This is a genomic window from Planctomycetota bacterium, from assembly GCA_021414025.1.
In the GTDB taxonomy this organism is placed as follows: domain Bacteria; phylum Planctomycetota; class Phycisphaerae; order Phycisphaerales; family SM1A02; genus SYAC01.
In genome coordinates this window covers 55,154-111,989 of record JAIOPG010000004.1, presented here as the reverse complement: position 1 = coordinate 111,989, position 56,836 = coordinate 55,154, and the positions used below count along the sequence as shown (strand labels likewise).

Sequence of the window (56,836 nt, the reverse complement as noted above, 5' to 3'; positions counted from 1 at the left end):
TTTTGCAACTGCTGCAATTTGCGCCGCCGCTTCGGCGACCACGGTTGACGTGCAGTTCACCGGCACTGGCCCCGGTCAAGGCGTGAACATTGTTTCGCCTGGATTCAACGGCGGAGTCTTTGCCGGCGTGATTCTTATCAATGCGACCAACAGCAGCAACACAGTTGCCTTCCAGAACGGCGCCTACGCCGTCTTCTGCTGCGATCTGTACCAGTACGCCAACGGTGGCGTGAACCAGTACAACGTGGTGCCAGTTTCCACGATGCCGACCAGCGCTCCGATGGGTGCTGCCGCGGCACAGGCCATCAACGACATGTATGTCTTTGCTGCAGGAAACCAATACCTCACTGCTGATTATGCAACAGCATTCCAGCTCGCGGTTTGGGAAGTCGTCACTGACTTCGGCTTTGGCTTGGATCTGAGCACTGGACTTGTCCAGGCGTCCGGATACAACGGAACCGTCGGTGCGATTTCATCGGCACTCTTTGCCTCGATCAACGGTTTGGGCAACGCCAACATTCAGGGCGTTTCCAGCATCTACCATCAGGACTACATCGTCGAGAATTCCGGAAACATCCCGGCTCCTGGCGCCATGGCACTGGTTGGACTTGCTGGCCTGATCGGCAATCGTCGCCGTCACGCCTGATTCACTCCACTGATGCAAATCCCGCGAGGGGCGGCTCATGCCGCCCCTCGCTTGTTTTTTCCCCAAGAATTTGACTCCCCGGAAAGCTCAATTTTTTATTTTGATTTCTTTCCCGGCTTCATTTGACTCGCCCGGTTTCCGTGTTAGTACTGCTCCACGGGTCGAAATCCGACCGATCCGGATGTTCCAAGTTGTCGGACGAGTGAGTTGGCTAAAAGGGTATTGAAAAAATCATCGGGTTTGGAGTGCAAGATTTGTGGCTTTTCATTTGCCACAGACGCGACTTGTTCCTTCATTCTCAGCGTGGAGTGCGTGCGGCTTTCGCCTGCTTAAAGGGAGCGGGTGATTGGTATCGCTGTGCTGTCCGCTGGACTGAAGGACTTGGCGACGAAACAGAACTCCAGCACGCCGCTGCCGGAGATTCCAGTGAAAGGGACTGGGATCTCCGGCGATTGCGGTGCCTGCTGACGGAGAGCTGTTTCAGACGTCGGTCATCTGCACTCCTGACTCATCTCGTTTACTCGCGGATCCTTCCCCGATCTGCGCATTGTGCATGGCAGGACTTGCGGCTCACAAAGTCGCTCTTGACAAACATCGTGGCTTGATCGCATGTCGATCACGTCGCATCACTGAATCTGATCGCTCTTCGGAAAAAGGGCCGAAGAGTTGTGTAAGGAAAAGGCTTGGTTTCACGGGAAATCAAGAATCAGATGTTCGAAGGGGGCGGTCCCAAAAGGACTCCCCGGCTCGATGCTTGCAAAGGGAACGCAGCATCGGGTCTCGAACCATGCGGGCCGCGGAGGGCACGGTCCGCAACAGCACAGGGGACGGGTCTTTGAAAAAAGGCTCGTCCCCTTTTTTTGTTCCTCGCGAAGCTTTTCAAGTTGACATGGAACAACGCGGCAGGGTCCGGCACATTGAATCGCTAGGTCTCCCCCGCGGGTGCTCTCCCTATGCCTTCCACTTGCGTGGAGGCGGCCCCTGATAATCGGCGAGCGGGCGGATGATCCGATTGTTGGCATGCTGCTCCATGATGTGGGCGGCCCAGCCGGTGATGCGGCTGGCCACGAAGATGGGCGTGTATTGCGGCACCGGAATTCCGAGAATGAAATAGGTCATCCCGCAGGGGAAATCGACATTGGGATGGATCGCCTTGTCCTTGAGCATGATCGCCTGGACCCGATCCCCGATGTCAAACCATTTCTTGGCGCCGGGGCCGATCTGCTCGGCCAGCTTGAGACCCCAGGATCGAAGAATGCCCGCTCGGTGATCTCCATTTTTGTACACGCGATGTCCAAAGCCCATGAGCTTGCGCTTCTCGACGAAGGCCCTCTGCATCCATGCTTCAACGGTGATGCTGCCCCCGGAGCAGTCCCGGTCGATCTCCTTGAGCATCTCCATGGCCATCTCGTTGGCTCCCCCGTGCAGCGGGCCCTTGAGCGCTCCGATGCCGCCGCAGACCGCGCTGTGGAGGTCCGATTCAGTGCTGGCGATGACCCGGCAGGCGAACGTGCTGGCGTTGAAATCGTGTTCGGCGTAGAGCATCAGGCTCACATCCATGATGCGGGCCTCGAGCTCGCTTGGCTTTCGCCCATTGATCATCCAGAGCAGGTTGGCTGCATGGCCCAGGGAGGCATCCGGCTCGAGGATGGGCTTCTTTTCACGCGATCGCTGGCAGATCCCGATGAGCATCGGAATCTGGGCCAGAAGCCTCATGCTTTTCCGCAGTTCGGCCGCCGGGGAATTGTCCTCACAATCGGGATCCGTATGGGAGAGCAGGCTCACACCCGTGCGCAGCACGTTCATGGGATGCGCCTGGGGATGGCTCACGGCGAACTGCGCCACCGCATCCCGCACCGGCACGGGGATTTTTCGCTGGGCGACGATGTCGCTCTTGAATTTCTTCAGTTCGGCGTCCGTGGGCTTGTGGCCCACCAGCAGGAGATACGCAACTTCCTCGAAGGTCGCGTGGGCGGCGAGATCGGCAATCTCGTAGCCGCGGTAGAGAAGTTCGGTTTGCGTGACGGCACAGACGGAAGTGTCGCCAACGGTCTGCCCCGCGAGTCCGCGGGTGTCGGGTTGCTTGGAAGCGGTTGAGGTGCTCATGACTACTCCGGTGGTCGGGTCTGAAAGTGTGCGATGCTAGCATCCGCCCATGAAACTAAGCGCCAAATGGACCGCCAATTTACTGCTTGCCGGGTGCGGCACCGTCGGCCAATACAAGCCTCCCCTGCCCCCTCCGCCAAGCGAGAGGGTGGATCAGGTGTGGCGCTGGATGGGGGGTACATTTTCAAGCTCCATGCAAGCCATGTCGGACGCAAATGATCCGCCCATGACGCTCCATATGCAGCCCATTTGGAAGGACCGGACCGACGGCCGATGGCTGTACGTCGAGAAAGCTCCTTCGAAATCCCCGGGCCAACCGCTTCAGCAGAGCGTGTACCAGCTCGTGGACCGGGACAATGGAGATGTCGAAATTCGCCTCTACGAGTTTCCCAGCGACCCGGATGTGTATACCGGCGCTTGGAAACACCAGAATCCGCTTGACCGATTCCTTCCCTCCCAGCTCGTCCCGCGATCGGGTTGCGGGATTCGGCTGAAAGCCTCGTCGGGGAACCAATGGCGCGGCTCAACGACCGGTCAAAACTGTGCGTGCTCCAAGGGCGGCGCTACTTATGCGACCTGCGAGGTGAGCCTGTCCGCGGAAGAATTCGATGTGTGGGAGCGCGGATTTGACGATGCCGGCAAGCAAATCTGGGGACCGACAAAAGGGCCCGACCAATTCAAGAGGCAGCCCTGATCCTTCCGACGAGAGCACCATGACGCCACCCCGCAGGAAAGCCGATTCGATATCACCCATGCAACAGAGCACGTCCGAGCATCCTGGGCGCACACTTCGCGGCCTGATGTCGCGCGGAACGGTGATGGTTCCCGGCGCCTTTAACGCGCTGGTGGCCAAGGCCGTTCAAAAGGCTGGTTTTGAGGCGGTCTACATCTCGGGCGGCGCCACGGCAAATGTCTCGGGATACCCCGACGTCGGCCTGATCACGCTGACTGAAATGGCCCGAACCATCCGGGAAATCGCTGATGCCGGCCGGTTGCCGGTGATCGCAGACGCCGACACGGGCTATGGCGAGGTGGAAAGCTGTGTGCGGACCGTCGTGGAATACGAGCGAGCCGGCGCCGCTGCGCTGCACATCGAGGATCAGGTTTTTCCAAAGCGGTGCGGACACCTGGACGGCAAGGAAGTCATCAGTGCCAAGGCGATGGTCGACAAGGTCAGCGCCATGGCGAAGCACCGGATCACTCCCGAGTTTGTGATCATCGCGCGGACCGACGCGCGGCACGTCACCAATTTTGCCGACGCCGTTCAACGCGCCAATCAATATCGGGAAGCCGGGGCCGATGTGATCTTTCCAGAAGGGCTGCAAAGCGAGGCCGAATTCCGGGACTTCGCCAAGGAGTCGCCTGGCCCCCTGCTCGCCAACATGACCGAGTTCGGCAAGACGCCAGACATCTCTGCGGCCAGGTTCGGAGAGCTCGGTTACGCGTTGGTGATCTATCCGCTCAGCATGATGCGCCTGGCCATGGGGGAGGTGACACGGGGTCTTTCTTCGCTGAAAAAGCATGGGTCCGTGAGGGAAGTGCTTCCCCAAATGCAGACTCGGAAAGATCTCTATTCACTTTTGGACTACGAGCCCGGGTCGGAATGGAACTTCCCCGGCAATGGCGCGTGATCGGCTGCGGAGCCGGGTTTCAAGGCAAACATTCTGCCACGGTGAGTTCCCAGAAGCCCAAAGGTCTGGTTTCAAACGCCTTTTTTTGAGCAAAAACAGCGTTTTTTTCAATTTGCCACTCAAGGCGAGACTTTAATTTTTTATGGAAAAATTGATTCATTTAGGAACACGATGACGATGTAGATGCGAATATGTCTTCGTAGGATTAACTTCCTACCCCATGTTTGGATCGCTGAAAGTAGTTTGGCTTCTTCTGAGGTGAGGTAAAGGGACCTCTAATCAGAAACTAAAACTGTGAGGGAAAGGGAACTCTCTCACGTTACTGGGCCGAAAGGCCGAGTGCCAAATGGATGCGAACCGAACATGTTGGAGGGATTGAAGGGAAAGGGCGGTCAGCCGAAGCTCAGAAAGGGTTCGGCTGATCTCCTTTTTGGGCCAAATTTTTTATCCCGATGCAATTCAAGGAAGGGTCGAACGGACCCGCCGTGAGATTTCTATACAATTTCCACTTCCCCGGCACGACTCCTCAGCGGAACCCTTCCATGCAAAAATTCCATCATTCCATTGCCTGCAGCCTGATGTTCCTGGCCAGCGCCTTTCTGGCAACCACGGCGGCTTCCTCCTCACCCCGTCTGACAGACCAGGCCTCGGCTGCCAAAAGCAAGCTGGACACCTTGAAGGATGAGGCCGATGCGAATTACCTCGCGAAGCCGCATGACATCACGCCGCTTGGTTTGCGAAGCCACTGGCAGGCGAAGATCCCCCATGCCGGCACCGCCCCACTCGCGGGCATGAGCCTTGATGGAACTGAAATTTTCACCTGGGACCATTTCGGCGTGGTGACCCGCGTAAAGCCGGACACCGGCGGAGTGCTTTGGCAGGGTTCGACCCAGAGCACGCTCGACAAAATCTACGGCGTCAATATTTCCCCGGCAGGCACGACTCCCGCCGCCATCGCCCTGACCGACGCGGCTACGGTCGCCTTTGAGGATGGAAGCGGTGCCCTTCTGGCCCAGCAATCCCTTCGCCGCGTTCCCGCCACCGCCGGTGCCACCAACGGCAAATATGTGGTGTTCGGCGACTCCGAGGGACGGGTCATCTGGCTCAAGCTCGTGGAATCCAACATCGCCAAGGTCTCGACCCAGCGCGACGCACCCGGCGAATATTCAACCAACGACGACCGCAGCCTGCGCCGCACCGTCGAGTGCCTGGAGGAGATGGGTGCGATGTCGCTGGGGAAAATTGTGATTCCCCCGGTGGTGGTGCCTGGTGTCGGAGTGCTGACCGTGAGCACCGGCGGCGAAGTCTGCCTCTTTCATGCGACAAACGCCAAACCGATCTGGAAATACAAGAGCAACGCACCGTTCGTGAGCAAGCCCTCGGTGCTCAACGGCATCGCGTACGTCTCCGGGAAGGACCAGTATCTGCACGCCATCGACCTTAAGACGGGGCAATCCAACTGGAACTGGTTCACGCAATCACCCTTGGTCAACCCACCGCTTGCAGCCGGAGATCTGGTGGCCCTGCAAGTTCCCGAAGAGGGCTTGGTGGCCTTCAGCACGACTCCCGGCGACAAGGTGAGCGGGCTTGTTCAGTGGAAGTCCAAAGCAGCCGGCAATGCCATCACTCGAATCAATGACGGATTCATCCTGTGGGACGAGACCAGCCGCACCATGTCGCTGGTCGAGACCAAGGCGGGCGGCATCACGGCGACTGCGACGTTCCCCAATGCGGTGTGGGTCGCCTCCACCGCCCCAGTTGATGGAACCATTCTGCTGCTTTCCTCCGATGGTCGATTGCAGCAGCTCCGGCCCATTGAGGCGACAAAATCCGCGGCACCCGCTGTGCCGGTGGACACGAAACCCGCAGCCGGCAAGGATGCCACGCTCAAAGCCGAAGCCGCCGCCAGCGCGGGCACGCCGTGAATGGCGCGCAGCTGCAAGAGATTGAAGCTTCAAGTCGCATGAGCTCCCCCGTTCCAATTCGTCGGGCGCTGCTGTCGGTCAGCGACAAGCGCGGCTTGGCGGAATTCGCCCGGATGCTCGCCGCCGCGGGCGTGGAAATCGTGAGCACGGGCGGAACCGCCAAAGCCCTTGCCGAGGCTGGAATTCCCGTGGTTCCAATCGAGCAGTTGACGGGGTTCCCCGAAATGCTGGATGGCCGGGTCAAGACCCTGCATCCCAAGGTCCATGGCGGATTGCTGGGTCGGCGCGACATTCCCGAGCATGTCGAGCAAATGCGGAAGCACGGCATCGAGCCGATCGACCTGGTGTGCGTGAGCCTCTATCCCTTTGCCGCGACCATCGCCAAGCCGGGAGTGACCGAGGAGGAGGCGATCGAACAGATCGACATCGGCGGGCCGGCGATGATCCGCAGTGCCTCCAAGAATCATGAGTTTGTGGCCGTGGTGACGTCGCCGGATCAATATGGACGGGTGGCGGAGGAGATGCAGGCCAACCACGGCGCCACGACAATGGCGCTGCGCCGGGCGCTTGCAGCCGAAGCCTTTGAGCACACGGCGCGATACGACGCCATGATCGCGGGATGGATGGGCCGCGCACCCGAGTCGTTTCCCGACGCGTTGCCCCTGTTGCTGACGCGCAAAGCCACCCTGCGCTACGGGGAGAATCCCCATCAACAGGCGGCGCTCTATCGCAACTCCGCCGAGGCCGATGGCGGCATCGTGGAGGCGGAAACCGTGGAAGGGAAGCCCCTCTCCTACAACAACATCCTGGATGCCTCGGCGGCCTTCGACTTGGTCAGGGACCTGGCCGCGATCTCCCAGGAAGGCGTGGCGGCATGCGTCGTAAAGCACACCAATCCCTGCGGCGCGGCGATCGCGGCCGACGCCTTCGAGGCCTTTGATCGGGCCTATGCGGGCGATCCCCTGGCGGCCTATGGCGGCATCGTGGCGATCTCGTCACGGGTCACCGCCTCGGCGGCGCAAAACATCGCCAAATCCGAGCGCTTTCTGGAGGTCGTGGTGGCGGAGTCCTTTGAGCCGGAGGCCGTCGCCTTGTTGGCGACGCGATGGAAAAATGTGAGACTGCTCGCGGTGGGATCCATGAGGCTCGCTCGCGCGAGCGTGCCGCAGTTGCGAAGCGTTCCGGGCGGAGTCCTGGTCCAGGAACCCGACAGCGCAATCTGCGACGCGAAGACTTTCAAGCATGTCGCGGGGCCGGCCCCAAGCGCGGCGATGCTGCGCGACGTGGAATTCTTGACGGTGATCTCGAAGCATCTGAAAAGCAACGCCGTGTGCATCGGCTCGCAGCAATCGCTGTGGGGCGCAGGCGCGGGCCAGATGGACCGCGTGGCCTCCTGTCGTCACGCGATTGCAAAGGCCGGATCGCGGCTTTCAGCAGCAGGCTCGACCATGGTGACCGCGGCCAGCGACGCCTTCTTTCCCTTCGACGACGGACCGAGGCTCCTGATTGACGCGGGGGTGAAGTGCCTGGTGCATCCGGGAGGCAGCAAGCGCGACGCCGACACCGAAGCGCTCTGCCGCGAGCGGAACGTCACGCTGCTGGTGACCGGGACTCGCCACTTCCGGCATTGATCCGAATCGCAAATGAAAACGTGCGTGCGATGATTCGCACGCACGTCGCTTTTCAATGCAAGGGCCGTGGCCTTGAACCCGTCGAACTTATTTGGGAGTCGGATTCAGACCCGGCGTGGCCGGCTTCGCCGTTGATTTCAAGGAAGGTTTCGAAGCGGGTCCACCCATTTTCGCGGTGGGCTCCGCGCCCTTCGTCGTGGACGACTTCACCGCTGCAGGAAGCGGATACTGGCTGGTGCAGTCGGGCTTGAGGAAGAAGTAGTACATGGTGCCCTCGGCGTACTGGCCTCCCGCGAGAATTTCTGCGGCCGGTCCGATGCCCATGTAAATGTCGGCGCGGCCCGGGGCCTGGATGGCTCCGCCCGTGTCCTGGTCAAGCATGAACTTCAAGAATCGCTGCTTTTTGCCGCCGAAATCGATGCCCTGCGTGTCGACCAGCACCACGCCGCCCGCCGGATAGACCTTTTTGTCGGTGGCCAGGGTTTCCTTCTCGGTCACCTTGAAGCCGAGGGAGCCCGCCGGCCAATTGCCGCCGTCGTAGGTGGTGAAGAAAACATACGACTCGTTCTTGGCCATCATCGAAGTGATCTGCGCCGGGTTCTTCTTGTACTCGTCCATGATCGCCTTGAGCGAAAGCTTGTCCTTGGGAATCAAGCCCGCGTCGACGCAGGATTTGCCGAGGCCGACGTAGGGACGATCCGTCTTGCCGGAGTAGCCGACGAACATCGGCTTGCCGTCGGGAAGCAGGATCTTGGCGCTGCCGTTGACCTGCACGATGTACGCGTCCAGTGGCGAGCGCAGGTAGACCAGCTCGGTTCCCTTGAACATGTTGCTGGACTCGATCTCCGCGCGCGTCGGATAGGGATGCACGGATCCGTCAGCGGCGCGCTGACCCTTGGGCTCGCCCGTGGAGGGATCGGTCACGAGATCGGCGGGACGCTTGAAGAGCGGATACTTGAACTCGTCCGTCGGGGTCAGGCTGCCGTTGAATTCCGGGCTGTAGTAGCCGGTGAACAGCACGGTGCCCTTGCCGTTCCATCCCACGGTCTGCCAAATTTCAAATTGCTGCTTGATGGCGCCGACAAAGGACGCCTCGTCCTTACTGTCCTGGAGGATCTGCTGGAAGGCGACGATGCTCGACGACGCCTGGTCCCAGGTCGCGACGTTCATGAAGGGGAACTTGCTCTTGGTCGAGGGCATCTGAAACCAGCCGAGCGAGGAGGCGAGCGCCTTGTTCAGGAAGGGATCGCGCACGCGCCATGCGGCGCCGATGTCCGGCAGCGGATCGTTCGGACCAAGCTTGCGCAGGCCGCTCTCGCCCGGGCCAAGTTGATGCGTGTAATCGGGGGCCGCTTCCGCTATCGGCTCCTCGGATTTGCATCCGGCGAGAAACAGCATGGGCAGCGCGATGGCGCCGCAGGCGAAGACGAGGGGGAATTTTCGATGGAGGAAATTGGGCATATGGAGAAAATAGCGATTTTGGCGAAGTCGGCTACTATAAATCCATGCAAACCTTCCTTTCCATCCATCCGACAAACCTGCTTGCCCTCGGATTGCCGCAAGGCTTCGAGTGGCTGATCCTGCTGGCGGTCGCCCTGCTCATCTTCGGCCGCCGCCTGCCCGAGGTGGCCCGGTCCTTCGGCAAGAGCATCAACGAATTCAAAAAGGGCATGACCGACGTGACCAACGAGATCCACAAGGAACCCATGGATCAGGCTCCGACCGATGCGGCAAAGCTTCCGGGTGGGGCAACCGGTGATGTCGGGGCTCAGCGAACCGCTCAGGGTCAGAAAGCCAGCCAGGAACCCGGTCACCTGAGTTGAACCCCGGATCAGGGGCTTTTTCGAGGATTTGAAGGTTGCATGGCAGGCGTTACCATTGCTGTTTCGACGGGCGATTAGCTCAGTTGGCTAGAGCGCACGGATCACACCCGTGAGGTCGAGGGTTCGAGTCCCCCACCGCCCACTTTCCCACCCCGAAGGCATGGCGGCTTCGGGGTGATGTTTGCTGGCGAACGCGCTTGTCCCTCACGCCATGGCGGAGGGGCGTTTCTCGGCAGTGGGCACGAGAGCTCCGGCTCCGTCCAGGAACCCCACCCGACCGGTCGCCACATCGTACATCGCACCAACGATCGCCAATTCGCCGTTGAGGATCATCGATCGGAGCACAGGGCTGCCCGCCTCGATCCGACGCATGGTGTTGCGTACATTCAGCGCCGCCACACGGTCCACGAACTGTTCATTGTCCCCGTCGCGGTGATCGAGGGTGCGCGTCTCCATCCTCACGGCCTCGGCAATCGTGTCGGTGATCGACGGCAGGTTCGTGAGCTCGCCCACGGCGTGCGCGCCCCGCGACACCAGTTCGCACGTGGCCTTCACCGCGCCGCAACGGGTGTGTCCAAGAACCACGATCAATTTGGAGCCCGCCACCTTGCAGGCGTATTCGACGCTTCCGAGCACCTGGGCACTTGACACATTGCCGGCCAAGCGGGCGTTGAAGATGTCGCCCAGGCCCAGGTCGAAAAGGATTTCGGCCGGCGAGCGCGAGTCGATGCAGCTGAGCACCACGGCCATCGGATGCTGGCCCGCGGAGGTCGCATCGACCTGGCGCACCAGATCGCGATTCAAGCGGCGGTCGCTCGCGAAGCGCTCGTTGCCCTCCTTCAGGAGCTGCAGAACGCGCGACGGCGTCAGCTTCGCCTGGATCTCCTTGGTGGTCCAATCCACGTATTGCTGCACGTCGCGCAGGGGGTAGCGGTCGCGGAATCCGAACAGGCTGACGCTGATGCCGCGTGCCGGCGCCGTTTCTCCGGCAAACTCCCGGATCATCGAGAGGACATCAAGATCCATGTCATCGGTCATCCGAGCGTCGATCGCCACCTGGTCGCCGCTCTTGAAGGCGCCCAGCGTCGTCATCAGACGGGCGCGGTTGAGGAAGTTGGCGTGACTGGCCAGCTCGATTCGGTGCACCAGGCCTCCGGTGTGTTCCTCGCGGATCACGCGGAATCCGCGACGAAGGTTGCCCCACAGAATGAAGGCAATGCTGATGCCCAGGCCGATCATGACTCCAAGAAGGAGGTCCGTGAACACGATTGACAGGATGGTGATGAGGAAGGGCAGGAACTGTCGGACGCCTTCGGACCACATTTGGCGGAAGACCTTCGGGCTGGCCAGTTTGAATCCGGTGACGATCAGAATGGCGGCCAGCGCGGCAAGCGGAATGCGGTTGAGCAGCGTCGGCAGCAGCAGCACGCTGCCCAGCAGCAGCACGCCGTGGACGATCGCCGCCAGCCGCGTGCGCCCGCCGGATTGCGCGTTCACCGAGCTGCGCACGATGACCGAGGTCATGGGCAGGCCGCCGATCAGCCCCGCCAGCAAGTTGCCTGCGCCCTGCGCCAAAAGCTCGCGATTGGGCGGCGAGGTGCGGCGCAGCGGGTCGAGCTTGTCCGTGGCTTCCAGGTTGAGGAGCGTCTCCAGAGACGCGACGATGGCGAGCGTCGCCGCCGCGCTCAGCACGGCGGGATCGCTCCATCGGCTGAAATCTGGGAAACGCAGCAGGTCACCCCACCCCATCCCCTGCGTGCCGACGACGGGCACCGAGACCAGATGGTTCTGCGCGATCGCCCACGATGAACCCGTCCAGCGCAGAAGTTCGCTCATCGCAACTCCGAGCAGTACGGCGACAAGCGCGCCGGGGATCATCGACTTCTTCAGCCGCGATCGCTCCCACACCACCAGCACCGCGACGCAGCTGAGGCCCACCAGCGCGGCACCCGGCAGGAATGCGCCAATCAGTTGGCCGAACTCGCTGATGGTGTTCCGGCCGTCCTCCTGGCGGAACGAAAAGTCGCCCTCATAATCGACGTCGTGCCCCAGCAGATGCGGCACCTGCTTGAGGATGAGCAACGCGCCGATCGCGACCAGCAGGCCCTTGATGACGGTGTTGGGGAAGAAATTCGCCAACGCCCCGGCGCGGGCCAGGCCCAACACAATCTGCAAGGCGCCGGCCATCAGCACGGCGAGCAGAAATGCCTCGAACGAGCCCAGTCCGTTGATCTGCGCCACCACGATCGCTGCGAGGCCCGCCGCCGGCCCCGACACGCTGATGTGCGATCCGCTGAGCAGACCGACGACGATGCCGCCGAGGATGCCCGAGACCAGCCCCGAGATCAGCGGCGCGCCGGAGGCGTGCGCGATCCCCAGGCACAGCGGAAGAGCGACCAGGCAGACGACGAGACCGCTGACGAGGTCGCGGCCAACAGCGGATGCGCGGGATGATGGGACGGCGGAGAGGGTCGTGGATGTCATGGGGTGCGGATGATCCGGATGAAAATTGGGATCGATGTATGAGCCGAGGAGCGGCCCGGGTTCGTCCGATTTTCAAAATTTAGTGACATTGGGAAAGTATTGAGGTGGGGAGAGATCAAAAGGCGAAGGAAAACTGAACGCCTAGGGCCGGGCCGTAGACCGTCTCATTCCAGCGGAATCCGCCCGAGGAGTAGTCCTGGCTCAGGGCCCGGACGCCGCCGAGCAGCGATAGGTTCCAGCTGTCCATGTGCCAGGTGTAGCCGACCATGCCGATCGCCTGCCACGCCAATGTGTCTCCTGAGACTCCGAAGCCTCCGACATCCCCTCGCAGACCGATCGTCCAATTGCCGCAGAGATTCATCCCGATCCGGGCGCCGACAAAGGGCTCGACCCACGCCTGGTACCCCGCGATCTCCCTCGAGGCACCCGCGGCGAGGGGCGTTCCATCGGGCAGCACGATCGCCGCGGAGGCCGTCACCGTAGAGTCGAGATAGAGTGTCGTCAGGCGCCCGCCGACGAAGCCGTCGATGAAGAAGCGCCCCGCCGGGTCCTTTTCCTTGTACAGCGGCTGGTCGATGAACCGGTACCCGCCGAAGAGCTCCGTCCAGGAGGAGTCGATCTTGATCGCAGAGGCCAGGGAGCCTGCGGCGAAAACGCCTCGGGTGTTGTTGACCTTCATGTAGGACCAGGCCCCGTTGAGCTGGAAGACCAACCGGTCGATCTCCGCGTCGATGGCCCCCATGAGTCCGAAGACGCCGTTGGTGTTCTGCAGAATGTCGACGAAGCTCGCCGTGGCGTTGAAGTTGATGTTCTTCACCGAGATATTGCCGGAGAGGCTGGTGAGCCACATGTAGGGTGTGAACGACATGTTCAGCTTCTTCTCCGGATCGACCAGTTTCAGCGGCAGCTCGGGCGCGTCGCTTCCTCCCGCGTTCGGTGCGGTTCCCCCGCTTCCGTCCGGGGTCAAGGAGATCGCTGGTGCGACGGCATGCCGGGCGGCGAGCGAAGGCAAACCGGAATCCTGAGCTTGTGCGGCCGCTGCCACCATCAGGACAACAACGAGCGCGAGACGATGGGAGGTCATCATGGCGAGATCCTACATTTTGGCCGCAGGCAGGCGATGCATCCGACGGCGAGCGCGGCGTGGAGCGCCGCCACCGGCCACAACAGTGGTCCGACCCATTCTCCGCTGATGCCCAGATACAGAAAGTACACCGTGGCAAGCGCGTTGTAGGTCGTCATGCCGCAGAGCGCCGTCCTGCCGGGCAGGCACCCGACACCCAATGCGATCAATGCGATGCCGGTCACTCGCGCCACCGGAATGGAGACCCCGGTCAGTTCCGCGCCGAACAACCACTTCCCGACGAGCGCGGGAACGATCATCAACGCGAGGCCCGTGGCGATTTCAGCCAAGGCCGCAAGGATTGGCACTTTCTTCATCATGTCAATTTCCTGTCCTTTGGGGCTACCGATGATGTCTGCACCACTAAGTCTTCGATTCGTCGATCGGATCCGGTTCCGGTGCAGCCGTAGGCCCCAGTTCGGCCTTGGACTCGGGCGCAGCCTGGGGATCCGGCTGGAGTTTGAAGGTCAGCTTGTCGATCGTGCCCGTGAATTTGAATGGAACTTCGTAACGATACTGCAGCATCGCCACACCGGTGCGTGTGTCGCTGCCGACATCGAAGGTTTCATCCTCGGGGAATGTGATCGGGGTGCCATGCTCCATGGAATTTCGGGCCACTTCCTTGCCGTCCACCATGAGCACGCCCTTTCCGCTCTTGCCCAGGCCAGGTTCGTCGACCTTGTAGTCGAAGACAATGGTGTGCTTGCCGGCACCCAGCGCGGGCCCGGCCCACACCGTGCGCTTGAGGTTGAGCAGGTTGTAGAGGAACACCGGCCTGCCCCGGTCGAAGTCCAACACGCGGGTGGCGAACACCGCGACCACCAGTAGCGCGGCGGACCACACGATGATGTGGCTCACTCCCATTTTCAGGCGCGACCATTTTTTGGTTCGTCCGCGCCAGGTCAGCAAGAGACCGAAGGCCAGGCATCCAAGACCCGCGTTTCGGAAGAGGTCGGCCATGAACCACCAGTTGAAGCTGCGGCTCAGGAACAAGCCGTAGCCGCCGAATCGGCCGCCGTCGGTGACGATCATGCCTTCCGCGCCTCCTTCCGGGATCGTGACCTCGGCGGTGATGGTGTAGGACTTGTTCATGATGTTCGGAGCGCCGCTGTTGGGCACGCCGGTCAGTTCGCCCGAGTAGGTGAATTCCGTCCGACCGCCCGTGAGGTTCGGCCTCGGCGTGTTCCATCGCGCCAGCGTCGTGTTGTCCAGCGGAAGCACGTTGTGCTTTGCGGCCTCGGCATAGAACAAGTTCTGCATCTGCTTGAGCTTGTCCGGCATTGTGGCCGCCAGATCGTTGGATTCGGTGGGATCCTGGGCGACGTTGTAGAGCTCCCACTTGTAGCCGGTGATCACATCGGGCGGCGTCTCGCTGCTGAGTTCCCACGGTCGCGTCGCCGGGGTCGTGCAGGCCATCCATCCTTCGTGATAGATGGCGCGGTTGCCGAGCATCTCGAAGTATTGCGTGGTGCGCCGGGAGGGGGCGTCGGCGTTCGCCTTCTCCCATGTGTAACTCATGCTCACGCCATCCATGGGCCGCTGCGGAATGCCGTTGATCGTGCCCGGCAACGGAATGCCGGCCGCCTCAAGAATGGTCGGGGCGATGTCGATGACATGATGGAACTGGTTGCGGATGCCGCCCACATCGTTGATGTGCCCGGGCCACGAGATGGCCATGCCCTGCGCCGTCCCGCCGTAATGGGAGGCCACCTGCTTCATCCATTTGAAGGGAGCTCCCAGGGCCCAAGCCCACCCGGCGGAATAGTGCGGGAAAGTCTTGTCCGATCCCCAGAAGGGATACCAGAGGAACTGGGCCTTGATCGGCACGGAAACGCCATTGAAGGTGGTGAACTCGTTCGGAGTGCCGTTGACCATGCCTTCGGCGCTGGCGCCGTTGTCGCCGCTGATGTAGATGATCAGCGTGTTGTCCAGCTCGCCGAGATCCTCGACCGCCTGGATGACGCGGCCGACCTCGTGGTCGGTGTAGGCGAGATAAGCGGCGTACACGTCCATCTGCCGGATGAAGAGCTTCTTTGCCTCCCAGTCGAGCGAGTCCCACTGCGGCAGCTTGGCGCCGCCGTACTCGGCCTGCCCATCCGGCCAGGGAGTGAGCTGCGCGTTCGCGGGCATGATGCCCAGGCGCTTCTGGTTGGCGAAGGTGGTTTCTCGCAGCTTGTTCCAGCCGCCGTCGAAGAGATGCATGTCGCTGATCTTCTTGATCCACTCTTCGGTCGGATGATGCGGCGCATGCGTGCCGCCCGGGACGAAATAGACGAGCCAGGGTTTGCCCGGGGCAATCTCCTTGAGCTGCTTCATGTATTGGATCGCCTCGTCGGACATGGCCGTGGTCAGGTTCCATGTTCCCGACGGCTTGCCTTGGAAGGGATAGATGGCCGTCGTGTTGCGGAAGAGATTCGGCTGCCACTGGCTGGCATCGCCGCCGATGAATCCGTAGAAATACTCGAAGCCCATGCCAACCGGCCACTGGTTGAAGGGCCCGGCCTGGGTCGCCTGGTAGAAGGGCGTGTTGTGGTCCTTGCCGAACCACGAGGTTGCGTATCCGTTCTCCTTCAGGATCGTGCCGATGGTGCCGTTGGCTCCCAAGATGACCGAGTCGTAGCCGGGATACCCCGTGGCAATTTCCCCTACGACTCCGAAGCCGTTCACATGGTGGTTACGGCCCGTGATCAAGGCCGCGCGTGTCGGTGAGCAGAGCGAGGTGGAATGGAAGTTTGTGTAGCGCAGTCCGTTCTTTGAGATGCGGTCCAGTGCCGGTGTCGGAACCACACCGCCGAAGGTGCTGGGGGCGCCGAAGCCGCAGTCGTCGGTCATGATGAGCAGCACATTGGGCGCGCCTTTGGGTGGAACGATGCGCGGCGCCCACCAGGGTGTCGACTCCGAAGCCCTTTCCTTGATGACGCCGCCAAACTTTGGATCGGGTGGCGGGAGTTGCTTTCCGCCGAGCGTTTCGGTGGCGGTGGGCGAACCGGGCGTGCCGTTGACCGTCTGGGCTGGCGCGGACAGTGCGATAAGCATTGCCGCTGCGGTTGAAAGCAGCGACATGCCGAGGTGACTGGATGTGCTTTGCATGGCGCGGAAAGTCTACCGAAGCCGTGATTTTCCGACTGGACAACTACTTAACATTGTTGCCGCCATCATCCAGCTTCTGGGGCCGCTGCCAATACGAGTACTGCGGCGTCCAATCGTTCTCGCCGATTCCGGCGAGGCTCAGCAAATGCCAGAGCGAGCAGAACTGATCGCCCGGGCCAAAAGCGCTCCGGTTCTTGCGGAATATTTTTCCATTTTTCTTTTCGTAGAGAACGGCGCCCGGCGAATTGTTCCCGCGCTCTTCCACATTCTGTTCGCTCATGTACTCCGTGCCGCCGTGCGAGGCCAGACGGAATCTCCAGCCGCGGGCGTTGGCGAACTGACGCTGAAGATCGGGCGGGTCCTTCGAGAGCAGCACCACGGACATCGCATCTTCAAGGTGAGGCAGAAAAGCGTTGATGCCGTCGGCCCAGACCGTGCAGTAGCGGCACCCCTGCCCCATGTTGTGGATGGCGAGCAGCTGATCGCGGCCGCCGAAAAGATCCAGGAGGCTGACATCGCCGCTCTGCGTCTTGAACGTGTAGTTCTTGATTTCCACGCCCGGCGAATTCTTGCGCAGCGCCGCGAGCTTTGCGGACAATTCGCCGATCTGAGTTTCCAGTTTCTGTATTTCGACCTGGGACATGATGAACTCCTGGGTGGTTTGAGCGCTCATGCCTGCAAGTGTACAGGGGCGGATTCCTGAACCATGTGCGCATCTCCACGCACGCTACATTGACCGCACCCCATGTTGCGCATGACCGATCTTTGCCTTCCGCTGGAGCACCCGGAGGAGGCGCTGCGCCCCGCGATCCTGAAGCGGCTCGGCGTCGGCTCCGACGACCTGGTTCGCTTTGAGGTTTTCCGCCGCGGCATCGACGCTCGCAAATTGAAATCGATCCTCTTCGTCTACACGATCGACATGGAGGTGCGCCACGAGGAGAAGGTGCTGGCGCGGCTCAAAACCGACCGCCGCCTCGGACCCGCGCCGGACATGAGCTACAAGTTCGTGGCCAAGGCGGAGCCGATGGGTGCGACGCCGGCGCAAATTTCGTCGACGAAGAAGCCGTCGTCGAAAGTGTCGACGGCTTCCCAGACATTGCCGCCACGGCCAATCGTGATCGGCATGGGGCCGGCGGGACTCTTCGCAGGGCTGATCCTGGCGCAGTCGGGGTTTTGCCCGCTGATACTGGAGCGCGGCAAGGCGGTGCGCGACCGGACCAAGGACACCTTCCGCATGTGGCAGGAAGGCGTGCTCGACCCCGAGTCCAACACGCAGTTCGGCGAGGGCGGCGCCGGAACGTTCTCCGACGGCAAGCTCTACAGCCAGATCAAGGACCCAAAGCACTATGGCCGCAAGGTGCTCGACGAGTTCGTGCAGGCGGGCGCGCCGCCCGAGATCATGTACGTAAGCAAGCCGCACATCGGCACCTTCCGCCTGGTGAGCATGGTCGAGAAGATGCGGGCCAAGATCACCGCCCTCGGCGGCGAGATCCGCTTCGGCTGCCGCGTCGATGACATCGAGATCGAGCCGGACACGAGCGGCGGTTCAACGGGTGCGAAAACCGGGCGCGTGCGCGGCGTGGTGCTGGCCGGCGGCGAGCGCATCGCGAGCGACCACATCGTGCTTGCGGTCGGTCACAGCGCCCGCGACACCTTCGCCATGCTTCTGAAGAACGGCGTGCACATCGAGCCCAAGCCCTTCTCGATCGGGTTTCGCGTAGAGCACCCGCAATCGCTGATCAACCGCGCCCGCTTCGGCCCCAACGCCGAGAACGCCCTGCTCGGCGCGGCGGACTACAAGCTGGTCCACCACGCGAAGAACGGCCGCTCGGTCTATTCCTTCTGCATGTGCCCCGGCGGCACGGTGGTGGCCGCGACTTCGGAAGTCGGCTGCGTGGTCACCAACGGCATGAGCCAGTATTCGCGCAATGAGCGCAACGCCAACGCCGGCATCGTGGTCGGCATCTCGCCGGAGAAGGACTACCCGGACGGCCCGCTTGCCGGCATCGAGTTCCAGCGCCGCTGGGAAGCGCGGGCCTTCGAGCTGGGCGGCAAGAATTACCAGGCGCCGGGGCAGCTCATCGGCGACTTCCTCGCGAAGCGGCCGTCGACGGCCTTCGGCGCGGTGCTGCCCTCGTACACCCCGGGCGTGCATCTGTGCGACTTGTCGACGGCGCTTCCGGAGTTCGCCATCGAGGCGATCCGCGAGGCCATTCCCGAATTCGCCAGGCAACTCAGGGGATTCGACCTGCCCGACGCGGTACTGACCGCCGTCGAGTCGCGCACCTCGTCGCCGATCCGCATCACGCGAGACGACGATACTTTCCAGAGCCTCAGCACGCGCGGACTTTTCCCCGCCGGCGAAGGCGCAGGCTACGCGGGCGGAATCTTGTCGGCAGCCATCGATGGCATCAAGGTTGCGGAAGCCGTGGCATTGAGCCTGGTCAAGTGACCTCGGTCAAGCCGGTCGACGAGGCCAAGTTGCGCGAAGGTTTCCAGCAGCGACGCGTCCTGCATGGCCCGGTAGGTCGCGTCCGTGTCAATGACGGGCTTGCCGAGCACTTTCTCAAACATGGCCTGCGTGTAAAGCGGCTTCTTGCGCGCGGTGGTCTTGGTGCCCTGCTGGTTCAGGTTGCTCGCGAAAATGCCGGCCGCACTCACCGGAAGGAAATCCTCGTAGCGGAGTCCTTCGACCTGGGCGAAACCCTGCCGCACCAAGTCGCGGATCTCGATGGAGGCGATGCTTCCCTTCGCGGCAATTCCTTTCGGAGTCGCCGCATAGAGACCGTACACCAGCCCCTGCTCCAGGAGCCCGGGCAGCGTCTTTGGAAAGGGCGCAAAGGGCTTCGCGTAGAGCGCCTCGTAGGCGGCGAAGTCTCTCTGTGAAAGCGAAGGATCCTTGTCGCACTCAGCATCGGCCTGGGCCAGGCAGCGGTCGTAGAGCTCGCGTCCCGCCGGCGTGGTGGCGTAGAAGCGTTCCTCGATCTCGCCGAAGCGCGCGGTGTGGACCGCATCGACGAAAGATCCGTCGGCCTCGCGGAAACGGACGGGTTCGGTGAGCGCCTTGTAGGAATCCTGCCGAAGCAGGACCGGCGTGTCCTGTGGCGGACCCTCGGTGCATTCGCTGAAGCCGGAGTGATTGAGCTTCGCCACGGCGGTGCGGGTGGATGCCAATGCCGCGACCAGCGCCCGGGCCAGCCGCTCCAGCTCGCCGGCCTGCGCCCGTTCGCTCGGATAGGAATCGATCTCGGCGTGACTGAGATGCTTGAAGTGCAGGCGCAACCAGTCGCGGTCGGCGGCGCGCTCGAGCCGCGCCAAAGTGATCGTGGCGCGGGCGCTCATCGCCGCCTCGTCGAGCTCGCCCAGGCAATATTTCATCGCGGCGGTGTAGAGATCCATGCACAGCGTGTTGGGGGTGAGGTGGTTGAGGTGGTGCGATTCGAAACAGGCGATGTCCGCGGCGATCTTGAAGCCCGCGTCGCAGAGATCGGTGTAGAGCTTGTGGTCGCGGGCCTGACCGCTCCACTTGAAGATGCGGTCGACGCCCTCGCGAATCAGGGCGTCGCCGTCTGCTTCGGACAGGCCGCCTTGGCGCTCGTTCCTCTCGACGAGATCCTTGGCGCGCTGCGAGAAAACGTTGCGCGTTGAGAGCAGCGACTCGATCCGTTCCCGGGTCGCATCGTCGAACAAATCCGTCATGAGCAGCGAGGTGAAGACTCGGTGTTCCGGCCGGGCCGGCGAGCGGAATGCCGTCGCCAGGATGGGCTGGCTCTTGGCGCCGAGATTGGTCATGTCGTAGAAATTGTGGGGCTCCATCGCGAAGGCGGCGAAGAAGCGGGTGATCCAGCGGAGCTCGTCGGGGCGGCCGATGCGGATGGCGCCATGCCGCTCGCCGCTGGTCTTGCTCATCTGCTCCGGGGAGAGAGCGAATCCCGGGTGCCGCCGTGCCAGCAGCGCGCCCACCGTGGCGTTGCACTCCCGGTTCACCGCCAGGCTTCGGTCGTAGAGCGGCACCTCGCGGCCAAACATGGCGGAGAGCTCCGCGAAGAGGCGGTTCTGCATCTGAATCTTGTCGGCGAAGGCGGCGGGCACGACGAGGCTCTCACATGTCCAGATAGGTCCCCACGGAATCCACCGTGGGCTTCAGGTCGCGCAGCAGGCCGTCGGAAACGTCGTAGATCCAGCCGTGCACCTTGACCCCGCGACTCCCCGCGGTCTTCATCACCGGCGACTCGCGCACGTGCGTGACCTGCACCGCGACGTTCAGCTCGCACAGCTTTCGGTACTGGGCGTCCTGGGTCGGCTCCTGCTCGATCTCCTCGCGGAAGAACTTGGCGATGTCGCGCACGTGCCGGATCCAGTGGTCGACGATGCTGCCTTCGGGGGGCGACATGGAGGCGAACACGCCGCCGCAGCCGTAGTGCCCGCAGACGATGATGTGCTCGACCTGCAGCACCCGCACCGCGAAGTCGAGCACCGAAAGGCAGTTGAGGTCGCTGTGCACGACCAGGTTCGCCACGTTGCGGTGGACGAAGACCTCGCCGGGGAGGAGGCCGATGATCTCGTTGGCGGGAACGCGGCTGTCGGAGCAGCCGATCCAGAGGTACTTGGGGTTCTGCTGCGCCGTGAGGCCGGTGAAGAATCCCGGCCGCTCGCGCTCCATGTTCGCGGCCCACGTGCGGTTGTTCTTGAAGAGGTTTTCAAGGTCGGACATGGGCGCGATCTTAGCCTCGCCGGCACGGCCGGGACACCGAGCGATTGCGTATCTTGGAGCGGTGCCGATTCTTCCCGCTTCGAGTTCCCGCCGCGTCGCCTGGAAGAACGGCCGGGGCAGCACGCTGGAAATCGCCAGCGACGCGGAATCCGCGGGCGGCGAATGGACCTGGCGGCTCTCGATCGCCGAGGTGCCGGAGCGGGCGGCCTTCTCGCATTTCCCCGGCGTCGACCGGTTGATCGGGCGCCTGCACGGTGAGGGATTGACGATCGAGCGCGTCGGCACGCCGCAGGTCGTTCCCGGCGCCGGAGCCGCGCTCGCCTTCGCCGGCGAAGAGGATGTGGTCGGCGTTCCCACCGGCGCGGGCGTGCGCGATGTCAACTTGATGGTGCAACGCGATCGCTGGCGCGGCACTATGGAGGTGCTGCGCGAAGGATCGCGGGTCGCCGATGGACCGGTGGTCCTGGTTCACGCCGCCCATGGAAGCGCCGCGATCAATGCACGGCAGGAGCCGACATTGAAGGTGATCCACGTCGGCCAGACGCTAGTCTCCCACGGGTTCGTTGAAGTTGCGGGCGCAGAGGGCGCCGTGATCGTCGTGTGCGAACTTACTTTCCCTTGAACATGCGGAAGAGCCGCGTCAACGGATCGTAGAACTGGTCCACCACCCGCTCCTTCATGGGAATGATGGCGTTGTCGGTGATGCCGATGTGCTCAGGACAGACCTTGGTGCAGCACTTGGTGATGTTGCAGTAGCCGATGCCGTCGCGGTCCTTCAGATCCGCCAGGCGATCCTCGGTGTCCAGCGGATGCATCTCCAGCGCCGCGGTGTACATCAGGAAGCGCGGCCCGATGAACTCCTCTTCCTTGTGGTGGTCGCGCACCACGTGGCAGACATCCTGGCAGAGGAAGCACTCGATGCACTTGCGGAACTCCTGCACGCGGTCGATGTCCTCCTGGAACATGGTCCACGATCCGTCGGCGTTGTCGGGCTTGCGCGGCTTGAAGGGCTTGATCTTCTTCTTGACGCGGAAGTTCCAGCTGACGTCGGTGACCAGATCGCGGATGGAGGGGAACGATCGCATCGGCTCGACGGTGACGACCTGGTCCGGCGGCAGCGTGTCCATGCGCGTCATGCACATCAGGCAGGGCTTGCCGTTGATCTCCGCCGAGCAGGAGCCGCACTTGCCGGCCTTGCAATTCCAGCGGCAGGCGAGGTCGGGGGCCTGCTCAGCCTGGATGCGATGCACGCAATCGAGCACCACCATGCCCTCGGAGACATTCATCTCGTAGTTCTGGAAAGCGCCGCCATTCTTGTCGCCGCGCCAGATCCGGAACTGCACCCGTCGCGAGGGGTCCATGGGCTTGGCGGTGGTGGGTGGAGTGGACATCGGTGAACCTTATTTCATCTTCTCGATGACGGCCTTGAGATCGCTTCGCATGGGCACGACGGGGCGGCGCGAAACCTGCATCGATCCGTCGGGCGCCTTTTTGGCGACGAGATTGAAGGTGCCGCATTCCGCGCTCTTGTCCGGATAGTCCTCGCGGAACTGGGCGCCGCGGCTTTCCTTGCGCTCCAGGGCTGAACGGGTTATGGATTCCGAAACCGTGAGCATGCAGGGCAGATCAATCGCGGTGTGCCACCCGGGGTTGTACTCGCGATGCCCACTCACGCCGACATTCTTCAAGCGCGCCTTGAACTGGTCGAGCTTAACCAGCGCCGACTCCATTTCCTTCTGCGTCCGCACAATGCCCACGAGATCCTGCATCGTGTTCTGAAGGTCCTGCTGAATGGCGTAGGGATTTTCGCCGTTGGGACGCTCGAAGGGCGCCTCGATGGCGCGGGTCTTCGCCTCGACTTGGGCCGGATCCACTTCCACGGCGGCGTTGCTCTTGACGAACTTGGCGGCATGCTCGCCCGCCAATTTTCCAAAGACGATGAGATCGGAAAGCGAATTGCCGCCCAGACGATTGGCTCCGTTCAATCCCGCGGTGACCTCGCCGGCCGCGAACAAACCCGGAACGCATGACATCTGCGTGTCGCCGTCGACCGCAACGCCGCCCATCACATAGTGCGTGGTCGGCCCGACCTCCATCCGCTCCTGCGTGATGTCCACGCCGGCGAGCTGCATGAACTGGTGGTACATGCTGGGCAGCTTGCGCTTGATGTGCTCCGACGCATTGGGAATCTTTTCCTTGATCCAGCCGATGTCCAGGAACACTCCGCCGTGCGGCGAGCCGCGGCCGGCCTTGATCTCGCGGTTGATGCAGCGGGCCACATGGTCGCGGGTCAGAAGTTCGGGAGGTCGGTTCGCGTTCTTGTCGCCGCAGACGTAGCGCCAGCCCTCTTCCTCGTCCTTGGCGACCTGATTGCGGTAGGCCTCGGGAACATCGTCGAACATGAAGCGCTTGCCTTCGCTGTTGCGCAGCACGCCGCCTTCGCCGCGCACGCCCTCGGTCACCAGAATGCCGCGCACGCTCGGCGGCCACACCATGCCGGTGGGATGGAACTGCACGAACTCCATGTCCATCAGCTCGGCGCCGGCGTGGTACGCCAGGGAGTGGCCATCGCCCGTGCATTCCCAGCTGTTGCTGGTGACGCTGAAGGATTTGCCGATACCGCCGGTGGCCATGATCACGGCCTTCGCCTTCCAGATCCGCATGCGGCCGCGCTCGCGGTCGTAGCCAAGGACGCCGGAAATGCGCCCGCCCGTGGTGAGCAGCGAGACGACGGTCATCTCCATGAAGACTTCCATGCCCTGGTGGATGCCGTGGTCCTGCAAGGTGCGGATGAGCTCCAGGCCGGTGCGGTCGCCGACATGCGCCAGCCGCGGATAGCGATGCCCGCCGAAGTTGCGCTGCAGAATCTTGCCTTCCTTGGTCCGGTCGAAGACGGCGCCCCACGATTCAAGCTCCAGCACTCGCGCCGGAGCTTCCTTCGCATGATGCTCGACCATGATCGGATTGTTCAGGTACTGGCCGCCGCGCATGGTGTCGGCGAAGTGGACTTCCCAGTTGTCGCGATCGTCGACGTTGCCCATGGCGGCCGCCATGCCGCCTTCGGCCATCACAGTGTGGGCCTTGCCAAGAAGCGATTTGCAGATCACGCCGACCTTCACGCCCGCAGCCGATGCCTCGATGGCGGCGCGAAGTCCGGCGCCCCCGGCGCCGATGACGATCACATCATGTTCATGCATGATGTAGCGATCGGAAAGGCTCACAGGATTCTCCAGTCGGTCCAGATGCCGCTGGCGCAGAGCCGCACATAGATGTCGGCAAAGGCCACGCCGAAGAGGCTGATCCACGCGAAGAGCATGTGGCGCTGGTTGAGCCAGGTCACGCGCTTGTAGGCGTTGCTTCGCATCTTGCTGCAGGAGAGACAATCGTGCTTGCCGCCGACCAGGTGTCGCCAGCAGTGGCAGCCGAAGGTGTACATGCCCAGGAAGATCGGATTGATGATCAGCACGATCGAGCCGACGCTCACACCGAACTCGCGCGTTCCGCTTGTGGTGTAGTGCCAGAGGCTGGCATAGCCGTCCCATGCGAGCAGGCCTATGAAGAGGATCGCCACATAGAGGAAGTAGCGATGGATGTTCTGCATGATCAGCGGGAACTTCTGCTCGCCGCGATAGTTGTTGCCGCGGAAGCCTGGTTCGCCCACGGCGCAGCTGACTGGGTCGCCCCAGAAGGCCTTGTAGTAGGCGCCGCGGTAGTAGTAGCAGGTGAAGCGGAAGCCGCCGGGAAAGGGAAGGATCAGCAGCGCCGGTGAGAAGAACAGCCAAGCGGGCCACCAGGTCGGCAGCTCACCGAACCACGCATGCCCGGAGTGAATGCCCTTCGGATCCCACAACACCGGTGAGTAGAAGGGCGAGAGCAGTCGCTGCACGCCCGGCTGCTCCACGCCGCCGATGAAGAAGTTGTTGCCTTGGAAGGCGGCCCAGGTGGAATACACCACGAATCCGCCCAATCCCAGCAGCACCAGCAGCGGTGCGATCCACCAGTTGTCCGTGCGTTCAGTTTGCAGGAATCCGCGAACCTGGGGAAGTGGAATGGGCGAGCGCGTCACGCGAATGTCCTTTCGAAATCGACCTGCGAGTGGATTTCCGAGTATAGCGATGACTATTTTTCAGGTGCCGACTGGGGTGAAGGTGCCGCTGGAGGCGGCACAATCTGCCACTTTTCTTCCGCAAATAGGAATTTCAGAATGCGGTCGAGGCGCGCGGCCCAGCTGGGCTCGTCGTGCGTGCCGCCGGGGATGACTTCCACATGCAGCCGATCGCCGAAGGGCGCGCGGACTCCCTGCTCGAAGCGCCGCAGATCGTCGCACAACCCGGCCTGCTCCTTGTCGCCCATGTCGATCCAGAGACGGTCGATCGCCGGAGTCTTCTTCTTCCATCGCTCGATGACCTCGCCCTTGTTCCACCACAGGCTTGGGCTCACCGCCGCGACGCGACCGAAGGTGTCCGCATGTTTCTCCGCCGCGGCCAGCGAGATCAGGCCGCCCAGGCTGCTGCCCATGATCGCCGTACTTTCGCGGCCGGGCTTGGTGCGGTATTTCGAGTCGATGAAGGGTTTCAACTCCCCCGCCACCCATTTCAGGTAACGCTCTCCGGCACCGCCGCGCGGCGTGGGCTTGCCCTCGAGGGCCTTCCCGCCGATGTCCACATCCAGCGTGTAGTCCGCGATCCGATCGGCGGTGTTCCAGACGCCGACGATGATGATCGGCGGAATCGCCTTGGTGCGGATGAGCTCGGTGGCCACCTCGTCGGCGTGCCACTCGCGACCCATGAATGCCGTCGTGGGGTCGAACACATTCTGTCCATCGTGCATGTAGAGCACCGGATAGCGTCGATCGGCGTTGGCTGCGTCGCCATAACCCGGCGGCAGCCAGACAATGACGTTGCGGGGAAGCAAATCTTTGGATGTGGCTGATTGCAACGCGGCATGCATGCGCGTCTGACCCGTCACGCCGGGCGGCACTGCGGTCGGTTGATCCGGTGGAGATTCCAACAATGGATGCTCGATGGGACCGGCACCCGCGATGACACACAAGGCAATCACGGCTGCTATGAACATGAGCACACTCTAGCGGCGCCTTCATTCAGCGACGAATTCGACGATTTCAATCCGCCGTGGGCCTTGCAAGATCGGGCAATTTCGCGGTTTTGCCTTGACAAGGTCTGGATCAGGACTAGGTTGTTTCCGCGGTTTGTCGGTGTAAACTGCGAATTGCGGTGCTGCTGAAATCTCGAACTTCCCTTTCGATCCCTGGAGATTCCCAATGTCTATTCGTCGCCACTTCATCGGTGCCATGGTTGTGTCCGCATCCGCCCTCGCGTCTTCGGCGGCGCTGGCCGACATCGTTAACGGCGACTTCGAACAGGCGTCGATCAACGGCCTGACGATCCCCGGCTGGACGATCTGGGATGGAAAGGCGCAGCGCCTCGCCGGCGTCGGCGAAAACCACTTCGGCCGCGTGTCCAGCGATCCCACCCCGCAGGCGCCGGGGTTCTCCACCTTGCGGCAGAAGTTCACCGCCACGGATCGCGGCACTGGGGATTTTGCCCAGGTCGACTTCGATGTGCTTGGCGGCCAGATCCTGGCCGGCGGCCAGATCAATGTGATCTTTTATCCGGGCGATCCCGGTGACGGGGATCCCATCGGCTTGTTCATCAAGAACAACACATTGCTCACCAAGCCCATCGCCGCCCAGCATTACAGCTACAAGATCGGTGCGATCGCCAAGGACTACACCATCGAGATCTTTGTCACTGCGGGCACAACCTCCTGGATTGATGTCGACAATTTCGTCAATACCAATGTGCCGACGCCGGGAACCCTGGCGATGGCGCTGGGCGGAATGGCGTCTTCGGGTCTGCGTCGACGGCGTCACTGATTCATTCAGGTTCGCGAGACACAACGACCGGCAACGTTGACGATCCGGAACGCCGGCCCGGCATCGGTGTGTGCTAGCCTCGCCGTGCGATGCGATCAGATTCACGAGCACATGACAATGCAACGGTGGACGTGATCGCGCTTCCGCAATTCAAAGCGGCGTCCTTTCGCGCCACGGTCATGCCGGGCGCACAGCCTCCGCATCCACTCCTGCCTCCGGCGCCGGATGAGGTCCGCGCCGGACGCCGAATGGTGGATTCCCACGGCCGAACGATTCTGGACCTCCGCATCAGCATCACCGACCGCTGCAACTTCCGCTGCGTCTATTGCATGGAGCCCGACGTGCAGTTTCAGCCGCGCGAGAGCCTGCTCACTTCCGATGAAATCGTGCGCATGGCGCGGATCGCCGAGTCGCTCGGCGTGCGCAAGATCCGCCTCACCGGCGGCGAGCCCACACTGCATCCGCAGCTCGAGGAAATCATCGGCGGCATCCGTTCCGTAACCGGGGTCGAAATCGCCATGATCACCAACGGCTCGCTGCTCACTCGAGCAAAGCTGTCGCGGTGGAAGCGCGCCGGGCTCGACCGCATCACCATCAGCATCGATTCGGTGCGCGCCGACCGATTCGCGCGGGTGACTCGCTCCACAGTCTCGCCGGAGGATGTGATGGACGGCATCGAGATGTGCCTGGCCGAGGGCCTGACGCCGCTGAAGCTCAACGCGGTGCTGCTGCGCGGCGTGAACGACGACGAGGCCGTTGAACTCGCGCGGCTGGCACGGCGCTTCGGCCTGGAGATGCGATTCATCGAATACATGCCGCTGGATTCGGCGCATGCGTGGGATTCCTCGCTCGTGGTTACGGCGCGGGAGACGCGCGAGGCGATCGAACGGGAATTCCCCCTGACGCCGACCAACATGGACGATGCCCACAGCACGGCGCGGACCTATCGCTTCACCGACGGCACACCGGGGCGAATTGGATTCATTGCCCCGGTGAGCACTCCCTTCTGCGGGGCGTGCAGCCGGCTCCGGCTGACCGCCGACGGTCATGTCCGCCCCTGCCTCTTCAGCACCACGGAGTGGAGCGTGATGCCGCTGCTTCGCGGCGGCGCGGATGACGCGACGATCGCGAACTTCCTCATCGACGTCACCTGGACCAAGCTCGCGGGGCACAACATCTCCTCGCCCGAGTTCGTGCAGCCGCTGCGGCCCATGTCTGCCGTCGGCGGCTGACAATCAACCGATGCGTCGACGGCGAGCACCGACGAGACCGGTCATGGCCAGCAGCCCAGCCGCGCCCGGAGCAGGAACCGTGTGGGTCAGCACACGCATCTCGTACATCTGCATCGCCGGGTCCGGAACGAAGTTGAAGCTCAGCGTATTGCCGCTGTAGGCGACGATCGAAAACCCGAGCGCATTGCTGCTGAAGCTGCGGAAAGGATTTCCCGTGTCGTAGGTGGTCGTGAGCGCACCCAGCGTGAGATCGCTGATCGTGAGCAACTGCTGGTCGTAGATCACGGCGATGATGGGTCCTGAGAACGTCACTGATCCAGAGCAAAACGCCGGAGTGCCGGGATCGAAATGAATCATGTGCGAATCGAACGAGCCCGCCGCCAGACTGAAGTTCATCGTGGGACCGGTGTAGACGCCGGGCGCCGTGAGGTTCACGGGCAGCGCGGTCGAGCTGTAGCCGGTCTGCTCGTCCCATGCGTAGGCGAGCGAACCGGTCAGGTTGCCCATCACGGCGCTGGGTGGATTGACGCCGAGCCAGTTGACGGAGCCTCCGACACCGGTAATGGCCGCGTTGGCGAGGCCGGCGAATGCAAGGGCGAGAACGGATGAAACGATCGATGCGGTACGCATGTGAGAACTCCAGTGGAATTGCGGGCTTGATAGCCTGCGGGGGAACAAAGTGAACCGGAAATGGTTCGCGGAAATTTTTGCGAAGAAATAAATTGCCGGAGATCTCAGCGACCTATTACTGAGATCTCCGGTTTCATTTCATGATTCAGCTGATGCGGCGGCGGCGCGAGATCAGCCCGCCGATTCCAGCCAACGCAAGTGCGCCGGGGGTCGGAACCGGATAGCAGCGGGTGTCAATGACGACTTGGTCGACGAACGAAGTGGTTCCAGGGACAGGCGGTGTGATCTGCACATGCTCGAACGGCGGGCATTTGCTCGCGTTCCACACGCTCACTTCGTGCACCCAGCCGCCGCCAAGCGAGGTGATGACCGATGAACCCACCTGGGTGAAAAACCCGTTCGGACCCATGACGAGCTGCCCGATGCCAATGGTCGGAGCCAGGTCGAAATAAGTGACCTGAAGGACAAGATCCTTTTGATGCGTTTGCACGCCGAAATTTGGAATGTCGAAGGTGAGGATGTTGTTCGCATTGACCTGCCAGACATCGTTGCGGCCGGCAAAAGAAGAGAGCCAATTGGTCGGACCACCGGAGGCCGTGAGGTTCGGGATGCCGTTGGCATTATTCCAGGGCGGAAGTCCGTCCGGCGCTCCGCCGCCCGGACCGGCGCTGAAGTCCCAGTGCTGGAAGGTCGTGCCGGCGCCGCCGCGCCATGTGGGCGGCGCAAGATCGTCGGCGAAGGTTGGCATGACTGAAATGAAGACCACAATGGATGCGCTGATGAGAGACTTGTTCATGATGAATGCCTTATAGGAGTTAGGGAAGAGGAAGAGGAAGAGGAATTTGATGCGTCAACCGACGCGGCGACGACGCGAGGCGACGAACCCGGCCAACGACATCAAACCAATCGCGCCTGGGGCCGGAACGAGCCGGATGTCCATGTTCGCGTTGTCGACATAGCCCGAGTAAGCCACGCCATTGCTTGAATAGAGCGTTGAATCCTTGTACGCGACCTGCGACAGGATCCAGCGCGTGCCGGCGGGAATCGCACCCGAGCACTGGATCGTCTGCCATGTCGTGGCGGAGCCGTCGAGCGCGAGCGAACCGACATACCCCGTGCCGATCTGCGAGCCGAAGTTGGCGGCGCTGAAGAACTGGATGGACACCGCGGCGATGGCCCCGTTCAGGTTCGGACCCGTGGTGAATCGTGCGGCCATGCCGCCGATGCAAAGATTGGCATCGATGGACGCGGCATAGGAGGTCACATTGGTGGCTTGGTACGTCTGCGTGTAAGAGAGTCCGTCGTCGTCCATCTTGAGCATGCGGCTGCCCGCGAACGGCGTGACGCCGCCGTTGACGCCGGTAATGGCCCCATTTTCCGGGCCCCAGACACCTGGCGAGAAGCTGCCGACGACTGCCCCGATCGAGGCGAGAGAGTTGACTTCGAACCCGGGATTGACCAGCAAGTTTGCGCTGGCGATGCCGGCGCAGGAAGCGGCCAGAACGGTCGATACCAGAAAAGTAGAACGCATGGGATGACTCCAATGGAATTGCAGATTGGGAAATCTGCGGGGAACAATGCGAACCGGGAAAGTTCGCGGGGAAGGAAAAGGAAAAGTCTGTGACAGGCAGTGAGGGGGAAGTGAGCGCGGGCCATCCTGACCTCGCGGAGCAAGCGCCGGAGATCTCGGTTGGGCACCGAGACCTCCGGTTCACGATCTTGAAATCAGTTGACGCGGCGACGGCGGGCGGCGAAGGCCCCGGCCAGGGTCACCAGGCCGAACGCGCCGGGAGCCGGCACGAGGCGAATGTCCAGGTCGGCGTCATCCACATAGCCCGAGTAGACCACTCCGTCGCTGGCCAGCAGCGAGGCGTTGTTGTACATGACCTGCGAGAGGATCCAGGTGGTTCCCACGGGAATCATGCCGGTGACCAGGACGTTCTGCCATGTGGCGGCCGAGCCGTCGAGCGGCATGGCGAAGCTGATGCCCGTGCCGATCTGCGTGCCGTAGCTGGCGCCGCCGAAGAACTGCAGACTGACCGCGGCGATGGAGCCGTTGAGGGTCTGTCCTGTGGTGAACAAGGCCTGCAGCGTGGCTTGGGCGATACCCGCGTTGATCGACGCCGAGTAGGAGGAGACATCGGTGGTCTGGAAGCACTGCGTGTAGCTCAGGCCGTCGTCGTCCAGCTTCATCATCTGCACGCCGCCGGCCGGAATGACTCCGCCGTTGGGGCCGGTGATGGTTCCGACCTCGGGGCCCCAGATGCCCTGGAAGCCGGTGAAGTTGGTCAGCACATTGACATAGGAAGTGGTCGAGTTGACCTCGAAGCCGGGATTGACCAGCAGGTTCGCGTTGGCGATGCCGGCGATGGAAACGGCGGCGAGTGTTGAGACGATGGATGCAGTGGCGCGCATGGGGAACTCCAGGAATTGCAGATTGGGAAATCTGCGGGGGGAACAATGCGAATCGGGGAACGATCCGCGGGGACTGAGGCAGGGAAAAGTCTGCCGAGCACAATGCGCGGATCAGGGAATGATCCGCGAGTAAGCGAGATGAATTTGGAAGGCAGTCGACGGCGCCAAGCAAAACTTCGTCAGCAAGCACCGCAATCGCCGGAGATCTCAGTCCCTTTCACTGAGATCTCCGGCAGCGGCGTGCTGGAGTTCTGTTTGTCGGCCCGTCTTTCAGTCCAGCAGATAGCACAGCGATATCAAACGCCCTCTCCCTTTAAGAAGGCGAAAGCCACACGCGCACCCGCTGAGATTGAAAGAACAAGTCGCGTCTGTGACGAATGAAATGTCACAAACCTTGCACTCCAAACCCGAATAATTTTTCAATACCCTTTAAACCAGCTCACTCGTCCGACAATTGGGAACAGCCGGATCGGTCGGATTCGACCCGCGAAACACTAATAACACCGAAACAAGGCCTGTCAAATGAAGTTCTTGATTTTTAATAAAAAGAAATTGCCCTGGTTTTTAGCCTCAAAGTCAAATCGGGGATTTCCAGATGGGCACATCCCGCTTCATGCGGTCGATGAACTCATCCATGGCGGCAAGGGCTTCCTTGCGATGAGCTGATTGCAGAGTGAGTCGGAAGGATCGCTGCCCCACTGCTATTTCTCCGCGGCTGTGCTCAGCTGTGATGGCGATGAGCCCGTGCTTCTTGATCATTTCTTGCGACAACTTGGCAAGCATGTTCGACGCCATCGGCTCGTAGATTTCATACATCAACGCGCGAATGGGCCGCCCCGCTTCCTCCCCGCGCACAATGCCCTCGAACACGAGGGTCGCACCCGCCGATCCATGCGGCTGCACGGGTCGTGTTTCGCTGAGAGCTCCGTCGGCGATGCGAACAAGCGGTTCAACATCGGTCGCCTCGTCTTGGATGCGAGCCACGGAACTCATCCGCCACCCACCAGCTCGATGAGAGCGACTTCATCGCCCGGTTGCACGGCCGCCTCCGGCTTCGCGAACGCATGATTGACCGCCAGCCGGGCGCTGCTCATGAAGGATGCTTTCGCAGGGTATTTCGCCGCAAGTGCGCGATTCACGCCGCTCACCGTCGCGGGCGCCGCAACCTCCACCGCGATCTCCTTGCAGGATAATTCCCGGGCGAGCGAGCCGAAGATGAGCACGCGAATCGTCATTGCTCCAGCGTATCATCGCGACATCGCGGCCCATCATGCGCGGCCGCATGCCGCGCTTCGAGTTTCGAATCAGCCCACGCACATGAAAGCCACCACACCCATCGCTGCACTTCGGCCAATGGCCTCGCCCCATGAGGCGGTCGAAGCGGTGCGAGAACGGCTTCCCGCACTCGGAACGGAACTCGTGGACCTCTCTCGCGCCACTGGCCGCGTGCTGGCGGAGCCCCTGCTCGCGGATCGAGAGAGCCCCGCGCTGGATGTGAGTTCGATGGATGGCTTTGCGGTGCGGATGGAGGACCTTGCGGCGATGGCGTCACGCGATGGATTGCCCGTCGCGACGGGAGTGGACCACGAGGCGAGCATCGGACACGCACCGGTTGCCATGCGCGCCGGACATGCGGTTCGGATCGTGACCGGCGCGCCCATTCCGCTCGGTGCCGATGCCGTTGTGCGCTACGAAGATGTGACACCCTCGGATGGCCGCGTGCGATTGACGATCGCTCCCGCCGCGATCAAGGGCGGCGCCAATATTCGTCGCCGAGGCGAAAACGCCGCGGGCGGCGCTCGCCTCGCGAATCCAGGCATGGTGCTTTCCGCCGCAGTGATCGGCGGACTTGCCGCGTTCGGCAAGGCCAGGGTCCGAGTGCACCGACGCGTTCGTGTCGCGCTCGTGGTCACGGGCGACGAGCTGGTCGCCGCGAACGCGGCCCCCCAGCCATGGCAGGTGCGCGACAGCAATGGTCCGGTGCTTGAGTCGCTCTTTGGCGCCAGGCCCTGGATCGAGATGGTGTCGCAGTCGCATGTGAAAGACGACGAGGACGCGCTCGTCACCATCGTCGGCGCCATGATGCAATCCGCGGACGCCGTGATCCTGACCGGCGGAGTCTCGATGGGTCATCGCGATCATGTCCCGGGCGTCGCGGTACGGCTCGGCGCCGACGCCATCTTCCACAAGATTCCACAGCGACCCGGACGACCGATGCTCGCAGCGCTGCGTCCGGGCAAAGACTCGCCATGCTTGATCCTCGGACTTCCAGGCAATCCCGTCTCGGTGATGGTCACCGCGCGGCGGCTCGCGGTTCCCATGCTGGGCAAGTTTGCCGGGCTTGCGGATTCGCAGCTCGCGCCCGTCAAGCGAAGCGTCGCCAATTGCGATGACGCGACGCTGAGCCTGTGGTGGCACCGGCTGGTGGGTGAACGAGCGGACGCGAACGGATGCGGAGAGCTTCATCTGCTCGCGGGTAAGAGTTCGGGCGACATCGCCTCCGCCGCAACGAGCGTTGGATTTGTGGAAGTTCCCCCAGGCGAGCAAACCCATGGACCGCTCCCTTTCCACGCTTGGATGCATTGACGATCGGACCCTCAATGGCCAAGAAGAAGCAATTCCCAACCCTCACCCATGTCGACTCGCGAGGTCGCGCCCGAATGGTCGATGTCGGCGCCAAGCCGCTCACCGCCCGTCGCGCCGTGGCCGAAGCCCGCGTGAAGATTTCCGCCGAACTTGCCAAACGGATCGCACAGAATGCGCTGGCCAAGGGCAATGTGCTTGAGGTCGCGCGGCTCGCGGGCATCCAGGCCGCCAAGCGCACCGACGAACTAATTCCGCTCTGCCATTCCCTGCCGCTTGATTCGATCGAGGTCCGCGCCGAGCTGCGCCGCGGCCACGTGCATCTGCGCGCCGAGGCGAAGGTGACGGCCCGAACCGGCGTCGAGATGGAGGCCCTGCTCGCGGTCGCCATTGCGGCGCTCACGGTGATCGACATGGGCAAGTCGGTCGACAAGTCGATGACCGTCGAGGGCCTGCGGCTGCTGGAGAAGGAAGGCGGACGAAGCGGACGCTATGTGGCGAAAGGCGCCACCCACAGTCCGGTGCGCCGTGTGCAGACCTCCACGAAAGTCCGATCATGAGTTCCGTGCCACGAGCCGCGATCCTGACGGTGAGCGACCGCTGCTCGCGCGGCGAAACCGACGACACTTCCGGTCCCACGCTCGCGGGGCTCGCCGCGAAGCATCTTCACGCCGAGATCGTCCACCATGAATGCCTGCCCGACGACCTCGCAGCCCTGGCGGCATTCTTCTCGCGCTGGTCTGAACCGTCGCGCAACATCGATCTGATCCTGAGCACCGGAGGAACCGGACTCGCCCCGCGCGACATCACGCCCGAGGCGCTGCGCAGCGTGATGCACCGGGAACACGCCGGCATCATGGACCTGTCCCGTCTGCGCTGCCTGCAGAAGACTCCGCGCACTTTCCTGTCGCGCGGAATTGCCGGCACCATCAACCAAACTTTGATCATCACGCTGCCGGGCTCGCCGCGAGGCTGCGCGGAGATGTTCGAGGCCATCGCCGACATCCTTCCCCACGCCATCGAGACGCTGCGAGGCGAAGTGAAGGATGACGGCCGCCCGGACGCGGTCGCTTCGCCGGACGCCAATGCAAAGGTGATTCATCACAAGCATTGAGTGAAAGCGTCGGTCTGTGCGGGTTCTGGGGATTTTTCTTTTCCGAGTTATTCCCCAACCATTTGCGAACCTCGGTTTCAGAGCTACGCTAGGCCTGAGATGACCGTCACTCCCCGAGTGCTCCTGACCCTGCTGGCCGCCCTGTGGCTGCCGGTGTGTCATTGCCAGTTCACCACGTTCCTGCTTGAGCGTGCCACCTGCTGCGAAGCACCGACCAAGGTCGCGTGCCACGAAGTGGAAAAGGATTGCTGCGGCAGGCCGATTCCATCATCCGCCCACAAGCAATCGACCCATCGCGATTCGAACAAGACCCCTTGCGCTCCGAACAATGCCTGTCGATGCTGCGTGACCAAAGCCCCTCCGCCATCGCCTGTTTCGATCGACCTGAGCGCGGTTGAATGCGTCCTGCCTCCATCGGTTGTCGAGGTCTCCGACACGCGACACGCCAACGACCTTCCGTCCATTTCTCTTCGCCAGCACGATCCGCCTGGGCCGCCGCCGGGCGTGAACGAGCGCTGCGCCCTCATGGCAACCTGGCTGATTTGAACTCCAAACACGACTGATGTGCGCGGGATGTTCCCGCGCATTGTGTCCGTGCCTTTTGGAGCTTGAACATGAACAATTTATTTCACTTGTCGGCGCGAGCCTCCGCGCTCGCCCTGCTTCTGGTGGCCGGCTGCCAGACGCAGCCATTGGAGCAACCCGGATCGGTCGGCCCCGACATCGCGAGCCGCGCTGGCGTGACCCCTGCCTGGACCAAGCCGGATGCGGTTGCGATCGGCGCCGATGCACTGCGGTCCGCGGCGACCGTCGCGCTTCCCGACCCGCTGAACGAAGTCGAAGCCGTCGCCATCGCCCTGGACGCCAGCCCTGCCATCGCCCGAATGATTTCGGAAACCAACGCCCTTCGCGCGGAGGCCATCGACATTTCGGCCCCGCAAAATCCGGTTCTGAATTTCACCTCGGGAGTGCCTCTGGACTCCATGAGCGCGGTTCCCATTTTCGCCATGCTCATGGTGCAGATCGACGAACTCTGGAAGCAGCCAATTCGAAGCGAGTCGGCCCGCGATTCCTACCAGTCGGCGCTGCTTTCGCTGGGTGCAAGCGCCGTGTCGCTCGCCGCAGAAACGCGCTCCGCCTGGCACGAAACCGCGTTGCGCGACGAGGAGCGCGGACTGGCCCGGCATGACCTTGAAATCACGCAGCGACTGCTGGTGATGGCCCGCGATCGATTCGCGGCGGGAGAAGCCGACGGAAACACGGTGGCCAAGGCCCAGGCCGAATATCTGGATGCTCATCATCGATTGGCCCGTGCGACCGAGATGCACACGGCGGCCCAGCTGTCGCTCATGGCGCTGCTTGGCCGCGTGGAGGCTTCGACCGGTTGGCGCACCGGCGTCGCCGATCCCTCCTCGGCCCACGCGCTCTTCGCGGAAGTCACCGATGAGCAGTCCCTGCTCTCCCAGCTCGCATCGACACGTCTTGATGTGCGGGCTGCGCATGCACGAATGCACGCGGCGGCATCCAAGCTGGAGCTCGCACGACGGAGTCGCTTGAACACAATCGATCTGGGCGGCGGATTTGAACGCGACATGGAGGGCGATCAAGCCGCCATGTTTTCCGCCAACATCGAGATTCCGATTTTCAACGATGGGTCGGCGCGAATCGCCAAGGCTGAAGCTGAGTTGGCCACGGCCTCCATCGAGGCGGAGCGCGTGCGACAGGCGGCCATCATCGAGCTGCGATCCGCCCTGACGCGGGCCTTCGCGACCGAGGATCGGCGCAATGCCAGCGCGGAGTCCTTGCTCGCACCGTCGACCGAAACCTTCAAGAGAGCGCAAGCGGCGCTGGCGGCCGGCGAAAGCTCCCAGCGCGAATTGATCGACGCGGAGCATTCGCTCAACCACGCCAAGCTTGAGATGACCGATCTGGAGCGCGAGCGCCGTGCTGCCCGACTGGTCCTGGCGAAAGCCGCGGGATTTCTGCCGGCGGAGGTGATGCCATGACTTCGCCTATTCCTCTGCCGGGTCGGCGCATCGGCACCCGCGTTCTGCTGCCCGCGGCGATTGTCGCCAGCGCCTCGGCCATCCTTGCATGGTCAAGCTGGCGCGCGTGGGCTCCGCTCACGGTGGTCCGCGCGACGCCCGTCGTGATCCGCACGGCGACGCAGTCGAACCCGACTTCAATCATGCGTCCGGGCGTGGAGCCATCATCCGCGGCCCAAGGCATGGTCGTGCAGGCTCCGGGCTGGGTCGAGCCCTCGCCCTTTCCCATCGCAGCGGCGGCGCTCACTCCCGGAGTGGTCCGCGAAGTGCTTGTGCTCGAGGGGGACCGAATTGAAAGGGACCAGGTGGTCGCGCGGTTGATCGACGACGACGCCAGGCTCTCGCTTCGCCGCGCCAAGGCCGAGGTGCAGGTGAAGGCCTCCGAACTAGCCCTGATCGAGGACGAACTGCGTCGCAAGCGTCAGCTGGTCGCCGGCGGCAGCGTCAGCGAAGGCGAAGTGGCTCGCCTTGGCATCAAGGCGACGGGCGCAAAGGCTTCTCTTGAGCAAGTGTCCGCCGCGCGCGATGAATCGGCGCTGAATCTGAGCCGAACTGAAGTCCGATCACCGGCCGCGGGAGTCGTGATGGCGCGCCTTGCGTCGCCCGGAATGATGGTTGGAAAATTCGGGCAGGACGCGGCGATCGTCCAATTGTTTGACCCGCAGAGCCTGCAGGTCAAAACGGACGTGCCGTTGTCCGATGCCGGGCGACTTCGGGTTGGCCAGATTGCCCAGGTTCAATTTGATTCCCTGCCCGGACAGACGGTGCGCGGTCGCGTCTTGCGGCTGGTGCAACAGGCGGACATCGCCAAGAACACCCTGCAAGCCAAGGTGCTGCTGGAGAATCCGCCCGACGGGCTTGTGCCGGACATGCTGGCGCGAGTCCGAATTCAACTGGACTCACTGCAACCGCAGGGCAAGGCCGCCGAGGGCGACGTCGGCGCGTCGAGCCGGACCGAGATCGCGATTCCGGAAAGCGTGCTGGCACAGACCATCGCGGCCGCGAATGGAACTCGAAGCGGATCGCTCCGAGTGGTGGTGGATGTGCGCGACGGTGTTGGCCGGATTGAATCGCGCGAAGTGGTCTGCGCCGCCGCACCCGCGAACATGAAGGCGGCGGGCGATTGGACGACGGTGTTCAGCGGGCTTCGACCCGGGGATTTCGTCGTGCTCCCAGACTCGCCTGCCACAAGCGTTGGTCAATCCGTTCGTGTCGCGGCGTCTCCCACATCCACGGATGCCGCAACCACAGAAAGGGATCCGCATGCCAACCACTGACCCCATCATCACCTGTCGAAAACTTGAGAAGCATTACGCGCGCGGCGGCGAGGCCGTCCGCGTGCTGGAGTCCATCGATCTGTCGCTCGCGCGTGGCGCGTTCGTGGCGCTCATGGGCCCCTCGGGCTCGGGCAAGACCACTCTTCTGAATCTGTTCGCCGGAATCGACCGCCCCACGGCGGGTTCGCTGGTGGTGGATGGCCAGGATCTTGTGCAGCTTTCCCGCGCCGAACTTGCCAAGTGGCGCGCCGAAAAGGTGGGCTATGTCTTTCAGCTCTACCACCTGGTGCCGGTGCTCACCGCCTATGAAAATGTGGAATTGCCGCTCTATCTGCACGACCTTTCGCGGTCGGAGCGGCATCGCCGCGTCGAGGAGGCGCTCGAAGCGGTGGGCATCGCCGATCGGCATGCGCACTATCCGCGTCAGCTTTCCGGCGGGCAGGAGCAGCGCGTCGCCATCGCCCGGGCCATCGTGACGCGGCCGGCGCTGCTGCTGGCGGACGAGCCGACCGGCGATCTCGATCGCGTCGCGGCGGCAAGCATCATGACGCTGCTGTCGAGCCTGCATCGCCAGCGCGGGCAGACTATTGTGATGGTCACGCACGACCCGGCGACCGCGTCTCACGCCCAGCGCTTGGTGCATCTGGACAAGGGAAAGCTTGTGGAGGATGCGGCGGTGCGCGCATGAACACGCTGAGATCCATCATCGGCATGGCGGCGCTGGCCTGGCGCGGACTGGTCCGCCGCGCCACGCGCAGCGCGCTGGTGCTGGCCGGCGTCGCGGTGGCCGTCTTCCTCTTCTGCACCGTCGAAGCCATGCGGAGCGGCGTCGAGCGCGCCACGCAGCAATCCTCCGGCGAAACCGCCCTAGTCGTCTATCGCCAGAATCGATTCTGCCCCTTCACCAGCCAGCTGCCCCAGTCCTATGAACAAGCCATCGGCAAGATCCCCGGCGTCGCGAGCGTGACGCCGGTGAAGATTGTGGTGTCCAACTGCCGCGCGTCGCTGGATGTGGTCACCTTTCGCGGAGTGCCGCCGGAGGACTTCGCTGCCACCCACGCCTCCAGCGCGAGTCCGGAGTCCATGAAGAGCTGGCTTGGCCGCGGCGACAGCGCGCTCATCGGGCGCGAGCTGGCCCATCGCCGCCGCCTGAAGCCGGGCGACCGATTCACCGCCGCCGGCATCGACGCTTTCGTCGCCGGAATCATCGAGAGCGACGAGCCGCAGGATCAAAGCAGCGCCTTCGTGCACCTGCCCTTCCTGCAGGAGCAGGCCAAGCGCGGCGGCACCGGGGGCGTGGTCACCCAATTCGATGTGCGCGTCACCGACCCGGCGCGGCTGGACGAGGTGGCCCAGGCGATCGACCGGCAATTCGCAAGGGACCAGTCGCCCACCACCACCCGCGCGGAGACCGCGCATGTGGCGCGGGCCGCAACCGATGTCATTGTGCTGGTGCGCTTCGCCGAGGCCCTGGGACTCGCGGCGCTGCTCGCGGTCTTCGCCCTGGTGGCCAACGCCATCGTCCTCTCCATGCGCAGTCGCGAAAAGGAGATCAGCGTGCTTCAAACGCTTGGTTTCCGCGGCGTCCATCTTGCGGCGCTGGTGCTGCTGGAGGCCTGCCTGCTGGGAGGAGTCGGCGGCCTGGTTGGAGCGGTCAGCTCCTATGCAACCGTGTCACTGGCGCGGACGGCGATGACCATGGAGGGCGTGTCGATCGCGATTCCGCCATCGGCCGGCATCGCAATCACTGGCGTCGCCATCGCCATCGGACTCAGCATGGCCGCTGGCGTCGTGCCCGCGATCCTGGCGTCCCGGCAAACCATTGTCGCGGGGTTCCGCTCATGAGAGTGCTGCCGATTCATTACGCGGCCCGCAACATCGGACGAAGTCCGCTGCGCCTGGTGCTGACCGCGGGCGGCAGCGCCATCGTGATCTTCCTGGTGGTGAGCGCGGCGGCGAGCGTGCGGGCACTCGACCGGGGCATCCGGGCCAGCGGAACGCCGGGCAATGTCATGCTGCTCGGCGCGGGCAGCGAGGAAAGCGTGGAGCGCAGCGAAATCTCGGCGTCGACTCCGGGCGTACTCGCGGCGAGCATTCGCGGCATCAAATCCGCTGGCGGCGCCGCGTTCGTCTCGCCGGAACTCCATGTGCCGCTGCCGCTTCGCCGCGCCGAGGCGTCCGCTCCCGGCGGCAACGCGCGCGATCTGGTGATGGTGCGCGGAGTCGAGCCCGGCGCGTTCATGGTGCACCCGCAGGCCCGGCTTTCCGTTGGCCGTCTTCCCGAAGCCGGACGCGGCGAAGCGCTGGCGGGTCGCTCGCTGGCGGTCCGACTTGGCATGGCGGACGCGGACCTGTCCGATGCCGCGACTCCGCCCTCGATCCTGATCGACGAGACCAATTTCGCGGTCACGGGAATCATCGATGCTCCCGGCGTGGCCATCGACGGCGAGGCGTGGGTGCCGCTCGGCGATCTTCTGGTGCTGACCAAGCGGCAAACTCTTTCGGTGGCGGTGGTCTCGCTGGAGGGCGCCGACATCGGCGACATGGAAGTCTTCGCGTCGAGGAGGCCCGATCTGGAGCTCGCCGCGATCGACGAGCCCGCCTATTACGCGGGTCTCGCCCGCTTCTTCCGCCCGGTGCAGATCCTGATCGGCGTCAGCGCGCTCATCGTTGCCCTGGGAGCCATGCTCGGCGGGCTCAATGCACTGGACGCCTCCTTCGCCTCGCGCTCGCGGGAAATCGCCATGCTGCAGGTGCTGGGGTATTCGAGAGGCGCCGTCGTCCTGAATCTCATTCAGGAATCGATCATCACCGTCGCCGCCGGAGCCCTGCCCGCCCTGCTCATCGCCGCGCTGTTGCTCGACGGCTTGGGCGTGCGATTCTCCATGGGCATATTCTCGCTCTCGGTCGATGCCGCGTGCGTCGCCAGCGGGCTCGCCGCAGGACTGTTTCTCGGATTGATCGGCAGCCTGCCCCCCGCTCTTCGTTGTCTTCGCGCGGACATTCCGTCCGCGTTGAAGTCGGACTTGGCCTGATTCACCCCTTTCGGAGATTCATCCATGAGATCGCTTCGCAACACCATCATCGGATCCAGCATCACCGCACTTGCTTGTGCCTTGCCGATGGCGTGCGACCCCGCCACGCCGCCGCCGACACCCTCCGCGACGGCAGCCTCGTCGCTGCCAAAGAATTTGTTCGTCATGCAACAACCTGCGGGAGCCGTCGGCGTTCTGGAGGCCCGAAAGCAGGCAAAGGCCGGCCAACGAGTCGCCATCATCGGCCGCATTGGCGGGTCGGTGTCGCCCTTCGTCAGCAACCGCGCCGTGTTCACCCTCGTTGATGCATCGCTGAAAACTTGCGCTGAAATGGGCGACGACGCCCACTGCCCGACGCCCGCGGACTACTGCTGCGAGGAACGCTCTTCGCTTGCGAAAGCACTGGCCTCCGTCGCGATCGTCGATCGCAGCGGAAAGCCGCTCGCCATCGCCCTGGATTCCGAGGGCTCGCTCAAGCCGCTCATGTTGATCGCCGTCGAAGGGACATTGCAGCCGACCGAAGGCGGCGTGTTCAGCGTGAACGCCGACCACATCTACAAGATTCCCAACGATCCGCTCGCCAGCAAGATCAAATAGCGTTCGCACGCCGATTCCTTCGTGAAGGGTGTCACCTTCGCCATCCACCGATGCCATGAGCGACTCACAGCCGTTTCGTCATGAGATGGCGCTGGTGGCCGATGTAGCCGCTCCGGGCATAAAGCTCCGCGGCGCGGGTGTTGGAGATGTCCGCCTCCAGGCGCAGAGCGCGCATTCCGAGCTTCGCGCAAAGTGATTCAATGTGCGCGAGCACCTCCGACCCAACACCGCCGCCGCGCGACTCCGGACGGATGAAGAGCTCGTCGACGAAGGCCACCGGCCCGTCGAACTCCAGTCCGAAGGACCATGCCAGCAGCGCGTAGCCGACGCACACATCGCCCTGCCGCACCACCAGCAACCGCCCCGCCTCGGGCGACTTCAGAAATTCAAGAAGCACCCCGCGCTTCCCGGGCTCCGAATAAGAAAGATTGAAGTGCTTGTAGAAATCGCGCACCAAAGGCATGACCCCATCCAGATCGCGCTCCGTCGCTGCTTGGATGGTCAGCGTCACTTCTTGGGGTTGCCGAAAATGTCCTTGAGACCGTCGCCGATGCCCTTGGCGCCGCCCTCGATCGCGCTGCCCGCGTCCTTGAGGATGAGCTTGTCGAGCTGGCTTGCCGCGTCATTCAGCCCGCCGACCATGGCGTCGGAAAGGCCCGAAATCTTCGCCTCCACGATTGCCGTCGTCAGCCGTCCGATGAGTTCGCTTGAAAGCATCTTGGCCACTTCGCTCATGGGCATCTTGTTTCCAAGATTCTTGATCTGGATGTCGGGAATGTCGACCGCGACCATCTGGCCTGCCGTCATCATGCCCTGCACCCGAACCTTGATGGCCGTCACCGTGACCAGCTTGATGGTGACGGTCTTCTCCGGCGATGTGTCCTTGGGCGGCGCGGACTCAGGAGTCTTGGCCGGCGCCGTCTTCGATGCGAGGTTGTCCGAGACCACCTGCAGGTTCACCTTGCCATCCTTCTCTGCCAGCAGCACATCGATGCCGTCGATCTTGACCTCGTCGATCGCGATGTCCTGATTGAGCAGTTCGGAAAGCCTGAGCGTGACGCCCGCGTATTTCACATCAAGCATCTTGTCGCTGCTGAAGCCCGCGGGTTGCGCCACGGTGAGCTCGCTGACCGAGGAGGTGCCTCCCAGCAGCGCGATGTGCACCGACGACACCGCGGTGTCCACGCCCAGGACCTTGGTGCCCGCGATGCCCACGATCCGCGCCGCTGCGGCGTCCAGGAAGAGCACCGCCGTGACCACGATCACCGCGACCAGCGCGATGCCGGCGAGGATCAATTTGCGAAGTAGGTGGCGGCCGCCCTTGGCTGATTTTGGAACGTGGGGGATCATGGGGGCGAAGATTAGCAGGGACGCCCGCGACTTTCAGCGGCGAGGATTCATGCCCGCGTCAACGCGTCGCGCTTCTCAAGAAGCTGGGCCGCCACGCTGACGGCGATCTCAGCCGGGGAATTCGTTCCAAAGGGCAGGCCCACCGGACAGTGAATCCGGGCGATCAGCTCCGCGCCGAATCCCTCCTTCTCCAGCGTGCTCCGCAGCGTGCGCGCCTTGGTCTCGCTGCCGATCACGCCAATGAACGCCGCTTCATTGCGCTTGAGGATCTGGCGGACGATGGGCAGGTCAGTGGCATGCCCCTGCGTCATGCACAGACAAAACGCGCCGGATGGAAGCTTCCTCACCTCGTCGGCAAGTTCGACGGCCACCACCTTGCGCAGGTTGGGCCGCGGCGCAATCTTGTCGAGCCACTCGACCCGGTGGTCGATGCAGGTCAAGTTGCAATGAAAGGTCGCCAGCAGCGCCACGACGGCCTGGGCCACGTGCCCGGCGCCGAAGACGGCGATGTTCCAGCCCGGACCCGCGGAGACCTCGTAGAAGAGCGCGGCCGCACCGCCGCAGACCATGTTCAAATCGCGCTGCAATTCGTAGCGCACCATCTCCGGCGCGACCGGCGAGCCGCCCGGCGCCGCGCTTTCCGCCCGCGCGATCATCTCCTTGGCGTGCTCGATGGCGCGGGCCTCCAGCCGACCGCCGCCGACGGTTCCCCACGCTAGCCCGGCCGCCGTCACGATGGCCTTGGCACCGATGTCCTGCGGCACGTGCCCTTCCGGGCAGACCAGCGTGACCGTGGCAAAGATCGTCCCGCTCTCGGCGAGTTTGCCTGCGTGCTCGAGATATTCGCGCATGACGCGGCTCATCGCGCACAATCTATAGAGTGCGGCGGAAAGCTGTATTCACTTGGCCGCTTCCCAGGCTGCGAAGGATTCCGGCGAGAGACCTCGCAGCACGCGCTCCGCCGTGGCCGGAATCGCCAGGGGAACCACGGCCGCACGGCGGGACATGATGGCGTCGCGCACCGCAGTCCACACCGAGATCGCCAGCAGCAGCGGCGGCTCGCCCGAGGCCTTGGTCGCCCGCACATTGTCGGTGTTGCCTTCGTTGAAGATCAGGTTGGCGTTGAGGATGCGCGGCGTGTCCTGCACGCTGGGAATCTTGTAGGTGCTGGGCGAATGCGAGAGCAGCAGTCCGTCGTCGCTGTAGACCAGGTGCTCGGTGGTGAGCCAGCCCATGCCTTGCGAGAAACCTCCCACCACCTGTCCCAGGTCGAGGGCGTGATTCACAGGGCGACCCATGTCCATCAGGATGTCCACGCGTCGCACCTTGATCTCGCCGGTGTAGCGATCGAGCTCCACCTCGCTCGCGGCGACTCCCTGCGTGAAGTAGAGAAACGCGCGGCCCTTGCCCTTGACCTTGTCGAAGCCCAGGTGCGGCATTCGGTAATGGCCGTAGTCGCTCACGGAAATGCGGTTGAGGTAGGCCTCGCGCACCAGCTCGGCGAATCCGATCTTGAACGGGGCGTTGTCCTTCACGCCGACGACGACCTGTCCGTTCGTGAACTCCACGCGCTGTCCATCTTCGCCGTCGGAATCTCTCCCCGCGCCGACGGACACTTCCGGCTGAGTGCCCAGGCCCGCGGTCTTGTCCGCCCACGATTCGCGCGGAATGCCCCGCAGCGCGATGGCCAGCGCCGAAAGGCGCCGCTTGATGGATTCGCAGGCCATCATCGCCGCGGCGCCGTTGATGTCGGTGCCGGCGCTGGCTGCGGTGGGCGAGGTGTTGGCGTTCTTCTCGGTCGAGGTCGGCATGACGCGCACCGAGGCCAGCGGCAATCCGAACTGCTCGGCCACGATCGCGGCGATGCGCGAGTTCACCCCCTGGCCCATCTCCACGGCGCCGGTCGAGACTTGCACCGTGCCGTCCACGTGCAGGTTGACCAGCGCGTTGCCTTGGTTAAGGAAGCGCGTGGTGAAGGCGATGCCGAACTTCACCGCCGTCAGGGAAAGCCCGCGCGGATGCCCGTGCGGATTGACCGTGCGGTCGGCGTTCCACGCGGCCACTTCGCGACGGCGCTTCCGGTAGTCGCACTCCGCTTCGAGCTTCTCGAAAAGCGCCGGCAACTGGTTGTTCTCCACGCGCTGCCCATAGTGCGTCATGTCCTGACCCGGCCCGTAGCAGTTCAGCTTGCGAACATCCAGCGCGTCGCGGCCGGTCACGCGGGCAATGTCCTCGATGATCGACTCGATCAGAGCCACTCCCTTGGGCCCGCCGAAGCCGCGAAAGGCCGTGTGCGGATGGAAGTGGGTGCGGCAGACCCTGCCCCGCACGTGCATGTCGGCAATCGAATAGGCATTGTCGCAGTGCAGCAACGCCCGTTCCATGATCGCCGTCGAGAGATCCGCGTAGGCGCCGCCATCGGAGTGAAGCGTGGCGTCGAGGGCCAGAATTTTCCCCTGCCCGTCGAAGCCGCATTCGTAGCGAATCTTAAAGGGATTCCGCTTTCCCGTGATGATCATGTCATCGTCTTTGGAGAGGGCAAGTCGGGCCGGGCGGCCGCTCTTCTTTGCGATCAGCGCCGCGTAAGCCGCGATCGGCGAGGCTTGCGACTCCTTGCCGCCGAAGCCGCCGCCCAATCGCCGCGCCACGCACACCACGTCGCTGAGGCGCAGGCCGCACGCATCCGCGACCACGCGCTGCGTCTCGGTCGGATGCTGCGTCGAGGAGTGGACCTCAAGCTGCCCCTCCTCGCGCGGATAGACGACCGCGGCCTGGCTCTCCAGGTAGAAGTGGTCGGCGCCCTCGATCACCAGTGTGCCCGCGAGCCGGTGCGGCGACTTCGCCAGCGCAGACCGCGCGTCCCCCTGGCAGACGGAGCGCTCGCTTCCGATGAAGTTCTCCTTCGCCACCGCTTGGTCGATCGAGCGGATGGCAGGCAACTTCTCCCACTCGACCTCGACCGCGGCCATTCCCTGCGCCAGCGCCTCCCTGCTTTCGGCGCCCAGCACCGCCACCACTTCGCCGGCAAAGTTCGTCTCGCCGGCGGCGATGATGGGTTGATCCTGGAAGATCATGCCCCAGACGTTGTGCACGACATCGGCGGCGGTGACGGCGCAGATCACTCCCGGCACCTTCAGCGCCCGCGCGCAGTTCAGCTTCTTCACTCTCGCATGCGCGAAGGGGCTGTAGACCAATCCGCAGTGCAGCTCGCCCTTGACCATCGGACGGTCGTCGACATACTCCGACTGGCCGGTGACATGCGTCGACGAGGAGTCGTGCGGCGCCGATCCGGGATCCGGGAGGATCGCCGCGGCTGGGTGGGCGGGCCTATCCATGCAGCACCTCATGCCCGTAGCGGCGGAACAAGTTGGCGGCCGTCACGCGCCGATAGGCGGCGCTGCCGCGCACATCGGAGAGCGGCTTGATGGAGCCGGCGATCAATCGCGCCACCTCCTCCACCTTCTGCTCGGTGAGCTCGCCCACCAGCGCTTCCTCGGCCTGCGGCACGCGAATGGGAGTCGCGGCGACGCCGCCGTAGGCGATGCGCGCCGACGCGACCATCGGCGCGGTCTGCTTCCCGCGCCGACCACCGAGCACCAGGGCAAAGGCTCCGCTGATGGCGCTGATGTCCAGGTCCTTGCGCTGCGAGACCTTGTAGAGGCGCAACACCTCGTGGTCCGAGCCGCAGTCGAAAGTGACATGCGTGATGATCTCGCCGGGTTGCAGCGACAATTTCTTGTAGCCGAGGTAGAGCTCGGTCATGGCAATCGATCGCTTCTTCAGCGGCCCCTTGCCGCCGGGCCGGCCCACGACATGAATGGTCCCGCCCGCGATCAGCAGAAAGGGAAGCGTGTCGCCGATGGGTGAAGCGTTGGCGATGTTGCCCGCCAGCGTGGCCACGTTCTTGATCTGCGGCGACGCAAAGAGGTTCAGGAAGCGCGCGAACTCCGGTGCCGACTTCTCGCTCAGACGCCGCAATTGCGCCAGCGTCACCCGCGCCCCCACCGTGATCCCGCGGCGCGCGGTCTTCGCCTCGTAGAGCTCCGGCACCAGATGCAGGCTCAGCAGCGTCCGGGGCATCGGCTTGCCCTTGTTGATCGGAACGCCAAGATCGGTGGCGGCGCCGAGCACTTTGCACTCCGGCTCGAGTCCCGCGAAGGCCGCGGCATCGCGCAATTTCACCGGCGCGAAGAGTTTCACGCCGCCATGCTCGATCCGCATCGGCCGCTTCGTGGTTTCCAGCGCGTCCCGGATCGCGGCGGGATCGGAGTATCGCCGCGCCACCGAATGCCTCTCGGTGGCCCGCACCGTCACGGCCGCCTCGACGATGGTCGAGTACCCCGTGCAGCGGCAGAGATTTCCGGTCAGGTAGTTGGCGGCCGTCCGGGCGTCCGCGCGGTCGTGCTTCTCCAGCATGCCGCTCATGGCCATCACGAATCCCGGCGTGCAGTAGCCGCACTGCGAGGCGTGGCACTTCTGCATCGCCGACTGCGCCGGCGAGAGCTCGCCGCCGCAGGCCATGCCCTCCACCGTGACGATGTGCGAGCCGTCCATCTGGGCCACGGTGGCGATGCAGGAGTTCATCGCCTCGAACTCGAGTTGCGGCGCGACCGCGCCCTCCTTCGCGCCGGGCGCCGGAAACGCGCGCAGCACCGTGCAGGAGCCGCAGTCTCCTTCCGCGCAGACGATCTTGGTTCCCGTCATGCCCGCCTCCTTGCGGAGCCATTCGGCGAGCATCATCAGCGCCTCCCGCCCGCGGATCTCCCGTCGCACTCCGTTGAGGTAGATCAGGGCGAAGTCACGCATCAGCATGGATTTTAGCAGCGGCGCGCGCCGCATGTCACGCTCGCGGAGGCGTGCCGGCCTGGAAGTACTGGATGACCGCGCCCTTCATCGAGTTGTCGCTGTTGATCCGCTCGATGATCGGCGGCACCGGCGAGGCGTCGTGCCAGATCTTGATCGGACCGAAAAAGCTCTTGTGCCACATCGGCCGGAAGTTCCAGTTCATCGGCAGCACGAAGGGATTGAACCCGGTCTGCTCGATGGCCAGCGCGAACGATCCCTGGTCGTTGGCCTTCATCATGTGCGGCTTCCCGTCGCGCACCACCATGAGCGAGGAGTCAGTCACCGGCGCCAGCTCACGCCACTTGGAAAAGACCGGGGCGGCCTTCTTCGTGAAGAAGATCACGCCGGTGTTGTATTCAATCTGGTCACCCTCGAAGATTCGGTGGTAGCGCCGCGCCCAGGGGCACTCGTTCAGCGCGATGGCCATGCCGAAGATCGCGGCTTTTTCAAAGCCGAAATTCAGGTTGCCCTGGACCACCGTGTCGATGTCCAGATACAAAGTCTCGTCGAAGGGCGACAGGTCGAACATGGCGGCCTTGCGAACCAGGCTGGAGTCGTCCCCGGCCGGGGCGTCGATCTTGATAATTTCGTGGGGAAGCTCAGGGTGGAATTTGCGAACCGAAGTCTTCAATCGCTCGACGGGCAGCTTCGACTCATCGCCCCAATAGATCGAAAGGATTCCTCTGGACATGGACACTCCGCTGGATGGACCGAACTCGGCTTGCCGCACTCGACGCGACCAGAGCCTACATCCTCCCCGTCATCGCATGATTTGCGATGATGGATGCAATAGAAAGTGATCCCGGCGCATTCATCAATCCGATATGTTTTCACTCTCGTGCGCAGGATCAAAGCCTTGCAGCGGGAGCCTTATCAAGGAATTGGACCATGCGAATCAACCGTTATCTCGTTCTCCCCCTGATCGCCGTGCTCGCCCTGGGCGCCTCAGCCACCGCGGACACCGGAGACATTTCAGTCGTGAATCCCTCGCCGACGCACCATGCCGCCAAGTCGGCAGGCCATCATGCCAAGGGTCATCATGCCAAGGGCAAGCACGCCAAGGCCAAGCACAAGGGCAAGCACAAGGGCAAGGCCAAGCACGGCAAGCACGCCAAGTCGAAGAGCGGCCATCGCGCTCCCGCCAAAAACTGAAGCGGAGCTTTCCTCGGATTGAATCGCCTCGCCTCGGGGTGAGGGCGAGTGCGGGGGTCCCGTGGCACTACGCGTGCTGCGCTTCGCGCGCCGTGGTCAGCTCGAACAAGGCGCCGAGCGACTTGGCGGAGTCTAGGCCCATGATGCACTTCCGCAGTTTCTTGCATTGATCCTCGCCGATGACCTCGCCGCCCAGCGCGGTGAACTTCACGCCGATCTCCTCCTCGGTCATCGGGTCGCGCGGGTCGCCCTTGGGCACGTCAACTCGCGTGGAGTGCGACGCGCCGCCGTTGGTGGTGATGGTCACGCGGCTGGGCTGGAACTTGGGAAAGAGCGCCTCGAACTCCTGGTTGGCCACCACCTTCACCTTGTCCATGATCGGCTGCAGCGCCTTGTCCATGACGCGCTCCTCGCGGAATTGCAGCGGGGTCACCATGCCATCCACCAGGCCCACCGCCATGCAGTAGGGCAACGAGTGGTCGGCGGTCTCCTTCGAATCGGGCCGGTACTTGTGCGGATCGCCCAGGATGTCGGCGGCACGGGCGATCACCTCCACCTTGATCTCCTTCACGTCGGCGGCGCGGAGACCGTGCTCCTTGATCGTCTTCATCATGGCGGTGAGCGGCGCGTGGCTCAGTGCCTCGATGGGAAAGCTCTTCATGCCGCAGTCCAGGATGCGGTAGTGACACTTGGTTGAAGTCGGAAGGTCCGCGACCAAGGCCGCGCCGTCGAAGGTGGCGGGATTCCCCTTGTATTGAACGTGGTTGAACACCGCGAAGAGGCCCTCCTTGCCATCGATAATGTGCTCGGGGCCGGAGAATCCGCCGCGGGCCAGCAGCGCACTTTCGGCGCCCATGCGTCCCGCCCAGGGATCCACCGTGTTTTTCATGTTGGTCAACTTGCCCGCCGTCACGGCGCCAGGGCAGAACGTTCGCGACGCGCTGATGCCCATGGCGGACACCATCTGCGCCGGAGTGAGATTCAGCACCCGGCCCGCCGCGATCGGCGCCGCGAACGCGCTCAGCGTGGCGTGGTGCCAGCCGTACTCGCGCACGCCGGGGCGGCCCACTTCGCACAATCGCATCTCGATCTCATAGGCGATGATGGTGGCAAGGATCAGCTCCCGGCCGCCCAGTCCCTCGCTCTCGCACAGTGCCAGCGGCGCCGCGATGAGGTCGCTTGGATGGCAGGGGTCGGCCTTCCAGTAGATGTCGTTGTAATCCATGGCGCGGATCATGTGCCCGTTCAAAAATGCCGCGTCGACGGGATTGGTCTTGAAGCCGCTGACGAACGCTGTGGCGCCGCCCTTGCCGCCACCCATGGTGCGGTAGTGCTTGAGCAGGATCTTCGCGTCGTCCTGGCGGCTGCCGCCCAGCGCGCAGCCGATGGAGTCGAACCAGAACAGCTTCGCCGCCTGAATCGCCTCCGGGGAGAGGTGTTCGTACTTGAGCGAGCAGGCCCACTCGGCGATGGTGTGCGAGAGAAGACGCTTGGACTCGGTGGTTGCGTGTGCCATGTGGACTCCGTGGTGTGGCGAGAGGTGAAGTGGATTCAGTTCGGCGCGATCGAGGACGGGGCTCAGGCCGTCGCCTTCTCGGCGACCGCCTTGGCCATGTCGAGCGTGGAATCCTTGCCGCCCATGTCGTAGGTGCGCACGCGCCCCTCGGCGATCACCTTCGCGATGGCCGCCTCCAGGCGCGTCGCCTTCTCGGTCTCCTTGAGCCAGTCCAGCATCATCTTGGTGGTCAGGAGCATGGCGATGGGATTCACCTTGTATTGGCCCGCGTATTTCGGAGCCGACCCGTGCGTCGGCTCGAACACCGCATACTTGTCGCCCAAGTTGGCGCTGGGCGCGAAGCCCAGGCCGCCGATCAGGCCGGCGCAGAGATCGCTCACGATGTCGCCGAACATGTTCTCCGCCACCAGCACCGAGTAGTCCTGCGGATTCTTGAACATCCACATGCAGATGGCGTCGATGTTCGCCTCGTCGGCCCAGATGCCCGCGTAGCCCTTGGCCACTTCGCGGAAGCAGCGGGTCATCAGTCCGCCGGTCTCGCGCAGCACGTTGGGCTTCTCGATCAGCGTGACGCGCTTGCGGCCCGTCTTCTTGGCAAACTCGAAGGCCTGCTTGCAGATGCTGGTGCAGCCCTGCTTGCTCACGATGCGGGTGGAGAGGGCGACATTCTCCAGCCCCTTGTCCTTCCAAGGCTTCATCTTGGGGTTGGCGCAGAGCGCGGTGTAGACCGGCTCGGGCAGCGGGAAGAACTCCACGCCGCCATACATGCCCTCGGTGTTCTCGCGGAAGACCACCTGGTCGATCGCGACATCGCCGCCACCCGGGTTGGCGATCTTGGTGCCGCGGTAGTTCAGCGGATTGCCGGGGTAGCTCTTGCAAGGCCGCATGTTGGTGTGCAGGTTGAACATCTGGCGCAGCTTGACAATCGGCGAGAAATAAACCAACCCCTTGCCCTTGAGCTCGGGGATCAACTCCTCCTTGGCCTCGTCCTGCGGCTTGCTGGTGATGGCGCCAAAGAGACCGCAGGTGGTGTCGGCGAGCGCCTTCACGGTCCGGTCAGGCAGCGCGTTGCCCTCCTTGCACCAGAATTCCCAGCCGATGTCGCAGTGGATGTACTCGGCGTCAAACTTCATCCGGTCCAGCACCAGCCGGGCCCCCTCCATGACATCGTTGCCAACTCCGTCGCCGGGCATCCACGCAATCTTGTATTTGGACATTGAGCTTTCTTCCTTGGATAGGGATTCGGACTTGAAGAGCGGGAAGAATACAGGCCCGACGATGCATCGATGCGGAGCGCATGGCCCCACGGATTTACGCGGTCTTTTGCGGCTTCGCCTTCAGCCGAGCTGCCACCAGATTCTCGGCGCCCCCCGCGACGATCAATTCCTGCGCCGCCGGGCTCAGCGGCGGAAAGGCGAAGGTTTTCCCGTCCAGAGTCAGCTTGGACTTGCCGTAGTCGATGGTCATCTCGGCCGCCGCCGTGGTGGGCGCGCGGTTGGTCAGCGTGGCGCGAAGATGCGCCACCAGCTCAGGGCACTCGAAAACCACGAAGCCGTTGTTGAAGGCGTTGCGCTTGTAGGTTTCGGAGAAACTGCTGGCGATGACGCAGGGAATGCCCTTGAACTTGAGGGCGGTGGCCGCCTGCTCGCGGCTCGATCCGGTCCCGAAGTTCAGCCCTCCCACCACGATGTCGCCAGCGCGATAGAGCGTGTTGAAGTTCGGGTCAAAATTCTCGAAGGTCACCGCGGCCATCTGCTCGTGGGTGAGGTCGTCGCGGTAGGTGTGCTTGCCGGCGTAGATGCCGTCGGTGTTCAAGTTGTCCTTGTCGACGAAGAGGACGCGGCCGCGCACACTCGGCGGAAAGCCGGCGATGATCTCCACCGTCCGCGCTTCGGGCGGCCGGCCCGCGGCGCGGCGCACCGAGGTTCCTGCGGCGCGGTCCGCGAAATTCTGGGGAGCGCAGATGAATCCCGCCATGGCGCTCGCCGCCACCACGGCGGGCGAACCCAGGTAGACCTGCGCGTCGGGGTCGCCCATGCGCCCCTTGAAGTTTCGGTTGGTGGCGCTGATCGCCGTCTCCCCCTTGCCAACAAGTCCGCGGCCCAGTCCGATGCAGGTTCCGCAGCCTGGCGGCAAGGCAATGGCGCCTGCGTCCAAAAGTGCTTTCCAATCGCCCGCGGCTTCGCTCTTGCCCTGCACTTCAGCGCTGGCAGCGGCCAGATAAAATTCGACCCCTGCGGCCACGCGCCCGCCCTTGGCGCGCACCACGGTCGCGGCGTCGTGCAAGTCTTCCACCCGCGCATTGACGCACGACAACAGATAGGCCTTCTGAATCGGCACGTGCTTCCGCTGCATTTCCGGCAGCGACACCATGGTCTTCACTTCGTTGGGTCCGGAGACATGCGGCACCACCGTGGCCAGGTCGAGCTCCAGCTCGATGGCGTAGTGCGCGTCGGCGTCGGCGCTGAGATTGGCCCGATCCTTCCACCACGCATCGATGTCGGCATTGCTGTAGCCCGATCGACTCTTCGGGCCGCGCGTTCCCGGGCGACGAAGGTTGGTGAACTCACCCACGCGCGAACGCAGATAGTTCACGGTCACCTGATCAAAGGGAAAGAGCCCCGCCAGCGCGCCCCACTCGGTGGTCATGTTGGCGATGGTCATGCGCGCATCCATCGAGAGCCGCGCCACGCCATCTCCCAAAAATTCCACGGCGTGGTTGAGCACCTCGTCTTTGTTGAAGAGGCCGCACAGAGCGATGATGACGTCCTTGCCGGTCACCCCCGCCGAGAGTTTTCCCTTGAGCACCACCTTGGCCACCGCGGGAACCTGCCACCAGGTGACTCCGGTGGCCCAGATGCTCGCGGCGTCGGTGCGCACCACGGGCGTTCCCAGCGCCGCCACCGCGCCGTAAAGATTGGAGTGCGAATCGCTGCCCACCACCAGCGCGCCTGGTGCAACATAGCCCTGCTCCACCATCACTTGGTGCGAAATGCCCGTGCCCGGCGGGTAGAAATCGATGCCGTGCTCGCGGGCAAAGGCCTGGATCTTGGCGTACTTGCCCAGATTTTCCGGCGTGACGTTCTGGATGTCGTGATCGATGGTGAACACCGGCTGTGCGGAATCCGCGATCGTGGTGGCGCCGATCTGCTTGAACTTTGGAATCACCGCGCCGGTGTTGTCATGGGTCATGACGTGGCGCGGCCGGATGGAAATGAAATCGCCCGCTCGAACAAGAGCTCCCGCGGCGAGCCCGTCGGCATGGCGTGCGGCGATCTTCTCGACGAGCGTGAGACCCATGCGGTCTACCTTAGCACACGATGTTTCGCCGCATTACATCACTGGCGCATTACTCTGATTATCACAGAGCCTTACTGTCGCTTGTGCTCACAGATTGCATTTTCTGCCCAGACCTTTGCCCAAGAACATCATGAAGTCTGTCTTCAGGAGAGACGTCGCAAAATATCATTCAAACCGTCTTGAAACTCCCTTGCCCAGAGAACCCCCGGCCAGCCAAACGGAAGAGGTTGAATCGGACCCGCCGTGTCAACAAAGTCCAGATCAGAACTCTTAATGCTGTCCGAACCCTTCAAAGCGTTTGCCCTTGTGTCCAGAGCCTTAAGAATTTGGCCTTCGGAATCCTTCATTGCAATTACCTCAGGCTTCACCTCACACTGCCGCTGTTGCCGCCGCAGCCAATAGCCCCATGCGAGAATGGCATAGCCGGACAGGAAATTGGCAATCGATGCAGACTGTTTCAACTTGTATTGATCAATGTGACCTCCGTGCGCCAAGCACGATCTTTGCCCGTACAAGCAATAAACCGTGTCGCGCACCTTGCGATAATTAGTGCGCACAGTTTTTTCATCTTGCGGATTGCTAGGGACGGCTTCCGCATTTGAGTCCTCCTGCACTTCAGAGACATGCGTCGCAATTAGTGCGCCGATGCGTTGGCGCAATTGCTTGCCAATTTTCCTCTCGCTGTCGGCGAACAGTGCTTCAAGAGCCGCCACATTGAACGCCAGCATCGCCTCTTGAGAATCTTTGCTTCTAGTTGCCAGAGCATGTAGTCGAAGAGCTCTGGTAATTCTCGGCGGATCGTCGCGTGACCCAATTCCCTGTAAGCCGGCTTCGATGGTCGCCTTCACTGTGCTGGCGTCAAAACGAGGCGTACTGGTCCGCCAGGCTTTGTTACGCGAATTGTTGAAGTGAATTTTCCAGTTCATTGAGCTTAGGCTCGGACTAGACGCCGACTTCCCCCCTGCAGGGGACTTGGCATTCGAGTCCTGATGCACCGGGGCGAGCGTATCGCGCACCGAGCCAAAGCATTCGGGTTCGAGCAAGTAGGCGGCAACATATGCCGATAGTGCGCCCTCGACTATGTTGCAGGCATCTGTCCCGATCGTTTGCGCATAGTTTGGTGCACCCCATACCTGCACCGTTAGCGTTACTTCGTGCAACGGCGTTCCATGAGTCTCCGTTTCCTCCACAGCCGAACGGACTCGCAACCCTGACCTTGGATTCTCACTCAGCAACGCAATATTCTCATGCCTCACCAGCACGATGTCCCTGTCCTCGCTCGGCAGAACGAGTGTAGGAACTGAATTTTGCCTTTGACGAACGGGAAAATAGTTTTCTTCGGCGAGGCTCATGGCTGCCAGAACGATTGGCACTTCTTCATGCAGGACTTCTTCAACGCGTCGTGCACAAGTCTCCAGCACACTAGATGGCGGCCGCACTGGTGTTTGGCCATTTACTCCTTTTGAGCAATGCTGCAGTAATTCTGACAACTCTGATAGAGGCACGACAATATCACGGACTGCATCTTGCAAATCCCTGCGCTCAAACCTGCTTGAACTCGCGTAATTGTTGCACCACTCGGCCATACGCGTGCATTCTTGCCAGGCCTCTGAGTGTGCCGCCAAAAGTCGAACAACGAATCGGGCTCGCGCCGGTCGCTTTGGAGTTTGATGCAAATCAAACCGCGGATGTTCATGCAATCCGAGGTCGAAACTATCTTCGCAATACTCCTCAATTAGGCATTGGACAATGCGTTTTGCCGCGTTTGCAGCCCAGCTCTTGAACTCTGGGGATTCGGACAACTTTGGGGTCGACGGCTGCATGAACTCCGTTACTCAAATGTGCGAGCGGCCCACATTTTATTTCTGTATCGCGCGCTTGCCCAGGAACTTGGCGATGTCAAAGTCCACGAAATCGGCGTGATGGAAAATGATCGACTCGATCGAGCGCTCCATCTTGTCGCCTTCGTGGCTGTGCGTGGCGATGATGTGCATCACCTCGCCGGGCAGTCCGTGCTTGTACGCCAGCGCGACCCCGGTGAAGGGATGCCGCACCTGCTGTCCGAAAACTCCCTGCACCACCTTGCCCGAGGCGTCCTTGTCGAACTCCAGCGGCTTGCCGCAGTCGGCCAGCAGCGCGCCGGCGATGAGGAAGTCCCGCTGGATCGGAATGCCGCAGCGGAAGGAGCCTTCAAGCACATCCGCGATGGCGATGCACTGCAGCGCGCAGGAGTTCAGGTGCTCGACGAAGGTCATGTCGATGTCGCCGGCGAGCAGCGTGAACTTGACGGCGCGGAGCTCGTCGAAGGTCCAGCCCTTGCCGCCGCACCCCGTGGCGATGGCCTCGTTCCACACGGCGGCCACCTTCTCGCGCAGCGCCTTGTCGCTGATCTTCATCAAGCTGGGAAAGAGCTGGGCGATCTCGGCGACGCCGTGGGTGGTCCGTTGTGTTGTGGTCATGGTGGTCATGTCGATTCTAATTTACGCGGGAAGGTTTCTCGGGGCGGGCCCGTCGTAGCCGTGGTTGACCGGGTCGATCCGGCGCATCGGCTTCTCGCGGGTCTGCTCTTCGATGACATGCGCCACCAGCCCCGGCGTCCGCGCGATCATGAAAATGCCGTTGAACGCCGCGGGATCCATGCCAAGATCGGCGAGAATGGCCCCGATGGCCCCATCC

At 63.1% G+C, this 56,836-nt stretch carries 52 protein-coding genes, 1 tRNA gene and 2 pseudogenes (2 of these 55 cut by a window edge); 22 read left to right on the top strand and 33 right to left on the bottom strand.

All coding sequences use genetic code 11. The features are described from left to right. Positions 1-646, top strand: the 3' portion of a protein-coding gene (locus K8R92_05085; protein MCE9619262.1) for a hypothetical protein. 140 nt of this gene lie to the left of the window's left edge; only the last 646 of its 786 coding nucleotides appear in the window; the start codon falls outside the window, past its left edge; its stop codon occupies positions 644-646. Between the two features lie 951 nt (positions 647-1,597). Here K8R92_05085 and K8R92_05080 read toward each other — a convergent pair. Continuing rightward, the gene (locus K8R92_05080; GenBank protein ID MCE9619261.1) at positions 1,598-2,752 is read right to left on the bottom strand and encodes a citrate synthase; all 1,155 of its coding nucleotides are present in this window, start codon (positions 2,750-2,752) and stop codon (positions 1,598-1,600) included. Positions 2,753-2,801: 49 nt separating this feature from the next. On the opposite strand from K8R92_05080, the gene K8R92_05075 reads away from it, so the two are divergent. Together K8R92_05075 and K8R92_05070 are read left to right on the top strand one after the other, a co-directional pair. Continuing rightward, the gene (locus K8R92_05075; GenBank protein MCE9619260.1) at positions 2,802-3,446 is read left to right on the top strand and encodes a chromophore lyase CpcT/CpeT; all 645 of its coding nucleotides are present in this window, start codon (positions 2,802-2,804) and stop codon (positions 3,444-3,446) included. 58 nt (positions 3,447-3,504) lie between these two features. Continuing rightward, positions 3,505-4,383 (top strand): isocitrate lyase/phosphoenolpyruvate mutase family protein, encoded by an 879-nt coding sequence (locus K8R92_05070; protein MCE9619259.1) that lies wholly within the window; start codon positions 3,505-3,507, stop codon positions 4,381-4,383. Between the two features lie 19 nt (positions 4,384-4,402). Here K8R92_05070 and K8R92_05065 read toward each other — a convergent pair whose 3' ends face one another. Beyond that, positions 4,403-4,543, bottom strand: a complete 141-nt coding sequence (locus K8R92_05065; GenBank protein MCE9619258.1) for a hypothetical protein — start codon at positions 4,541-4,543, stop codon at positions 4,403-4,405. Positions 4,544-4,925: 382 nt separating this feature from the next. Between K8R92_05065 and K8R92_05060 the strand changes: the two genes are divergently transcribed. Further along, positions 4,926-6,308 (top strand): PQQ-like beta-propeller repeat protein, encoded by a 1,383-nt coding sequence (locus K8R92_05060; protein ID MCE9619257.1) that lies wholly within the window; start codon positions 4,926-4,928, stop codon positions 6,306-6,308. A gap of 38 nt (positions 6,309-6,346) precedes the next feature. Beyond that, positions 6,347-7,939, top strand: a complete 1,593-nt coding sequence (purH, locus tag K8R92_05055) for a bifunctional phosphoribosylaminoimidazolecarboxamide formyltransferase/IMP cyclohydrolase (protein MCE9619256.1) — start codon at positions 6,347-6,349, stop codon at positions 7,937-7,939. A gap of 87 nt (positions 7,940-8,026) precedes the next feature. Here the strand turns inward: purH and K8R92_05050 are convergent, their stop codons facing one another. Next, positions 8,027-9,400, bottom strand: coding sequence for an MltA domain-containing protein (locus K8R92_05050; GenBank protein MCE9619255.1), 1,374 nt, complete (start codon positions 9,398-9,400; stop codon positions 8,027-8,029). A 44-nt stretch (positions 9,401-9,444) separates the two neighbouring features. On the opposite strand from K8R92_05050, the gene K8R92_05045 reads away from it, so the two are divergent. Together K8R92_05045 and K8R92_05040 are read left to right on the top strand one after the other, a co-directional pair. Then, the gene (locus K8R92_05045; GenBank protein ID MCE9619254.1) at positions 9,445-9,762 is read left to right on the top strand and encodes a twin-arginine translocase TatA/TatE family subunit; all 318 of its coding nucleotides are present in this window, start codon (positions 9,445-9,447) and stop codon (positions 9,760-9,762) included. A gap of 68 nt (positions 9,763-9,830) precedes the next feature. After that, positions 9,831-9,904, top strand: a tRNA-Val gene (locus K8R92_05040). A gap of 62 nt (positions 9,905-9,966) precedes the next feature. On the opposite strand, the gene K8R92_05035 is transcribed toward K8R92_05040, so the two are convergent. The 6 genes and pseudogenes from K8R92_05035 to K8R92_05010 form a co-directional block, all read right to left on the bottom strand. Next, on the bottom strand, positions 9,967-12,246 hold the full coding sequence (locus tag K8R92_05035; GenBank protein ID MCE9619253.1) for a sulfate transporter: 2,280 nt from the start codon (positions 12,244-12,246) through the stop codon (positions 9,967-9,969). A 115-nt stretch (positions 12,247-12,361) separates the two neighbouring features. Next, positions 12,362-13,333 carry a hypothetical protein gene (locus K8R92_05030; protein MCE9619252.1) on the bottom strand — a complete coding sequence of 324 codons (972 nt, stop codon included), beginning with the start codon at positions 13,331-13,333 and terminating at the stop codon, positions 12,362-12,364. Continuing rightward, positions 13,330-13,686 (bottom strand): hypothetical protein, encoded by a 357-nt coding sequence (locus tag K8R92_05025; GenBank protein MCE9619251.1) that lies wholly within the window; start codon positions 13,684-13,686, stop codon positions 13,330-13,332. The genes K8R92_05030 and K8R92_05025 overlap by 4 nt, the downstream gene beginning before the upstream one ends. A 130-nt stretch (positions 13,687-13,816) precedes the next feature. Further along, a pseudogene (locus K8R92_05020) lies at positions 13,817-14,158 on the bottom strand (arylsulfatase). A 189-nt stretch (positions 14,159-14,347) separates the two neighbouring features. Next, a pseudogene (locus K8R92_05015) lies at positions 14,348-16,432 on the bottom strand (arylsulfatase). Positions 16,433-16,502: 70 nt separating this feature from the next. Continuing rightward, the gene (locus K8R92_05010) at positions 16,503-17,105 is read right to left on the bottom strand and encodes a DUF899 family protein (protein ID MCE9619250.1); all 603 of its coding nucleotides are present in this window, start codon (positions 17,103-17,105) and stop codon (positions 16,503-16,505) included. A gap of 99 nt (positions 17,106-17,204) precedes the next feature. On the opposite strand from K8R92_05010, the gene K8R92_05005 reads away from it, so the two are divergent. Continuing rightward, entirely contained in the window at positions 17,205-18,911 is a 1,707-nt protein-coding gene (locus tag K8R92_05005; GenBank protein MCE9619249.1) for an NAD(P)/FAD-dependent oxidoreductase, read from the top strand. On the opposite strand, the gene K8R92_05000 is transcribed toward K8R92_05005, so the two are convergent. Both K8R92_05000 and K8R92_04995 read right to left on the bottom strand, forming a co-directional pair. Continuing rightward, complete coding sequence (locus tag K8R92_05000) at positions 18,833-20,551, bottom strand: DUF1338 family protein (GenBank protein ID MCE9619248.1); 1,719 nt, start codon at positions 20,549-20,551, stop codon at positions 18,833-18,835. The genes K8R92_05005 and K8R92_05000 overlap by 79 nt on opposite strands. Before the next feature lie 10 nt (positions 20,552-20,561). Further along, positions 20,562-21,173: a carbonic anhydrase gene (locus K8R92_04995; protein MCE9619247.1), complete on the bottom strand. Its 612-nt coding sequence runs from the start codon at positions 21,171-21,173 to the stop codon at positions 20,562-20,564. Between the two features lie 61 nt (positions 21,174-21,234). On the opposite strand from K8R92_04995, the gene K8R92_04990 reads away from it, so the two are divergent. Next, positions 21,235-21,795, top strand: coding sequence for a HutD family protein (locus tag K8R92_04990; protein ID MCE9619246.1), 561 nt, complete (start codon positions 21,235-21,237; stop codon positions 21,793-21,795). Here K8R92_04990 and K8R92_04985 read toward each other — a convergent pair. From K8R92_04985 to K8R92_04970, 4 genes are all read right to left on the bottom strand, one after another. Beyond that, positions 21,782-22,534 (bottom strand): succinate dehydrogenase/fumarate reductase iron-sulfur subunit, encoded by a 753-nt coding sequence (locus tag K8R92_04985; protein MCE9619245.1) that lies wholly within the window; start codon positions 22,532-22,534, stop codon positions 21,782-21,784. The two genes, K8R92_04990 and K8R92_04985, sit on opposite strands and share 14 nt — an antisense overlap. Positions 22,535-22,573: 39 nt before the next feature. Continuing rightward, entirely contained in the window at positions 22,574-24,370 is a 1,797-nt protein-coding gene (locus K8R92_04980) for a fumarate reductase/succinate dehydrogenase flavoprotein subunit (GenBank protein MCE9619244.1), read from the bottom strand. Between the two features lie 20 nt (positions 24,371-24,390). Continuing rightward, positions 24,391-25,224 carry a succinate dehydrogenase gene (locus tag K8R92_04975; protein ID MCE9619243.1) on the bottom strand — a complete coding sequence of 278 codons (834 nt, stop codon included), beginning with the start codon at positions 25,222-25,224 and terminating at the stop codon, positions 24,391-24,393. A gap of 68 nt (positions 25,225-25,292) precedes the next feature. After that, the gene (locus tag K8R92_04970) at positions 25,293-26,249 is read right to left on the bottom strand and encodes a hypothetical protein (protein MCE9619242.1); all 957 of its coding nucleotides are present in this window, start codon (positions 26,247-26,249) and stop codon (positions 25,293-25,295) included. 205 nt (positions 26,250-26,454) lie between these two features. Here K8R92_04970 and K8R92_04965 point away from each other — a divergent pair, with 205 nt between their 5' ends. Together K8R92_04965 and moaA are read left to right on the top strand one after the other, a co-directional pair. Continuing rightward, positions 26,455-27,069: a hypothetical protein gene (locus K8R92_04965; GenBank protein ID MCE9619241.1), complete on the top strand. Its 615-nt coding sequence runs from the start codon at positions 26,455-26,457 to the stop codon at positions 27,067-27,069. A gap of 89 nt (positions 27,070-27,158) precedes the next feature. Next, positions 27,159-28,301: a GTP 3',8-cyclase MoaA gene (gene moaA, locus K8R92_04960; protein ID MCE9619240.1), complete on the top strand. Its 1,143-nt coding sequence runs from the start codon at positions 27,159-27,161 to the stop codon at positions 28,299-28,301. A gap of 3 nt (positions 28,302-28,304) precedes the next feature. Here the strand turns inward: moaA and K8R92_04955 are convergent, their stop codons facing one another. From K8R92_04955 to K8R92_04930, 6 genes are all read right to left on the bottom strand, one after another. After that, the gene (locus tag K8R92_04955; GenBank protein MCE9619239.1) at positions 28,305-28,931 is read right to left on the bottom strand and encodes a hypothetical protein; all 627 of its coding nucleotides are present in this window, start codon (positions 28,929-28,931) and stop codon (positions 28,305-28,307) included. 145 nt (positions 28,932-29,076) lie between these two features. After that, positions 29,077-29,727, bottom strand: a complete 651-nt coding sequence (locus tag K8R92_04950; GenBank protein ID MCE9619238.1) for a hypothetical protein — start codon at positions 29,725-29,727, stop codon at positions 29,077-29,079. Positions 29,728-29,781: 54 nt separating this feature from the next. Continuing rightward, positions 29,782-30,462, bottom strand: coding sequence for a hypothetical protein (locus tag K8R92_04945; protein ID MCE9619237.1), 681 nt, complete (start codon positions 30,460-30,462; stop codon positions 29,782-29,784). 194 nt (positions 30,463-30,656) lie between these two features. Beyond that, positions 30,657-31,346 carry a hypothetical protein gene (locus tag K8R92_04940; GenBank protein MCE9619236.1) on the bottom strand — a complete coding sequence of 230 codons (690 nt, stop codon included), beginning with the start codon at positions 31,344-31,346 and terminating at the stop codon, positions 30,657-30,659. 576 nt (positions 31,347-31,922) lie between these two features. After that, a complete protein-coding gene (locus tag K8R92_04935; protein MCE9619235.1) occupies positions 31,923-32,330 on the bottom strand; it encodes a molybdenum cofactor biosynthesis protein MoaE in 408 nt (135 codons plus the stop codon). Between the two features lie 5 nt (positions 32,331-32,335). Continuing rightward, positions 32,336-32,581 (bottom strand): MoaD/ThiS family protein, encoded by a 246-nt coding sequence (locus K8R92_04930; protein MCE9619234.1) that lies wholly within the window; start codon positions 32,579-32,581, stop codon positions 32,336-32,338. Positions 32,582-32,699: 118 nt separating this feature from the next. On the opposite strand from K8R92_04930, the gene K8R92_04925 reads away from it, so the two are divergent. The 10 genes from K8R92_04925 to K8R92_04880 all read left to right on the top strand — a co-directional run bounded on the left by K8R92_04925 (position 32,700) and on the right by K8R92_04880 (position 41,997). Further along, a complete protein-coding gene (locus K8R92_04925; GenBank protein MCE9619233.1) occupies positions 32,700-33,932 on the top strand; it encodes a molybdopterin molybdotransferase MoeA in 1,233 nt (410 codons plus the stop codon). Positions 33,933-33,946: 14 nt separating this feature from the next. Next, positions 33,947-34,489 (top strand): cyclic pyranopterin monophosphate synthase MoaC, encoded by a 543-nt coding sequence (moaC, locus tag K8R92_04920; GenBank protein ID MCE9619232.1) that lies wholly within the window; start codon positions 33,947-33,949, stop codon positions 34,487-34,489. After that, positions 34,486-35,043 carry a MogA/MoaB family molybdenum cofactor biosynthesis protein gene (locus tag K8R92_04915; GenBank protein MCE9619231.1) on the top strand — a complete coding sequence of 186 codons (558 nt, stop codon included), beginning with the start codon at positions 34,486-34,488 and terminating at the stop codon, positions 35,041-35,043. The genes moaC and K8R92_04915 overlap by 4 nt, the downstream gene beginning before the upstream one ends. A 99-nt stretch (positions 35,044-35,142) precedes the next feature. Beyond that, entirely contained in the window at positions 35,143-35,589 is a 447-nt protein-coding gene (locus tag K8R92_04910) for a hypothetical protein (GenBank protein ID MCE9619230.1), read from the top strand. A 68-nt stretch (positions 35,590-35,657) separates the two neighbouring features. Next, entirely contained in the window at positions 35,658-37,049 is a 1,392-nt protein-coding gene (locus K8R92_04905; GenBank protein ID MCE9619229.1) for a TolC family protein, read from the top strand. Continuing rightward, positions 37,046-38,365: an efflux RND transporter periplasmic adaptor subunit gene (locus tag K8R92_04900; protein ID MCE9619228.1), complete on the top strand. Its 1,320-nt coding sequence runs from the start codon at positions 37,046-37,048 to the stop codon at positions 38,363-38,365. The genes K8R92_04905 and K8R92_04900 overlap by 4 nt, the downstream gene beginning before the upstream one ends. Next, positions 38,352-39,053 carry an ABC transporter ATP-binding protein gene (locus tag K8R92_04895; protein ID MCE9619227.1) on the top strand — a complete coding sequence of 234 codons (702 nt, stop codon included), beginning with the start codon at positions 38,352-38,354 and terminating at the stop codon, positions 39,051-39,053. Before K8R92_04900 ends, K8R92_04895 begins: the two co-directional genes overlap by 14 nt. Next, on the top strand, positions 39,050-40,210 hold the full coding sequence (locus K8R92_04890; GenBank protein ID MCE9619226.1) for an ABC transporter permease: 1,161 nt from the start codon (positions 39,050-39,052) through the stop codon (positions 40,208-40,210). The genes K8R92_04895 and K8R92_04890 overlap by 4 nt, the downstream gene beginning before the upstream one ends. A gap of 2 nt (positions 40,211-40,212) precedes the next feature. Then, positions 40,213-41,400 carry an ABC transporter permease gene (locus tag K8R92_04885; GenBank protein ID MCE9619225.1) on the top strand — a complete coding sequence of 396 codons (1,188 nt, stop codon included), beginning with the start codon at positions 40,213-40,215 and terminating at the stop codon, positions 41,398-41,400. A gap of 24 nt (positions 41,401-41,424) precedes the next feature. Next, positions 41,425-41,997 carry a hypothetical protein gene (locus K8R92_04880; protein MCE9619224.1) on the top strand — a complete coding sequence of 191 codons (573 nt, stop codon included), beginning with the start codon at positions 41,425-41,427 and terminating at the stop codon, positions 41,995-41,997. A gap of 64 nt (positions 41,998-42,061) precedes the next feature. On the opposite strand, the gene K8R92_04875 is transcribed toward K8R92_04880, so the two are convergent. Genes K8R92_04875 through K8R92_04850 form a run of 6 tightly spaced genes read right to left on the bottom strand, consistent with a single transcriptional unit; the run spans position 42,062 to position 48,883 of the window. Next, the gene (locus K8R92_04875) at positions 42,062-42,508 is read right to left on the bottom strand and encodes a GNAT family N-acetyltransferase (protein ID MCE9619223.1); all 447 of its coding nucleotides are present in this window, start codon (positions 42,506-42,508) and stop codon (positions 42,062-42,064) included. After that, positions 42,505-43,347, bottom strand: coding sequence for an AsmA family protein (locus tag K8R92_04870; protein MCE9619222.1), 843 nt, complete (start codon positions 43,345-43,347; stop codon positions 42,505-42,507). Before K8R92_04870 ends, K8R92_04875 begins: the two co-directional genes overlap by 4 nt. 47 nt (positions 43,348-43,394) lie before the next feature. Beyond that, a complete protein-coding gene (gene xdhC / locus K8R92_04865) occupies positions 43,395-44,210 on the bottom strand; it encodes a xanthine dehydrogenase accessory protein XdhC (protein ID MCE9619221.1) in 816 nt (271 codons plus the stop codon). 36 nt (positions 44,211-44,246) lie between these two features. Beyond that, complete coding sequence (locus tag K8R92_04860; GenBank protein ID MCE9619220.1) at positions 44,247-46,682, bottom strand: molybdopterin-dependent oxidoreductase; 2,436 nt, start codon at positions 46,680-46,682, stop codon at positions 44,247-44,249. Further along, on the bottom strand, positions 46,675-48,153 hold the full coding sequence (locus K8R92_04855; GenBank protein MCE9619219.1) for an FAD binding domain-containing protein: 1,479 nt from the start codon (positions 48,151-48,153) through the stop codon (positions 46,675-46,677). The genes K8R92_04860 and K8R92_04855 overlap by 8 nt, the downstream gene beginning before the upstream one ends. A gap of 34 nt (positions 48,154-48,187) precedes the next feature. After that, positions 48,188-48,883 (bottom strand): hypothetical protein, encoded by a 696-nt coding sequence (locus K8R92_04850; protein ID MCE9619218.1) that lies wholly within the window; start codon positions 48,881-48,883, stop codon positions 48,188-48,190. 197 nt (positions 48,884-49,080) lie between these two features. Between K8R92_04850 and K8R92_04845 the strand changes: the two genes are divergently transcribed. Beyond that, entirely contained in the window at positions 49,081-49,344 is a 264-nt protein-coding gene (locus tag K8R92_04845) for a hypothetical protein (protein MCE9619217.1), read from the top strand. A gap of 67 nt (positions 49,345-49,411) precedes the next feature. On the opposite strand, the gene K8R92_04840 is transcribed toward K8R92_04845, so the two are convergent. From K8R92_04840 to K8R92_04815, 6 genes are all read right to left on the bottom strand, one after another. After that, entirely contained in the window at positions 49,412-50,860 is a 1,449-nt protein-coding gene (locus K8R92_04840; protein MCE9619216.1) for an MmgE/PrpD family protein, read from the bottom strand. Positions 50,861-50,922: 62 nt separating this feature from the next. After that, complete coding sequence (locus K8R92_04835; protein MCE9619215.1) at positions 50,923-52,077, bottom strand: isocitrate/isopropylmalate dehydrogenase family protein; 1,155 nt, start codon at positions 52,075-52,077, stop codon at positions 50,923-50,925. A gap of 94 nt (positions 52,078-52,171) precedes the next feature. Continuing rightward, complete coding sequence (lysF, locus tag K8R92_04830; protein MCE9619214.1) at positions 52,172-54,160, bottom strand: homoaconitase; 1,989 nt, start codon at positions 54,158-54,160, stop codon at positions 52,172-52,174. A gap of 143 nt (positions 54,161-54,303) precedes the next feature. Next, complete coding sequence (locus tag K8R92_04825; GenBank protein ID MCE9619213.1) at positions 54,304-55,746, bottom strand: hypothetical protein; 1,443 nt, start codon at positions 55,744-55,746, stop codon at positions 54,304-54,306. 273 nt (positions 55,747-56,019) lie between these two features. Next, a complete protein-coding gene (locus tag K8R92_04820) occupies positions 56,020-56,619 on the bottom strand; it encodes an HD domain-containing protein (GenBank protein MCE9619212.1) in 600 nt (199 codons plus the stop codon). Positions 56,620-56,640: 21 nt separating this feature from the next. Further along, positions 56,641-56,836 carry the final stretch of a citryl-CoA lyase gene (locus tag K8R92_04815; GenBank protein MCE9619211.1) on the bottom strand. It continues 596 nt past the right edge of the window, so 196 of the gene's 792 nt are visible here — the last part of the coding sequence; its start codon lies beyond the right edge, outside the window — the gene reads right to left on this strand; its stop codon occupies positions 56,641-56,643.

What these genes read in the sequence shown, in the direction of transcription:
- K8R92_04905 (MCE9619229.1), top strand. Translation starts at nt 35,658, where the DNA reads ATGAACAATTTATTTCACTTGTCGGCGCGAGCCTCCGCGCTCGCCCTG.
- K8R92_04880 (MCE9619224.1), top strand. Translation starts at nt 41,425, where the DNA reads ATGAGATCGCTTCGCAACACCATCATCGGATCCAGCATCACCGCACTT.
- K8R92_04870 (MCE9619222.1), bottom strand. Translation starts at nt 43,347, where the DNA reads ATGATCCCCCACGTTCCAAAATCAGCCAAGGGCGGCCGCCACCTACTT.
- K8R92_04965 (MCE9619241.1), top strand. Translation starts at nt 26,455, where the DNA reads ATGTCTATTCGTCGCCACTTCATCGGTGCCATGGTTGTGTCCGCATCC.
- K8R92_04895 (MCE9619227.1), top strand. Translation starts at nt 38,352, where the DNA reads ATGCCAACCACTGACCCCATCATCACCTGTCGAAAACTTGAGAAGCAT.
- K8R92_04985 (MCE9619245.1), bottom strand. Translation starts at nt 22,534, where the DNA reads ATGGACCCCTCGCGACGGGTGCAGTTCCGGATCTGGCGCGGCGACAAG.
- lysF (MCE9619214.1), bottom strand. Translation starts at nt 54,160, where the DNA reads ATGGGTCTCACGCTCGTCGAGAAGATCGCCGCACGCCATGCCGACGGG.
- K8R92_04940 (MCE9619236.1), bottom strand. Translation starts at nt 31,346, where the DNA reads ATGCGCGCCACTGCATCCATCGTCTCAACACTCGCCGCCGTTTCCATC.
- K8R92_05025 (MCE9619251.1), bottom strand. Translation starts at nt 13,686, where the DNA reads ATGAAGAAAGTGCCAATCCTTGCGGCCTTGGCTGAAATCGCCACGGGC.
- K8R92_05050 (MCE9619255.1), bottom strand. Translation starts at nt 9,400, where the DNA reads ATGCCCAATTTCCTCCATCGAAAATTCCCCCTCGTCTTCGCCTGCGGC.
- K8R92_04825 (MCE9619213.1), bottom strand. Translation starts at nt 55,746, where the DNA reads ATGGCCGAGTGGTGCAACAATTACGCGAGTTCAAGCAGGTTTGAGCGC.
- K8R92_04845 (MCE9619217.1), top strand. Translation starts at nt 49,081, where the DNA reads ATGCGAATCAACCGTTATCTCGTTCTCCCCCTGATCGCCGTGCTCGCC.
- K8R92_04980 (MCE9619244.1), bottom strand. Translation starts at nt 24,370, where the DNA reads ATGCATGAACATGATGTGATCGTCATCGGCGCCGGGGGCGCCGGACTT.
- K8R92_04995 (MCE9619247.1), bottom strand. Translation starts at nt 21,173, where the DNA reads ATGTCCGACCTTGAAAACCTCTTCAAGAACAACCGCACGTGGGCCGCG.
- K8R92_04835 (MCE9619215.1), bottom strand. Translation starts at nt 52,077, where the DNA reads ATGTCCAAATACAAGATTGCGTGGATGCCCGGCGACGGAGTTGGCAAC.
- K8R92_04925 (MCE9619233.1), top strand. Translation starts at nt 32,700, where the DNA reads ATGGCCTCGCCCCATGAGGCGGTCGAAGCGGTGCGAGAACGGCTTCCC.
- K8R92_04910 (MCE9619230.1), top strand. Translation starts at nt 35,143, where the DNA reads ATGACCGTCACTCCCCGAGTGCTCCTGACCCTGCTGGCCGCCCTGTGG.
- K8R92_04930 (MCE9619234.1), bottom strand. Translation starts at nt 32,581, where the DNA reads ATGACGATTCGCGTGCTCATCTTCGGCTCGCTCGCCCGGGAATTATCC.
- moaA (MCE9619240.1), top strand. Translation starts at nt 27,159, where the DNA reads ATGCGATCAGATTCACGAGCACATGACAATGCAACGGTGGACGTGATC.
- K8R92_05075 (MCE9619260.1), top strand. Translation starts at nt 2,802, where the DNA reads ATGAAACTAAGCGCCAAATGGACCGCCAATTTACTGCTTGCCGGGTGC.
- K8R92_04860 (MCE9619220.1), bottom strand. Translation starts at nt 46,682, where the DNA reads ATGGATAGGCCCGCCCACCCAGCCGCGGCGATCCTCCCGGATCCCGGA.
- purH (MCE9619256.1), top strand. Translation starts at nt 6,347, where the DNA reads ATGAGCTCCCCCGTTCCAATTCGTCGGGCGCTGCTGTCGGTCAGCGAC.
- K8R92_04970 (MCE9619242.1), bottom strand. Translation starts at nt 26,249, where the DNA reads ATGTTCATAGCAGCCGTGATTGCCTTGTGTGTCATCGCGGGTGCCGGT.
- K8R92_04850 (MCE9619218.1), bottom strand. Translation starts at nt 48,883, where the DNA reads ATGTCCAGAGGAATCCTTTCGATCTATTGGGGCGATGAGTCGAAGCTG.
- K8R92_05080 (MCE9619261.1), bottom strand. Translation starts at nt 2,752, where the DNA reads ATGAGCACCTCAACCGCTTCCAAGCAACCCGACACCCGCGGACTCGCG.
- K8R92_05070 (MCE9619259.1), top strand. Translation starts at nt 3,505, where the DNA reads ATGCAACAGAGCACGTCCGAGCATCCTGGGCGCACACTTCGCGGCCTG.
- K8R92_05005 (MCE9619249.1), top strand. Translation starts at nt 17,205, where the DNA reads ATGTTGCGCATGACCGATCTTTGCCTTCCGCTGGAGCACCCGGAGGAG.
- K8R92_04855 (MCE9619219.1), bottom strand. Translation starts at nt 48,153, where the DNA reads ATGCGTGACTTCGCCCTGATCTACCTCAACGGAGTGCGACGGGAGATC.
- xdhC (MCE9619221.1), bottom strand. Translation starts at nt 44,210, where the DNA reads ATGAGCCGCGTCATGCGCGAATATCTCGAGCACGCAGGCAAACTCGCC.
- K8R92_05030 (MCE9619252.1), bottom strand. Translation starts at nt 13,333, where the DNA reads ATGATGACCTCCCATCGTCTCGCGCTCGTTGTTGTCCTGATGGTGGCA.
- K8R92_04915 (MCE9619231.1), top strand. Translation starts at nt 34,486, where the DNA reads ATGAGTTCCGTGCCACGAGCCGCGATCCTGACGGTGAGCGACCGCTGC.
- K8R92_04945 (MCE9619237.1), bottom strand. Translation starts at nt 30,462, where the DNA reads ATGCGTTCTACTTTTCTGGTATCGACCGTTCTGGCCGCTTCCTGCGCC.
- moaC (MCE9619232.1), top strand. Translation starts at nt 33,947, where the DNA reads ATGGCCAAGAAGAAGCAATTCCCAACCCTCACCCATGTCGACTCGCGA.
- K8R92_04950 (MCE9619238.1), bottom strand. Translation starts at nt 29,727, where the DNA reads ATGAACAAGTCTCTCATCAGCGCATCCATTGTGGTCTTCATTTCAGTC.
- K8R92_04955 (MCE9619239.1), bottom strand. Translation starts at nt 28,931, where the DNA reads ATGCGTACCGCATCGATCGTTTCATCCGTTCTCGCCCTTGCATTCGCC.
- K8R92_05060 (MCE9619257.1), top strand. Translation starts at nt 4,926, where the DNA reads ATGCAAAAATTCCATCATTCCATTGCCTGCAGCCTGATGTTCCTGGCC.
- K8R92_04840 (MCE9619216.1), bottom strand. Translation starts at nt 50,860, where the DNA reads ATGGCACACGCAACCACCGAGTCCAAGCGTCTTCTCTCGCACACCATC.
- K8R92_04820 (MCE9619212.1), bottom strand. Translation starts at nt 56,619, where the DNA reads ATGACCACAACACAACGGACCACCCACGGCGTCGCCGAGATCGCCCAG.
- K8R92_05065 (MCE9619258.1), bottom strand. Translation starts at nt 4,543, where the DNA reads ATGAATCAATTTTTCCATAAAAAATTAAAGTCTCGCCTTGAGTGGCAA.
- K8R92_05035 (MCE9619253.1), bottom strand. Translation starts at nt 12,246, where the DNA reads ATGACATCCACGACCCTCTCCGCCGTCCCATCATCCCGCGCATCCGCT.
- K8R92_05045 (MCE9619254.1), top strand. Translation starts at nt 9,445, where the DNA reads ATGCAAACCTTCCTTTCCATCCATCCGACAAACCTGCTTGCCCTCGGA.
- K8R92_04890 (MCE9619226.1), top strand. Translation starts at nt 39,050, where the DNA reads ATGAACACGCTGAGATCCATCATCGGCATGGCGGCGCTGGCCTGGCGC.
- K8R92_04900 (MCE9619228.1), top strand. Translation starts at nt 37,046, where the DNA reads ATGACTTCGCCTATTCCTCTGCCGGGTCGGCGCATCGGCACCCGCGTT.